Source organism: Paraburkholderia sp. BR10936 (assembly GCF_040965735.1).
Taxonomy (GTDB): domain Bacteria; phylum Pseudomonadota; class Gammaproteobacteria; order Burkholderiales; family Burkholderiaceae; genus Paraburkholderia; species Paraburkholderia nodosa_A.
Map to the genome: position 1 here is coordinate 622,343 of NZ_JBFRCM010000001.1, position 57,671 is coordinate 680,013.

The window sequence follows — 57,671 nt, forward strand, 5'->3', positions numbered from 1 at the left end:
CGCCGCCGACACGTCCTTGAGCGGCAAATGCGTCGTGGCGAGCGCCACGCGCAGCGGGCGAGCGCCCGTGCCCGCCAGCATCATGACCACGCGCGGCGTGTGCGTGCGTTCGGCGAGGTATTCGGTGTGGCCGGTGAAGGGCACGCCGGCGTCGTTGATCGTGCTCTTTTGCAGCGGCGCGGTGACGATGGCGTCGAATTCGCCTGCCAGTGCGCCGTCGATGGCACGGTCGAGCAGCGCCAGCACATAGCGACCGTTGGCGGCGTCGAGTTTGCCTGGCTTCGCGGGCGTAGCCAGCGCCACATGCTCGACCTGCACGGGCTGGTTCGCCAGCACGGCGGCCCAGTCGACGCTCGCGGCCTGCGCGCGCGCTTCGAGCAGCGCGCTGTCGCCGAGCACGATGAACTGCGCGTCGGGCCAGTGTGCCGAGGCACCCGCCAGTGCGGCGGCGGTCAGCTCGGGGCCGACGCCGGCCGGCTCACCCGTGGTGATGGCAATGCGGATCGGCCCCGCCCTCCGCGGAGCCGGCGACGACGATGCGGAGGCGTTCATGGCTCGATCCCCTGGTGACGCTTAGTTGTGCGGCGGCGTCATGCCCGCGATCTTGTAATCGACGTAGGCACTGTCGCGCAGCTGACGCAGCCAGTCGGCGTAGGCCTGCTCCGCCTTGCGCTGGCCGATGGCCTGGCGCGCGAGTTCCATTTGCTGCGCGATCGAGCCTTCGGCGTCGCGGCGGCCCAGCACCTGGATCAGGTGGTAGCCGTACTCGGTGCGTACCGGCTCGCTCAGCTGGCCGTCCTGCAGCGTATTCATGGCGCGCTCGAATTCAGGCACGGTTTCACCCGGGCTGATCCAGCCGAGGTCGCCGCCCTGCGAAGCCGAGCCGTCTTGCGAGTAAGTGCGCGCGAACTTGGCGAAGTCGCCGCCCGCTGCGATTTCCTGGCGGATCTCGAGCAGCTTCTGGCGCGCCTGGGGCTCGGACATGCCGTCGCCCACGCGCAGCAGGATGTGGCGCACGTGCGTTTGCACGAGCTTGGGCGCGTCGGCGGCCGTGCCCTGGCCCTGGCGGCGCTCGACGAGGCGCACGATCTCGAAGCCGTCGTTGGTGCGGATCACCGAGGGGTTCACCTCGCCCGGACGCAGCGTGGCAGCGGCGGTCACGAATTCGGGCGGCAGCTTCGACTGCGGCAGGAAGCCCATGTCGCCGCCCTTGCCCGCGTCGCTCGCCTGCGAGTTCGACTTCGCGAGGCTCTCGAACTTGCTACCCGACTGGGCTTCCTTGAGCAGCGCATTGGCCTTCGCCTGCGCCGCTTCGATGTCGGTTTCCGAGGCGTTCAGCGGCGCCTTGATGAAGATGTGCTGGAAATGCAGGTCGTTCGACTGGCCCGCGTTCGGTCCGCGCTGGCTCGCGATGTAGTTCGCGACTTCGGCGTCCGTCACCGTGACCTTGCTGTCCACTTCCTTCTCGCGCAGCTTCGAGAGCGTGAGCTCCGTGCGCGCGTCGCGTTGGAACGTGGTCCAGGGCACCCCAGCCGCCTCGATGCGCGCGCGATAGGTCGCGAGATCCATGCCGTTGGCCTGGGCGAGGCGCTCCAGCGTGCGCTGCACGGCGGCGTCGTCTACGGTGATGCCGTCTTCCTTGGCCTTCTGCAGCTGAATGCGCTCGAGCACCATCTGGTTGAGTACCTGCGCGCGCAACTGCTCATCGGGCGGAACCGGCGCGTTTTGCTGCTGCAGCCGGTGAGCGATCATTTCGGCGCGGCTGTCGAGCTCGCGCTGCGTGATCACGCCGTCATTGACGACTGCGGCGATCGTATCGACCGTCTGGCCGTTGCCGGCCGGGAGACCTTGAGCTTGCGCCGGCGCGGCCGGCAACACGCCTGCAACGGCGAAGAGACTCGCAGCGTACGCTGCCAGGCGAAGCTTTTTCATGATTCCCACAGATACTCCAATGTTGGCGGGCACGCTTCGCCCGTCTCTATGCAACCGACACCGCGTTGCCCCGAGGCGCAAGCAATGCGCTCCGGATCACGCGTTATTGATAATCAGTGAAGCGCGAGTCCGGCGGCGACTGAGCCGGCAGCTGCGTGTACCCCGGCACTGCCGTGCGGAACGCCGCCACCAGCCCGTTGTCGACGTTCGACAGTCCCTTGAGCGTAAGCTGCGCGAGAAACCGCGTTGACGAATTCGGCGTGCCCGACGTATTGAGCCCGTTCGCGTAACGCTGCAGGCCGACCCCGAGCACCCAGCAGTCGGCGTCGTACTGCATGCCGACCAGGCCGTCGACGATCCGATGGCCGTTCAGATCGTAGTTGAAGCGGCCTACGGCGTACACCCGGTGCGAGAACGGCCATTGAGCCGAGATCAGGACCTGATTGATCGGCTGGAAGTCGAGCGTCGTGTTCGCGCGCGTGTAGCGGTAAGCCACGTTCAGCACACGGCTCGTTCCCGGGCTGTACCCGAAACCGATGCTCGCCTTGGTGAGCTGGTTGCTGTCGGCATTATATTGGAACGCCGTTTCCGAAGCGAAACCGGCCCCGATTTTCAGTGCAGCGCCCGCAATCAGGTCCGAATGCGTCGCCTGACTCGTGCTTTCGCCCGAGTTGAGCGTGACGCGCTGATCCTGGAAGTAGTACTGCTGCGCGATCACGAAGCGCGCGCGTTCGTCGCCCGAAGCCGGGTCGATGAAGCGCGTGGTGAGCGCGGCCGTCAGGCGGTTCGCATCGGCAATGCGGTCGTTGCCGACGAAGGTGTTCGGCGTGAAGATTTCCGCGAGGCCGAAGTCCGACTCGGCGGTATCGAACAGAGGCGCGAACTGCTGGTTGCGATACGGCGTGTACACGTAGTACAGGCGCGGTTCCAGCGTCTGGATGTAGTCCTGACCGAACAGACGGACCGAGCGGTCGAACACGAGGCCCGTGTCGAAGCTGAAGGTCGGGATCGATTCGGTGAAGCTCTTCGGCGTGCCCACAGGCGAGCCGAAGGTCGTGCCCGCCGGGCCGATGTTGCTCAGGTTGTACGACGCGAAGTGCCACTGAACCTTCGGCGTGACGAAGTAACCCGGCCCCATCAGGGAGTACGACACGTACGGATTGAAGACGACGCGGTCGCCTTCGGTCGCATTGTCTTCCGTGATGCGGAAGCGCGAGTAGTCGGCTTCCATGCCGTAGTCGAAGCCGCCGACGTTGTACTTCGCGTACTTCACGTTCAACTGCGGCTCGCGGCCATACGGCGGCGTCGACGACTCGACCGTCTGCCAGTGCTGGTAGCGGCCCAGCACGGACCACGGCCCGTTGTTGTACGTGAGGCCGGCTTCCTGCTGGTACAGCGTCTGCGTGCCGTTCAGGAACTGGTTGGCCGGCGACGACAGGTCCGACGGATAGGTGTTGTCCGAGACCTTGTTGTAGTAGACGTAACCGCCGAAGCCGTTGCCGAAGTTCTGGTTGTGCTGGATGAACAGCGCGTAGCGGTTCGTCTTCGTGATCGCGTCGTCCGGCAGGAACGTTCCGGTGATCGAACCCGAGTAATTCGTCGAGAGATACCGGTAGTTGCCCTGCAGGAACACGCCCCGCTTCGAGATGATCTCGGGCGTGAACGTGAAGTCGCGGTTCGGCGCGATGTTGAAGTAATACGGCAGCGAGATTTCGTAGCCGTTCGTCGAGCTGACCGAGAACGTCGGCGGCAACAGGCCGCTGCGGCGGTCGCCCGAAAGCGGGAACGACAGCCACGGGCTCGCGAAGATCGGCACGTCCTGGAAGAACAGCACGGCGTTGTGCGCGACACCTTCGTCGTTGCCGGTGTCGAAATCGAACTCGCTGCCCTTGATGTACCACGCCGGATTGGTCGAGCAGTGGCACGCAGTGTAGGTGCCGGTCGTGAGCACCGAGCGCTCGCTGTCCAGCAGGTCGGCGCGCGCGGCGCTGCCCGAGCCGCCCGTGAGCGTGAAATGGTACTTCGGCGCGGGCATGAAGCCCTCGTTCGCCTCGACCTTCAAATGCGCCTCGGGCCCCGAGAACGTCGTGCCGTTCTGCACGACCGTGACATTGCCGTAGGCATTGGCCATGTCGGTGTCCTGGTCGTAATGCAGGGCGTCGCCCTTCACCACGTTCGAACCCTGACGCAACTCCCCCGCCCCTTTCACGGCGAGGTCGGTATCCACCGTGCCGGTCGTCGAATCGCCGAGCACGAACGTTGCCGGGTGCTGGCCCGACGCATTGGGGTGATCCTCGAGTTGCGGCGCGAGCCGCAGGCTCCACGGGCCGTCGAGCTGCTCGGGCTGCGCGGCCGCGCCCGAGAGCTGGGCGTGCGCGAGCGCGGGCACCAGACCCGGTACGGCCAGGAGTGCCGCGATGAGCCGCCGCTTGCCCGGCACGCCGTCGTCACTAGGGGAGATCGTCTGGAAAAACTGTCTGGGCGGCATGTATGGTTTTGGCGAATCGGCCCGGGCCGCCTGCCCTCTCCATGATGGTGGCCCGCCTGGGCACCCGCCTCCCGATGAACCGGATCGAGGCCGGGCTGCAAACAAATAATTACAATTCATCGCCCCCCTGGAGCGACGATGAATGCGGCGAGCGAACCGTCATGCGGGCTTTGGCGCGAGTCGCGTCAAAAAAGTCGTGGGGTATTATATGGCAAGACGTTGATCCACTGATTTTGCCTCTGGCTTTCATGACCTTTTCTGCCGCGCATTCTCCCGCCGCTTCCCCTGGCGCCGCTCCGACCGACAATCGCCGCGACCTGCTCGCCGCCTGGCTCGGCAGCCACGCCGGCCAGTACGCCCTCGACCTCGCGACGCTCGCCCCGGCCTCGGCCGACGCGAGCTTTCGGCGCTATTTCCGCCTCGCGAGCGAGGGCGCGCACGGCGCGTCGCTGATCGCCGTCGACGCCCCGCCGCCCGAAAAGAGCCGCGAATTCGCCCAGATCGCGCAGTTGCTCGAGGCGGCCGGCGTGCACGTGCCGCGCGTGCTCGAAGCCGATTTCGACGCGGGCCTCATGCTCGTGACCGATCTCGGCACCGCGCCCTACCTGAATGCGCTGCAGGAAGCCGGCCCCGGCACGCGCTCGCGCGAGCTGATGCGCGACGCCATCGACGCGCTGATCCGCTGGCAGCTCAGCTCGCGGCCGGGCGTGCTGCCGGACTTCGACGAAGCCTTCATGCGCCGCGAGATGGAGCTGATGCCCGAGTGGTATCTGGAGCGCCATCTGGGCCGCAAGGTCGACGAAGCCACGCGCGGCGTGCTCGATCGCACCTTCGCCCTGCTCGTGGCGAGCGCGCGCGCGCAGCCGCAAAGCTTCATGCTGCGCGACTTCATGCCCCGCAACCTGATGATCGCCACGCCGAACCCCGGCGTGCTCGACTTCCAGGACGCCGTGTACGGCCCGATCACGTACGACGTCGTCTCGCTGCTGCGCGACGCGTTCCTGAGCTGGGACGAGGCGTTCGAGCTCGACTGCTTCGCGCACTACTGGGAGCGCGCCAAGAAGGCGGGACTGCCCGTCGATGCCGACTTCGGCGAGTTCTACCGCCAGCTCGAGTGGATGGGCCTGCAGCGCCACATCAAGGTGCTTGGCCTGTTCTGCCGCATCAACTATCGCGACGCCAAACCGCATTACATGGCCGACCTGCCGCGCTTTCTCGCCTACGCGAGCAAGGTGGCGCACCGCTACCGCCCGCTCGCGCCGTTCGCACGGCTCATCGACGAGCTGCAGGGCAGCGCCGTCGAAGTCGCTTACACCTTCTGAAACGGGCCGTCATGACCCAATCGAATCACACGCCGGCCAGGGCGAGCCACGGCCGCACCGCCATGATCTTCGCCGCCGGACGCGGCGAACGCATGCGTCCGCTCACCGACACCTGCCCGAAGCCGCTCCTCGCCGTGGGCGGCAAACCGCTCGTCGTGTGGCAGATCGAGCGGCTCGCCGCGGCGGGCTACACGCGCATCGTCATCAATCACGCATGGCTTGGCGCGCAGATCGAAGCCGCGCTCGGCGACGGCGCGCGCTTCGGCGTCACGCTTCACTATTCGCCCGAGCACGACGCGCTCGAAACGGCGGGCGGCATTGCCCAGGCGCTGCCGCTCATCGAGTCGACGGGCGCGCCCGAGGTGTTCCTCGCGGTGAGCGGCGACGTCTACAGCGCCTACGATTTCGCGCGCCTGAACACGCACGCGCAAGCGCTTGCGGCGCAAGAACAGCCGGGCATGCATCTCGTGATGGTGCCGAATCCGCCGTTCCACCCGAAGGGCGACTTCGCGCTGGGCGCCGACGGCCGGCTCGCGCTCGACGGCGCGCCGCGCTACACATTCGGCAATATCGGCCTCTATGACACGCGTATGTTCCGCGATCTCGCGCCCGGCACGAAGCGCGCGCTCACGCCGTACTATCGCGAGGCGATCGCGCAAGGACGCGTGAGCGCCGAGCTATACGAAGGCGTCTGGGAAAACGTCGGCACGCCCGCGCAGCTCGAGGCGCTCGACGCCGCGCTGCGAGATTCGACGAGCGCGCACCACGGCTGAGACCGGCAACGCAAAGCGCCGCGCCAACGCCGGCGCGGCGCGCTTCGTCAGTTTCCTCCCGCCGCCGGCAACTCCACCTGCCCCTGTTGTGCCTGGGACTGTGACTGCGACTGGGGCGCTTCACCCGCCTTCTGCTGCTGAAGCGCCCACATCTGCGCATAGTGTCCGCCCGCTTGCAGCAATTGCGCATGCGTGCCGCGCTCGACGATGCGGCCATGATCCATCACGATGATCTGCTGCGCGTGCACGACGGTCGACAGCCGGTGCGCGATCACGAGTGTGGTGCGCTCGCGCGCGATCTGGTCGAGCTCGTGCTGGATGGCGCGCTCCGAGCGCGAATCGAGCGCTGACGTCGCCTCGTCGAACAGCAGGATCGGCGGATTCTTGAGCAGCGTGCGCGCGATCGCCACGCGCTGCTTCTCACCGCCCGAAAGCTTGAGGCCGCGCTCGCCCACGGACGTGTCGTAGCCCTTGGGCAGGCTCTCGATGAACGCGTGAATGTGCGCCGCGCGCGCCGCGGCGATTACTTCCTCGCGGCTTGCCGTGGGCCGTCCATAGGCGATGTTGTAGTAGATCGAGTCGTTGAACAGCACCGTGTCCTGCGGCACGATGCCGATCGAAGCGCGCAACGAGTCCTGCGTGACGTCGCGGATATCCTGGCCGTCGATCGTAATCGCACCGCCGCTTTTGCGGGGATCGGAGCGGTCGAGATCGTAGAAGCGGAACAGGAGCCGAGCGAGCGTGGACTTGCCCGAGCCGCTATGCCCCACCACGGCCGTCGTCGTGCCCGCAGCAATCGTGAAGCTCAGGTCGTGCAGAATCTGGCGCGACGGTTCATACGCGAAGTTCACGTGAGAAAAGCGCACCTCGCCGCCGCGCACCGCAAGCGCCTGCGCGCCGGGCACGTCGGCCACTTCGCGCTCGACGGTGAGCAGCGTGAACATGCGGTCCATGTCGGTGAGGCTTTGCTTGAGCTCCCGATACACCACGCCGAGAAAATTCAGCGGAATGTAGAGCTGCAGCATGAAGGTGTTGATGAGCACGAGGTCGCCGAGCGTGAGCCGCCCCGCCATCACGCCCTGGGTGGCGCGCCAGAGGATGAACACGAGCCCGGTGCCGATGATCGCCTGCTGTCCGAAGTTGAGCGCCGAAAGCGAGTGCTGCGACTTGATCGCGGCCTGGCGGTAGCGGTGCAGGTTTTCGTCGTAACGCTTCGTCTCCCACTCTTCGTTGCCGAAGTACTTCACGGTCTCGTAGTTGATGAGCGAATCGATCGCGCGCGCATTGGCGCGCGAATCGAGCTCGTTCATCGTGCGGCGAAAATGCGTGCGCCACTCGGTTACCTTCACCGTGAACACGATGTACGCGACGAGCGCGATGAGCGTGACGATCGCGTAGTACGCCTCGTACTTCACCACGAAGAAGCCGAGCACGAGGCCCACTTCCACGAGCGTCGGCAGGATGCTGTAGAGCGAGTATGAAATGAGCTGCGTGATGCCGCGCGTGCCGCGCTCGATGTCGCGCGACATGCCGCCCGTCTGCCGCTCGAGGTGAAAGCGCAGCGAGAGTGCATGCAGATGGCGGAACACCTTGAGCGCGAGCTGGCGCACGGCGCTCTCGGTCACCTTCGAAAAGAGGATTTCGCGCAGTTCGGTGAACAGCGACGTCGACAGACGTACGATGGCATACGCCACCACGAGCAGTCCGATGCCGCCCGCGAGCACGATGCCGGGTGCGTGCTCCGCACGCCCGAGCGCCGTGAGATGACGCACCGAGGCGAGACCGTCGACGATGTGCTTCATCACGATCGGCACGCCGAGGTTGGCCACCTTCGCGCCGATCAGGCAGGTGAGCGCGAACGCCACGCGCCATTTGTAGGCCGTGAGGTAAGGCAGCAGCGAAACGATCGTCTGCCAGTCGTTGCGCGGCCCGGTGGCGGGCAGCGCGGGTTCGTTGGAAGCGGGAAAGCGGCGCATGGGGCGAGCGGCGAGATGCCAGCGCCGTGCGGCGCGCCAAGGCCGGTTCGGGGACCGGAAGCTGGCGCGGCGCAAACGGCCCGGCGAGTCATGTGGGGCGAATGTGAGGTTACTGGCGACGGGTTTCGCGAAGGTGGAGGGCTCTAATCGACCGCCCGCCGCGCCTCAGGCTTTCCCGTACAATTCCTGATCAACGTATTGTCGCAGAAGGCGGCACGCGCCGCTGGGCGCCCCGCGCCGCAACGCCTTGCGCCGTTCGATCCCTTTTCATGGAAGCCCGATGACCGACTCCTTCCCGCTCCCCCAAAAATCGCCTGCGCTGCGCGTCGTGCCGCAGCCCTCGGACGCCAACGTTCACGGCGACGTCTTCGGCGGCTGGATCATGGCGCAGGTCGACATCGCCGGCTCGATTCCGGCGAGCCGCCGCGCCAACGGACGCGTCGCGACCGTCGCGGTGAACTCGTTCGTGTTCAAGCAACCGGTGTTCGTAGGCGATCTGCTGAGTTTCTACGCCGACATCGTCAAGACCGGCAACACCTCGGTGACCGTCGAGGTCGAGGTGTACGCGCAGCGCATGCGCCTCCAGGAGGAAGTCGTCAAGGTGACGGAAGCCACGCTCACCTATGTCGCCACCGGCGCTGACCGACGCCCGCGTCAGCTGCCGCCGATCGAATAACGGCAACAACCAGCGCAAGCACGAACGCCCGGTCGTGGCGCCGGGCTCAATCCGTCCACGCGAGACCGGGCGTTTCCTCGTAGGTCGCGCTCGCGCGCAACAGCGCCGCCGCCTCGTCGCCAGGCAGCGGCGGCGCGAAAAAGTAGCCTTGCAGCTCGTCGCACGCGCGCTCGCGCAGGAAGGCGAACTGCGCCGAAGTCTCCACCCCTTCCGCGATCACCTGCAACTGCAGCTCGTGCGCAAGCGCGATGATGGCTGCCGTGATCGTTTCGTCGTCGCCGCTCGTGCCGATGTCGGCCACGAACGAGCGGTCGATCTTGAGCCGGTCCACTGGCAGACGCTTCAGGTAGCTCAGGCTCGAATAGCCGGTGCCGAAGTCGTCGATGGCAATGCCGATGCCCAGCGCGTGCAGCTCATTCAACATCGACACGGCTTCTTCGGCGTTGCGCATGAGCGTGCTCTCGGTCAGCTCGATTTCGAGCCAGCAGGCTTCCAGGCCGGTTTCCTGCAGCACGTCCTTCACGAGCTGGGCAATGTCGCGCTGGTGGAACGTCTTCGCCGAGAAGTTCACGGACACGCGCACGGGCGGCAGCCCCGCGAGCTGCCACGCGCGATTCTGCCGGCAGGCCTCGCGTAGCACCCAGTCGGAAAGCGGGCCGATCAGGCCGCTCTCCTCGGCCACGGGAATGAACTGCGCGGGCGAGACGAGCCCCACCTCCGGATCGCGCCAGCGCACGAGCGCCTCCATGCCGATGATGCGCCCGCCCTCGATCTCCACCTGCGGCTGGTAGTGCAGCAGGAACTCGCTGTCGCGCAGCGCACGGCGCAGGCGCCGCTCGAGATTCAGGCGCGCGCCCACATTCGCGTTCATTTCGGGCTCGAAGAACTGGAACGTGTTGCGGCCCATGTCCTTCGCGCGGTACATCGCGACGTCGGCCTTCTTCATGAGCGTTTCGGCGTCGTTGCCGTCCTGCGGGTAGACGCTCGCGCCCATGCTGCAACCCACATACAGCTCGGTGCCGTCGATCCACACGGGCTCCGAGATCAGCGAACGCGCCCGCTCCATCCAGCCGATCAGCGACTTTTCGTCGATCGTGTCGGTGAGCACGATCACGAACTCGTCGCCGCCGTGGCGCGCGACCGTATCGGTCGTGCGCGTGCAGCGCTGGAGCCGCTCGGCCACCACGCCCAGCAGCCGGTCGCCCACGCTGTGGCCGAGACTGTCGTTCACGTTCTTGAAGCCGTCGAGGTCGATGAAGACCACGGCCACGCCCGTGTCGTGCCGCTGCGCCGCGAGCAGCGCGTGCTGGAGACGGTCGCGCAGCAGGTTGCGGTTGGGCAGCAGCGTGAGGCTGTCGTAGTTCGCCTGGTATTCGAGCTGCTCCTGATAGCGGATCAGCTCGGTCACGTCGTTGATGATGCCGATGTGATGCGTGATGCGCCCATCGAGATCGGGCACCGGCGCGATCAGCAGCTGGTTCCAGAAGAGCGCGCCGTCCTTGCGGTAGTTGCGCAGCACGGCGCTCACTTCGCGATTGGAAAGCAGCGCCTTGCGCACCGCGATGAGTCCGTCCTGGTCGCGGTCGTCGCGCTGCAGGAGGCGGCAGTCCTGGCCGATCACCTCGGCCGGATCGAAGCCCGTGATGCGGCGAAACGCCGGATTCGCGTACTCGATCAGATTGCTGCCGCCCGGGCCCGGCGCGGTGATCAGGATGGCGTTCACGCACGCGTCGAGCGCGCGGCTCTGCAGGCGCAGCGCGAGGTCGGCGCGCTTGCTTTCGGTGGTGTCCGAGTACGAGCCGAGCACGCCGATCACGCGGCCGTCGCCGTCGAGCAGCGGCAGCTTGCTCGTGAGCGTCGTGCGGTGCAGGCCGTCGATCGTGTGGTTGTCCTCGTAGTTGATGCGCGGCAGCCCCGACTCGATGACTTCGCGGTCCTGCTCGCGCATGCCGTCGGCGTAGGCGCGCCACGGCAGGTCGTCGTCGGACTTGCCGATGATCTGCTCGGGATACGCGAGGCCCGCGTCGCGCGCGAAGGTCATGTTGCAGCCCAGATAGCGCGACTGCGCGTCTTTCCAGAAGATGCGCTGCGGGATGTTGTCGATCACCGACTCGAGCATCTGGTTCGAGCGCTGCGCCTCCGCTTCGGCCTTGATCTGCTCGGTCACGTCGTCGGCGAGCACGAACACGGCGTCGCGGCCGAGGAAGGTGAGCGAGTGATGCGAGATGTCGGCGCTGATGATCGAGCCGTCGCGGCGGCGATGGTGCCAGATGCCGGCCATCATGCGCACGTTTTGCGTGACCATGTCCGAGCGCGTGAGGTGCTGCTCGAGCCGCGAGACGTCCTCGGCGGGACGGATTTCGCGGATCGTCATCGTGAGGAATTCTTCCTCGCTGTAGCCGTACTGCTGGATCGCGGCGGCGTTCACGGCGAGAAAACGCAGCGTCTCGCGGTCGAACACGTACATCGGCACCGGATGCGCGTCGAACAGACCCTGAAAGCGCTCGCTGCGCAGGCGCATGCCGCTCACGGCGCGCAGCTTCTCGCGGGCCGCGCTCTCGCGCGCGCCGAACGTGTAGATGAGGAGCGTCCCGCCCGCGAGCATCGTCACGATCAGCAGCAACAGCGCGCGGCCGCCCGAGCGCGCCGAGTCGGCGAGCGCGGCGGCGAGCGCCAGATCCTGGGCGCGTTGCAGCGCCGCGAGCTGCCCGTCGAGCTGGTCCACGAGGTTATCGATGCGGATGTATTCGCCGGCGAGCCACGCGGCAGTGGCGGGCGACGGCATTGCCGTGTCAGGCAGCGCAGCGGTCGGCGTGATGGGGTTCTGGGCGCCGTTCGTGACAGCCGGTGCGACTGTTAGCGGATCCGGCGTCACGGCGCTCGCCGCCTCATCCGCCGCGGCGTGCAGCGGCAAGATGGTGCCGGTCACGACATGACCGGCCATGCGCGCGTCGGCGGGGTTCCCGGGTTGCATCGTCTTCGCTGCCGCGACGTTGCGGGCGAGCGCCACGCGGTCGCCCCACGGCGCTGCGGGCGAACGCGCGGCATTTGCGGGCGTTGCGGTGCCGAATTCCTGGCTGGCCGCACCGTCGGCCGGCACAGCCTGCGTTGCCACGGTCCCGCTTGCCCCCGCCGCCACGGCAACCTGCCCGCGCTCGTCGGCAACGCGCTGCTCGGCGCGCGCAAGCGTCACGTCGATCTCGCTCACAATGGCACTGGCCTGCCGCGCCAGCGCGTCGAAACGGGCTGCGAGGTCGGCGTTGCCGGCCAGCTCAGCGCGCAGGGCGCGGGTGGTTTCGTCGAGCATCGCGGCGCGCGCGTCGTGCGCGGCGGCCGACTCCGGCTGACTCCGCACGGCGAAACGGCCCAGCGCGCTCACGCCGCTGCCAAGCGCATCGCGATAGCGGTCGAGGTCGTGACGGATCGTCGCCGCCTGGCTCGCGCGCTGGTCGATCTCGCGCTGACCGTCGATCTGCGTCCACGCGACAAAAGCGTTCGCGCCAACGGCCGCCGCGACGACGGCCAGATTGATGAGTTGGCGCTTCGAAAAAAGAAGGTTCATGAATGCCGAGCGTCGTTCGCGCCCGCGCCGTGAGCGCGGGATGATGGGTCACGACTGCGCGCGACCGGTCGGCGCCTGACGCGCCAACCCGAAATAACGGCAGGGCCGGCCGGGTCTTGAGGGTCAATGTGGAGAAAGAAGCGGAAAACGACCCGCGGCGGCGCGAGGCTGCCGCGGTCAGCGGGAATCGGGTAGGGATCGGCGATGAATCGTGGCGGGCAGGCGCGGCGGGAAACAGCGGGTCAAAATCACCGCGGCACCGCCAGCCCGAACTCGTGCATCGCCGGCGCGAAGTCGTGATTGCTCTCGGGCTTGCGCGCGAGCTTTGCCAGCACGTAGCGCTGGAACGGGTCGAGCTGCGCCCAGTCTTCGAGGTCGGGCGCCTGCAGACTGGCAAGCTCGGACTGCAGCGCAACGCCGCCGGGCACCGCGTTCACGTCGCGCCAGGCCGGCGCTTCTTCGGGCGCGAACCATTCGGGTTCGACGTTCGCGTGCGTGCGCATCATCTCGAAGAGCGCGTGGTCGAAATTGGGCTCGATTTGCGTGTCTTCGTCCACGGGGAAACACGCCAGCAGCCGGCGGTCCTCGTAGGGCAGCAGTTGCCATTGCGCGAGCGAAATGCGCAGACCAAAGCGATCCAGGTTGAAGCGCACGCACATCGGGATAAAAGTGAGATTTTCCGACGAGTCGACCTCGAACCGGAAAAGCAGCGGAGCTTCGTTCAATGCCATGACGGTGTCCTCGCGAGGCGGGCATAAGCGCGGGCGGCCCGCTTGAGGTATTTTAGAACCTTCCGCGCGCGGCGCGGCCCCGCTGTCCCCCGGCGGCGCTGCGGTACCGCGCCGCACAAGGACCGATGGAGTTTTTCGCTTGTCCCCCTCAACTCGCCCCCCTACCCGCACGCCAATGAGCACCGCAGACCGGCCGCAGATCGCGACGACGCATCCCCTCGAAACCGAAGGCCAGCCCGGCGCCATCGAATTGCGCGTGCATCGGCACCGCGGCGGCGCCGTGCAAACGCGTGAGGACCACGTGGGTCAGGAATGGCCCGTCGCGCTCGTCTTCAACGGCATTTCGCACGCCGTCATGATGTGCACGCCGCGCGACCTCGAAGCGTTCGCCGTGGGCTTTGCGATCTCCGAAGGCATCGTCGGGCGCAATGCCGACATTCAGGACATCGAGGTGTACTGGCACGAGGATGCGGACCTGCCGCACGCCGAAGTCCACTTGACCGTGGTGCAACAGGCGTTCGTCGAGCTCAAGGAAAAGCGCCGCGCGCTCGCCGGGCGCAGCGGCTGCGGCGTGTGCGGCATCGAGAGCATCGACTTGCTCGATCTCGAGCCCGAACGGGTGCCCGATACGGGCTTCGTTGCGCGCCTGGCTCCCGACGCCATCGCGCGCGCCGCGCGCGAACTGCCGCAGCATCAGGCGCTCACGAAGCTCACCGGAGGCCTGCACGCGGCCGCGTGGTGCGACGAAAACGGCGCGATCCTGCGCGCCTTCGAAGACGTGGGACGCCATAACGCGCTCGACAAGCTCATCGGCGAGCTCGTGATGGAGCGCGCCGACACGCAGCAGGGCTTCGTCTTCCTCTCGAGCCGCGCGAGCTACGAACTGGTGCGCAAGGCCGCGCGGGTGGGCATTCCGATGGTCGCGACGATCTCGGCGCCCTCCTCGCTTGCCATCGCCATCGCCAGGCGCGCCGGACTGCGGCTCGTGAGCTTTTGCCGCGAGTCCGGGTACGTCGATTACGAAACGGCCTGAAGCACCGTTAGCGCTTAATCGAACTGCCGGAAATCCGGCTTGCGCTTTTCGAGGAACGCCGTGAACGCCTCGCGCGCTTCGGGCGCGAGCAGCATCTTGCCGAAGTGCACGAACTCTTCGCTCATGCGCGTCTTGACCTCGTGCGTGTCCGCGCGCTTCATGAGCGACTTCGTCACGCGCAGCGACGACGCGGGCAGCGCCACGAGCTTCGCCAGTTGCGCGCTAACGAACGCGTCGAGTTCGGCCACCGGCAGCACGCGATTCACGAAGCCCATGCGATGCGCTTCCGCCGCGTCGAAGGTCTCGCCGAGCAGCAGCTTTTCCGCCGCGCCCTGGTGGCCCGCAATGCGCGGCAGCAGCAGCGACGAAGCCGCTTCGGGGCACAGCCCGAGTTGCGAGAACGGCACAGCGAAACGCGCGTTGTCGGCGGCATAGACCATGTCGCAATGCAGGAGCAGCGTCGTGCCCACGCCGATCGCCGGCCCCTTCACCGCGGCGACGAGCGGTTTTTCGAACGCCGCGATGGCATCGAGAAAGCGGATCACGGGCGAATCGGCGCCCGCGGGCGGCCCCTTCAGAAAGTCTTCGATGTCGTTGCCGGCCGTAAAGATCTCGGCGTGGCCGCGCAGCAGCGCCGCGCGCACCGAGGTGTCCTTGTTCGCGCCGTTGAGCGTGTCGGCCATCGCCTGATACATCGCGGGCGTCAGCGCGTTCTTGCGCGCGGGCCGGTCGATGGTGATCGTGAGCACGCCGTTTTCGTGTGCTACCAAAATTTCGTTGCTCATAAACCTGTCTCCTCGCATCCCAATCGTGATACGAAAAACGGTCCGCAGACCGCGAAGTCTGCGAACCGTGTCGATAACGCCAATGCGCTAATCAGATGAACGCTTACAGCCGCTCGATGATGCCCGCCGCACCCATGCCGGTGCCGACGCACATCGTCACCATGCCGTACTTGTAGTTGCGGCGGCGCAGGCCGTGGACGACCGTCGAGGCGCGGATCGCGCCCGTCGCGCCGAGCGGGTGGCCCAGCGCGATCGCGCCGCCAAGCGGGTTGATCTTCGCAGGATCGAGGCCGAGGTCCTGGATCACCGCCAGCGACTGCGCGGCGAACGCCTCGTTCAGTTCGATCCAGTCGAGATCGTCCTGCTTCAGGCCCGCAGCCTTGAGCGCCGCCGGAATCGCTTCCTTCGGACCGATGCCCATGATCTCCGGCGGCACGCCGCGCACCGCGAAGCTCACGAAACGCGCGAGCGGCGTGAGGTTGAACTGCTTGAGGATCTTCTCGGAGACGACGATCAGCGCGCCCGCGCCGTCCGACGTCTGCGAGCTGTTGCCGGCCGTGACCGAGCCCTTGTTGGCGAACACCGCGCGCAGCTTCGCCAGGCCTTCGAGCGTGGTATCCGCACGCGGGCCTTCGTCCAGCTCGATCAGGCGCTCCTTCACCTTCACTTCGCCCGAAGCGAGATCGGGGGAACGCTCGACGAGCGTGTACGGCGCGATTTCGTCCTTGAACTCGCCGGCCTGCTGCGCGGCGAGCGCGCGGCGATGCGATTCGACCGAGAACGCGTCCTGCGCCTCGCGGCTCACCTTCCAGCGCTCCGCCACTTTCTCGGCCGTGAGGCCCATGCCGTAGGCGATGCCAACGTCTTCATTGCGATCGAAGATATGCGGCGAAAGCGACGGCTTGTTGCCCATCATCGGCACCATGCTCATCGACTCGCAGCCGCCCGCGATCATCGCGTCGGACTCGCCCACGCGGATGCGGTCCGCGGCCATGGCGAGCGCCGTGAGGCCCGATGCGCAGAAGCGGTTGACGGTCACGCCGCCTACGCTTTGCGGCAGACCCGCGAGCAGCGCGCCGATACGCGCCACGTTCAGGCCCTGCTCGGCTTCGGGAATCGCGCAGCCGACGATGGCGTCTTCGATCACGCTCGTGTCGAGGCCGGGCACCTGCGCCACGGCCGACCTGATCGCGTGAACCAGCAGCTCGTCCGGGCGGGTATTCCTGAACACGCCGCGCGGCGCCTTGCCGATGGGCGTGCGGCTCGCGGCGACGATGTATGCGTCCTGCAACTGTTTGCTCATCTCTTACTCCAGTATCTGGTGTGCGTCGTGCCGCTTAGTTGCGCACCGGCTTGCCGGTTTGCAGCATGCCCATGATGCGTTCCTGCGTCTTCTGCGTGCCGAGCAGATCGACGAAGGCGCGGCGCTCGAGCTTGAGCAGCCATTCTTCGTCGACGAGGCTGCCCGCCTCGACGTCGCCGCCGCACACCGCTTCCGCGATGCGGCTCGCGATCAGGAAGTCGTGATCGCTGATGAAGCGGCCGTCGCGCATGTTCACGAGCGATGCCTTGATGGTCGAGATCGCCGAGCGGCCCGCCACCGGAATCTGCGTGGCGCGCAGCGGCGGGCGGTAGCCCGCAGCGGAGAGTGCGCGCGCTTCCTTCTTCGCGGTGTCGAGCAGTTCGAACACGTTGAAGACGATCGTGTCCGACGACTTCAGATAGCCCATCGCGCGGGCTTCGTGCGCCGAGGCCGAAACCTTCGCCATCGCCGCGTTTTCGAACGACTTCTGCAGGAACCGGAGCAGATCGCTCGGTGCCGCGCCGATCGCCGCTGCGCCTTCGGCTGCGCGAATCGCCGCTTCCTTCAGGCCGCCGCCGGCAGGCACGAGACCCACGCCCACTTCCACGAGGCCGACATAGCTCTCGACATGCGCCACGCGCTTCGCGCTTTGCAGCATGATTTCGCAGCCGCCGCCGAGCGCGATGCCCGACACCGCCGTGATCACCGGCACGTTCGCGTACTTCACGCGCAGCATCGTGTCCTGGAACTTCTTCACGAACGGCTCGATGCCCTTCGCCCCGCCCATCATGAACGCGGGCATCGCCTCTTCGAGGTTCGCGCCTGCCGAGAACGGGCCGCCCGGCGCGCCGAGCTTGAGCGACGTCGGTTGCCAGATCACGAGGCCCTTGTAGCCGTCTTCCGCGATGTCGATGGCCTTCACGAGCGAGTCGAGCAGGCCCGGGCCCATCGTGTTCATCTTGCTCTTGTACGAGACGATGACGACGTCGTCCTCGCCCGCGCGGTCGTCCACCCAGGCGCGCAGGTTGTCGTTCTCGAACAGCGTCTTGCCGTAGGTCTTCGGATCGCGTGCGCTCGTTTCACCGAACAGCGCCGCACGGAACACCTGACGCTCGTACACCGGCAGCGTCGAGCGCGGCACGAAGCGCGCTTCGGCGGGCGACCACGAACCTTCCGCGCCGTGCACGCCGCCGTTCGCGGCGACCGCGCCTTCGAACACCCAGGCGGGCAGCGGTGCATTCGACAGCGCCTTGCCTGCATCGATGTCTTCCTTTACCCACTCTGCGACCTGTTTCCAGCCCGCGGCCTGCCAGCCTTCGAACGGACCTTCGTTCCAGCCGAAGCCCCAGCGGATCGCGAGATCGACGTCGCGCGCGTTGTCCGCAATCGACTGCAGATGCACGCCGATGTAGTGGAACACGTCGCGGAAGATCGACCACAGGAACTGCGCCTGCGGATGCTGCGTTTCGCGCAGCAGCTTCAGACGTTCGGCGGGCGGACGCTTGAGGATGCGGCCCACCAGCTCGTCGGCCTTGCCGCCGCCGTCGACGTACTCGCCCGTGTTGGCGTCGAGCACCTTGATCGCCTTGCCTTCCTTGCGATAGAAACCGCCGCCCGTCTTCTGGCCGAGCGCGCCCTTCGCCACGAGACCTGCGAGCACAGCCGGCGTCTCGTAGACCGGGAAGAACGGGTCGTCCTTCAGGTTGTCCTGCATCGTCTTGATGACGTGCGCCATCGTGTCGAGACCCACGACGTCCGCGGTGCGGAACGTCGCCGACTTCGCGCGGCCAAGGCGCGCGCCCGTGAGGTCATCGACTTCGTCGAAACGCAGACCGAACTTCTTCGCCTCGGCGATCACCGCGAGGATCGAGAACACACCCACGCGGTTCGCGATGAAGTTGGGCGTGTCCTTCGCGCGCACCACGCCCTTGCCTACCACGCTCGTGAGGAACGATTCGAGCTGGTCGAGGATTTCGGGCTTCGTTTGCGTCGTCGGGATCAGCTCGACGAGGTGCATGTAGCGCGGCGGGTTGAAGAAGTGCACGCCGCAGAAGCGCGCCTTCAACGCATCGTCGAAGCCATGCGAGAGTTCGGTGATCGACAGGCCCGAGGTGTTGGTCGCGAAAATCGCGTTCGGGCCGAGGTGCGGCGCGACCTTCTTGTAGAGGTCGTGCTTCCAGTCCATGCGCTCGGCGATCGCCTCGATCACCACGTCGCATTCCGCGAGCTTTGCGATGTCGTCTTCGTAGTTCGCGGGCGTGATGTATTGCGCGTCGTCCTTCATGCCGAAGGGCGCGGGCGAGAGCTTTTTGAGCGTCTCGATCGCCTTCAGCGCGATGGCGTTCTTCGGGCCTTCTTTCGCGGGCAAATCGAACAGCAGCACGGGCACGCGGGCGTTGATCAGGTGCGCGGCGATCTGCGCGCCCATCACGCCGGCGCCGAGCACGGCCACCTTGCGAATATTGAGGTTGCTCACGTTGTTCCTCCAGCGGGTATGCAATGTCGAGCGGATTGAGGTGTGAGGGCGGCGCGTTTCAACGTGGGCCGCCTCCGGACATCGTGTTGACGGCGCGCGCGCCTTTGAAAAGCGCGCGCCCGTTGGCTTTTAGAACAGCGCTTCGTCGACTTCCATCAGCGTCTTCGAACCCGCGCGCGCCTGGCGGATCGACGTGGCCGTTTCGGGCAACAGCTTCGCGAAATAGAAACGCGCCGTGGCCAGCTTCGACTTGTAGAACGGATCGCCCGAGCTTTCCTTGTCGAGCGCGATGCGCGCCATGCGTGCCCAGAAGTAGGCGAACACGAGGTGGCCCGCCGTGCGCAGATACGGCACCGCGGCCGCGCCCACTTCGTCCGGGTTCTGCATCGCCTTCATGCCGATTTCCATCGTGAGCTTCTGCATCTTGTCGCCGATGTCGGCGAGCGGATTCACGAACTCCTGCATTTCCGGCTTGACGCCTTCGGCTTCGACGAAATCCGTCACGAGCTTGCCGAACTTCTTGAGCTTCGCGCCCATATCGCCCAGCACCTTGCGGCCCAGCAGGTCGAGCGACTGGATCGTGTTCGTGCCTTCGTAGATCTGGTTGATACGCGCGTCGCGCACGTACTGCTCCATGCCCCACTCGGAGATGAAGCCGTGGCCGCCGAACACCTGCATGCCGAGGTTGGTGCTCTCGAACGCGTTGTCGGTGAGGAAGGCCTTGATGATCGGCGTGAGCAGCGCGACGAGGTCGGCCGCTTCCTTGCGCTCGCCTTCGTCGCCGTGCGAGAGTTCCTTGTCGATCTGCAGCGCGGACCAGTACGTGAAGGCGCGCGCGCCTTCGGCCCAGGCCTTCTGCGTGAGCAGCATGCGGCGCACGTCCGGATGCACGATGATTGGGTCGGCGGCCTTTTCGGGCGCCTTCGGGCCCGTCAGCGAGCGCATCTGCAGGCGCTCCTTCGCATAGACGAGCGAGTTCTGGTAAGCCACTTCAGTAAGGCCGAGGCCTTGCATGCCGACGCCCAGACGCGCCGCGTTCATCATCACGAACATGGCGTTCAAGCCCTTGTTCGGTTCGCCGACGAGCCAGCCCTTCGCGCCGTCGAGGTTCATCACGCAGGTCGCGTTGCCGTGAATGCCCATCTTGTGCTCGATCGAGCCGCATTTGATGCCGTTGCGCTCGCCCACTTCGCCCGCTGCCGTGGGGATGAACTTCGGCACGACGAACAGCGAGATGCCCTTGGTTCCCGGCGGCGCATCGGGCAGTCGAGCGAGCACGAGGTGGATGATGTTCTCGGCCATGTCGTGCTCACCGCTCGAGATGAAAATCTTCGTGCCGGTGATCGCGTACGAGCCGTCGCCGTTCGGCTCGGCCTTCGTGCGCAGGATGCCGAGGTCGGTGCCGCAGTGCGGCTCGGTCAGGCACATCGTGCCGGTCCATACGCCTTGGACGAGCTTCGGCAGATAAGCCTTCTGGAGCTCGGGCGTGCCGTGTGCATGCAGACACTCGTAGGCGCCATGCGAGAGACCCGGATACATGGTCCACGCCTGGTTCGCCGAGTTCAGCATTTCGTAGAGCGCGTTGTTCACGAACGCGGGCAGGCCCTGGCCGCCGTATTCGGGATCGCAGCCGAGCGCGGGCCAGCCCGCTTCGACGTATTGCTTGTACGCTTCCTTGAAACCAGCAGGCGTGGTGACGACGCCGTCGCCGGCGTACGTGCAGCCTTCACGGTCGCCGACCTGGTTCAGCGGAAACAGCACCTCGGAGCAGAATTTTCCGGCTTCATCGAGCACCTGGTTGATGGTGTCGGCGTCGAGGTCGGCGTGCTTCGGCATCTGCTTCACTTCGCCTTCCACGTTCAGCAGTTCGTGCAGAACGAACTGCATGTCGCGCAGCGGCGCGGTGTACTGTCCCATGTCTTCTCTCCAAAATTTGAGCTTCGGGTCCCTCGCGCGCCGCCGCGACTTCGATGTTGCGGCCGGCCGCTACTGGGTCTCGCTCTGATACGAAACAATCAGCTTCTCGAACGCAGCCCACGTATGCTCGACCGCGTCCGGCAGATGCAGGAAGCGGCCGTCATGATGCAGGCCGAGCGTCACGCTATACAGTTCGAAGAGCATCAGCGCGGGATCGGTCTCCTTGCGCAAATGGCCTTCTTCGATTGCCTGCGAAATGGCCCTCAGGAGCGCCGCGCGCCACATCGACACGCTCGCGACCAGCGTCTCGCGCACCTGGCTGTCCGCGCGGTCGTCGTACTCGACGGCGCCGCTGATGTAGATGCAGCCGGTCGTGACTTCGTGAATGCGCTTCTCGAACCATCGCGACAGCATCGCACGCAGACGCGGCAAACCGCGTGGCTCACGCAAACTCGGAAAGAAGACTTCTTCCTCGAATCGACGGTGGTACTCGCGCACCACCTCGACCTGCAGGTCTTCCCGAGACCCGAAGTGAGCGAAGACGCCACTCTTGCTCATCTGCATGCGCTCGGCGAGCAGGCCGATGGTCAAGCCTTCAAGGCCATCGCGACCTGCGAGGTCGAGTGCTGCATCCAGAATAGCGGCTCGTGTCTGTTCGCCTTTTCGCATAGCTTTCTTTACCGTAACGATGTGGCCTCGATGTCGCTGTCAACTGCTCATTAACTGCTTACATCTGGGCCCGAATTAAATCGAACGGCCGTACTATTGTTGGGGACGGCCGTCCGCGAAACAAGGACTTTATTAGAAACCGATTTCTAACCGGTACTCTAATTTTCGAGGTTCGTGCGCCGCGCGCAAGCCGACATTCTCTCGATTGCACGAGCGGGGATTCGTATGGCAGCTTTCTGTTTCTAGTCGTAGCCGCCCACGGTGATGAGCTTCATGAGCGCACGATAGAACGCCCAGGCGAGCCAGTTCACGGCGCGTACGTGCCACGGCCGCGCCTCGTAGCGCGCACGGTCGATCTGTGCAGCGTCGCCGAACGCTGCGAGGATCTCGCAGCGCAGCTGTTCGATCTGCGGATGCTGCACGAGCAGCACGTTGGCCTCGTTATTGAGCACGAGGCTGAGCGCGTCGAGGTTCGAGGAACCCACGGTGCCCCAGCTCGAATCGACAACGGCCACCTTGCCGTGGAGCATCGTTTTCTCGTACTCCGCAATCTGCACGCCCGCGCTGAGAAGCTGGTGATAGAGGAACGGCACCCCGTAGTCGAGTACCTTGAATTCCTTTCGTCCGACCAGAAGCTTGACCGCCACGCCGCGCTCCGCGGCGCTCACGAGCGCGCGACGCAGCCGCCGGCCCGGCATGAAATACGGATTGGCGAGCAGCACTTCCTTGCGCGCCTCGCCGATGGCGTCGAGATAAGCCTTTTCGATCGCGCGCCGGTTCACCACGTTGTCGCGCGCGACGAACGCCACGCAGGGCACCTGCGCCGCGCGCGGATCGCGCACGCTCGCGCGCAGGCGCTCGCGCAGACGCGTGAAGAAGCGTTTCGCCCGCGGCGAGCTAACAGTGGGTGCAAGCGCGCGCAGCGCGTCGTCGACGATCTGCGTGGGGCGCCCCACCGTGTGGCCGGTGGGATGCGGCGACATGAAACCCGCGCTCGCGGGCACGCCGGGCGAGAGTTGCTGGGGCAGCGGCGGCCGGTAGCCGAGCCGGATACGCCGCCACTGCTGCTCGATCGCAAGGCGCACGTCCACGACCACGGGACCGTACAGCTCGACGGCGAAATCCCAGCGCGCGTAGGGCAGCCTGTGGCCGTCCTGCTCGAAATCGTCGATCACGTTGATGCCGCCGCAGAAGGCGAACTGGTCGTCGATCACGGCGAGCTTGCGGTGTGTGCGCGAAAAACCGAAGCGCCCGAAGATATGCGGGTTGTAGACGCGGTGCTCCACCCCAGCGCCCGGCCAGGTCTCGAACAGCGCGATGCGTGGCGAGCCGATGCCGTCGGTGATGACGCGCACGCGCACGCCGCGCGACGCCGCGCGCATGAGCGCATCGGAGAGCGCGCGGCCAATGTCGTCGTCGCAGAAGATATAGGTTTCGAGCGCGACGTCCCGCTCGGCGGCGTCGATGCGCTCGATCATCGCGCCGAACAGACCGGCGCTCGAGCCGAACAGGCGCACGTCGTTGCCGCTCGTGAAGCGATAGCGCGAACGATAGCGCCGGCCAAGCAGCGCCTCGCGTAGCCGCACCACGCGCTGCGATTCAATGCCGGGATCGGTACTGGTTTCGCTCATGTCGCGTTCACCCACGCCCTTCGCGTAGCCGCATGGGCAGTTGCAGAATGGCTTCGCGGTTCGACCACGAGAAGCACTTCGCCGCCGCCTGCTCGTAAGGCAGCCACAGATAAGCCGTATGCTCGCGCGGCGCGAGCGTGACGACTGTGCCCGTTGGCACTTCCAGGCTGAACCAGTGCTCGGTGTTGCGCGTGACGCCGGGCGCATAGCGATGGCGCCAAACGGGATAGATTTCGTACTCGATCTCGTGATGCCAGTCGAGCAGCGCCGCCTGCGGAACGTTCCCGGCGCCCACCGCAATACCCGTCTCCTCGCCCACCTCGCGCACGGCGGTTTCGGCGAACGGCTCGCCTGGGCGATCTTTCGAGCCGGTGACCGACTGCCAGAAACCCGGCCGGTCGGCGCGTTCGATGATCAGGACCTCCAGTTGCGGCGTATGGATGACGACGAGTACGGATTCCGGAATCTTCGGCGGCTTCTGCATGGTGATGGAGCGTGGGGAGGGACGCGCGCTGCGCGCTTGCGGCGCGTCTAAAGGTAATTTAACGCAAAAAGCAAAAAAGGCGCACGATGCGCCTTTTTTGTTGTTGCGATGCAAAAGCCCTGACGGGCCTTCGCAGCCGAAGGGCGGCTTACTGCGCCGTCTTCTGCTCGGGCTGACGCAGACGGATGTGCAGTTCGCGCAGCTGGCGCTCGTCCACCGGGCTCGGGGCCTGCGTAAGCAGGTCCTGCGCGCGTTGCGTCTTCGGGAACGCGATCACGTCGCGAATCGAATCGGCGCCGGCCATCATCGTGACGATGCGGTCCAGACCGAACGCGATACCGCCGTGCGGCGGCGCGCCGTATTGCAGCGCGTCGAGGAGGAAGCCGAACTTCGCGCGCGCTTCTTCCGCATTGATCTTGAGCGCGCGGAACACCTTGCTCTGCACGTCTTCCTGATAGATACGCACCGAGCCGCCGCCGATTTCCCAGCCGTTGAGCACCATGTCGTAAGCCTTGGCGAGGCAGCGGCCCGGATCCGTTTCGAGGTATTCCAGGTGCTCGTCCTTCGGGCTCGTGAACGGGTGGTGCGCGGCCACGTAGCGGTTTTCTTCCTCGTCGTACTCGAACATCGGGAAGTCGATCACCCACAGCGGCTTCCAGCCCTTCTCGACGAGGCCGTTGGCACGGCCGAACTCCGAGTGGCCGATCTTCAGGCGCAGTGCACCGAGGCTGTCGTTCACGACCTTCGCGCGGTCTGCCGCGAAGAAAATGATGTCGCCGTCTTGCGCGCCGGTGCGCTCGAGGATCGCGGCGATCGCGGCGTCGTGCAGGTTCTTGACGATCGGGCTTTGCAGACCGTCACGGCCCTTCGCGGCTTCGTTGACCTTGATCCACGCGAGACCCTTCGCGCCGTAGATACGCACGAATTCCGTGTAGCCGTCGATGTCGCCGCGCGACAGCTCGCCGCCCTTCGGCACGCGCAGCGCCGCGACGCGGCCGTCCTTCGTGTTGGCCGGTGCGCTGAATACCTTGAAGTCGACGTCCTTCATGGCGTCGGTCAGTTCGGTGAATTCGAGCTTCACGCGCAGGTCCGGCTTGTCCGAACCGAAGCGGCTCATGGCTTCCGCATACGGCATGATCGGGAACTTCGCGTCGAGCTCGACATCGATCGTTTCCTTGAACACGTGGCGCGCCATGTCTTCGAACAGGTCGCGGATTTCCTGCTCGCCGAGGAACGACGTTTCGCAGTCGATCTGCGTGAATTCGGGCTGACGGTCGGCGCGCAGGTCTTCGTCGCGGAAGCACTTGACGATCTGGTAGTAGCGATCGAAGTTCGCCACCATCAGGAGCTGCTTGAAGAGCTGCGGCGACTGCGGCAGCGCGAAGAACTGGCCCGCGTTTACGCGCGACGGCACGAGGTAGTCGCGCGCGCCTTCCGGCGTGCTCTTCGTGAGCATCGGCGTTTCGATGTCGATGAAGCCGAGCGCGTCGAGATACTTGCGCACGGCCATCGTCACGCGGTAGCGCAGACGCAGGTTGTGCTGCATCTGCGGACGGCGCAGGTCGAGCACGCGATGCGTGAGGCGCGTGGTTTCCGAGAGGTTGTCGTCGTCGAGCTGGAACGGCGGCGTGACCGACGCGTTGAGCACCACGATTTCGTGGCACAGCACTTCGATCTTGCCGCTCGTGAGGTTCGCGTTGACCGTGCCTTCCGGACGATTGCGAACGAGACCCTTGACCTGCACGCAGAACTCGTTGCGCACGCCTTCGGCGATCTTGAACATCTCCGCGCGGTCCGGGTCGCACACGACCTGAACGAGGCCCTCGCGGTCGCGCAGGTCGATGAAGATGACGCCGCCATGGTCGCGGCGGCGCTGCACCCATCCGCACAGCGAAACAGTTTGGCCCAGCAGCTGTTCGGTCACCAGACCGCAGTATTCAGATCTCATCGACATGATGTTCGTCTTTCGTTATGCATGAATGAACGGGAGCGGCGCGCAGCAGCGCGTCGTCCGGTATTAAAGCGGAGGATCGATGGGGCGGCGTGGTGAGGTTGCCGGCGCGACCACGCCCATCGAAACAATATACTTGAGCGCGGCGTCGACGGTCATGTCCAGCTCGACCACCTCGCTCTTTGGCACCATCAGGAAAAAGCCCGACGTCGGATTCGGCGTAGTCGGGACATAGACACTCACGTGATCTTCCTGCAGGTGGTTGACCACGTCGCCGCCGGGAATGCCGGTGAGAAACGCGATCGTCCACGAACCCTTGCGCGGGTATTCGATCAGGAGCGCTTTGCGAAATGCATTGCCGTTGCTCGAAAGCAGTGTATCGGAAACCTGCTGGATGCTGCCGTACAGCGGTCCGATGATCGGAATGCGGCGCACCAGCGCGTTCCACCACTCCACCAGCTTCTGCCCGATGAAGTTGTGGGTGAGCAAACCGACCCCGAAGATGAACGCGAGCGTGAGCACCGCGCCGAGTCCCGGCAGGCGCACGCCGAACATGCGCTCCGGCCGCCACGATTCGGGCAGCAGCAGCAGCGTCTGATCCATCGTACCGATGACGAGGTTCAGCACCCACAGCGTGATGGCCAACGGCACCAGCACCAGCAGGCCGGTCAGGAATACCGATTTGAACGTCGCTTTCTTGATCGTCATGTACACCGCCATGCGGGCCGTGCGCAGCAAACGGGCTGCCGGCGCGGCTACGGCGCGGCGCGTGTCCCCGGAAATAGAGGAATCGCGCCGCAGGTTGTCAGGTCGAGGCTGCCGGGCTGGGCGTACTCGCTGGGGTGCTCGCGGCGGGCGCGGCTGCGCCCGAATCGCTGGAAGCACTCGCGGCGCCCTCGCCGGGCGGCTTGCCGGCTTCCGACGACGGCGCGTTTTCGCCAGCCTCCTTCGCGCCGGTCGCCGCCGCGCTCTTGCTGCCGTTGCCGCCGCGGAAATCGGTGACGTACCAGCCCGAACCCTTCAGCTGAAAGCCCGCTGCGGTCACCTGCTTGCGAAACGTGTCCGCACCGCAGCTCGGGCACTGCGTCAGGGGCGCATCGCTCATCTTTTGGAGCACGTCCTTGTCGAAGCCGCACGACTCGCAGCGATAAGCGTAGATCGGCATGATCTCTATCCTGATGAAAATCTGATAATTGCTTGCAAAGCCTTGAATTATAGCCGCAAACCAGGATCGCCCCTGGCATTTACCGGGGTTGGGCGTCCAGCGGGGAAGGTCGGAGGGTTGCGGCCGCCTCGGTTTAGATGAGGGCAGGTTGCGCGCACATCAAGAGCGTGCGCGGCCATGCAAGGCGGCAAGCGCACGGCGCGCCGGCCTGAGACAGCTCCAACCCCGCTCAAACGGGCGACGGCGCGACGTCGTTGCGGCGCCACACGAGCCAGCGCTCGCGCCCGACGAACACGGGCAGCGAGTCGGCCACGGGCTGATCGTCGGCCAACGTGAAGTACGGCGTGAGCAAGGCGTCGAGTTCGTCGCGCGCGATCGCGAACGGCGGGCCCTTGGGCGTCTCGCCGATGAAGAAATAGCCCGCGAGCAATGCGCCGGGCTGCAACAGCTGGGCCATGCGGGTGGCGTAGCTCGCGCGCTGCGTTTTGGGCAGCGCGCACAGGAACGCGCGCTCGAACACCCAGGCCGGCATGAACGGCGGCGTGTAGGCGTAGAAGTCCGCCTCTTCGACGACACCGGCGTACTGCCCCAGCGCCGTGCGCGCGCTCGCGACCGCGGCCGGCGCGAAGTCGATGGCGCGCACCGTACGGCCGCGCTCGGCGAGCCAACGTGCTTCCCAGGCATTACCACAGCCCGGAATCAGCACCGCGGCGCCAGGGTGCGCCGTGGCGAAGGCTTCGAACTGGCGCTGCACGCCCGCCTGATCCCACGGCGTGAAGCCGCGCGCAAAGCGCTCATTCCAGAACGAGGGCGACGCCGGGTCGCGGGTTTCGAACTCGGGCACTTCGCCCGGTTGCGGCGGCAGGGTCGGGTCGCTCATCGTCTCACTCCTTGTTCACGTGGTCCGTCAGCCGCCGTAGGCAAACGCGAGCCACACGCGCGCGGCCACCATGCCCACGCCCACGGCAACGCCGAACAGGAGCAGGCCCTGCAGCATGCGGTTCGTGCGGCGTTGCTCGGCGAGCATCGCGCGGATCGTCTCGTCGTTCGCGAAACCGCCCGGTTCCTGGCGATGCAGGAGCGCCTGGTGCACGAGGCGCGGCAATTGCGGCAGCGTCTTGCTCCATTGCGGCGCTTCGATCTTGAAGCGCTCGTACCAGCCGCGCAGGCCGATCTGCTCGGTCATCCAGCGCTCGAGATACGGCTTCGCCGTTTTCCAGAGATCGAGCTCCGGATCGAGCGAGCGCCCGAGGCCTTCGACGTTGAGCATGGTCTTTTGCAGCAGCACGAGCTGCGGCTGGATTTCCACGTTGAAGCGCCGCGAGGTCTGGAAGAGGCGCAGCAGCACCTGGCCGAGCGAGATGTCCTTCAACGCCCGGTCGAAATACGGTTCGCACACGGCGCGAATCGCGCTCTCCAGCTCCTCCACGCGCGTGTTGGGCGGCACCCACCCCGATTCGATATGCAGCGTCGCCACGCGGTGATAGTCGCGCTTGAAGAACGCGAGAAAGTTCTGCGCGAGATAATTCTTGTCGAAGTCGGACAACGCGCCGACGATGCCGAAATCGAGCGCAATATAGCGGCCGAAATGCGCGGGATCGAGACTCACCTGAATGTTGCCGGGGTGCATGTCGGCGTGAAAGAAGCCGTCGCGGAACACCTGCGTGAAGAAGATCTCGACACCCTCGCGCGCGAGCTTCGGAATGTCCACGCCTGCCGCCCGCAGCTTGTCCACCTGGCTGATCGGCACGCCGACCATGCGCTCCATCACCAGCACGTTGGCCGTGCTGAATTCCCAGTACATTTCCGGCACGAGCAGCAGGTCGAGGCCCGCGAAATTGCGGCGCAACTGGCTGCCGTTCGCGGCCTCGCGCATGAGGTCGAGCTCGTCGTGCAGGTACTTGTCGAATTCTGCCACCACTTCGCGCGGCTTCAGACGCTTGCCGTCGGCCCACAGGCGCTCGGCCCACACGGCGATGTCGCGCAGCAGCGCGAGGTCGGAGTCGATCACCGGACGCATGTTCGGGCGCAGCACCTTCACCGCCACCGGCTTGCCCGCGTGCTGGCCCGACTTCACCTTGGCGAAGTGCACCTGGGCAATCGATGCGCTCGCCACCGGCACACGCTCGAACTCGTCGAAGATCGTGTCGACCGGTGCGCCCAGCGACTTCTCGATCAGGCCGATCGCCACGTTCGAATCGAACGGCGGCACCTGGTCCTGCAGCTTTGCCAGTTCGTTGGCGATATCGGGCGGCAGCAGATCGCGGCGCGTGGACAGCACCTGGCCGAATTTCACGAAGATCGGGCCGAGGCTTTCCAGCGCGAGACGCAGACGCAAACCGGGCGGATCGTCGAAGCGACGGCCGATCGTGGTGATGCGCAGAAGCAGCGCGACACGCCGGTCGTTGATCCGGCTCAACATCATCTCGTCCAGGCCGAAGCGGATGACGGTGAAGAAAATCTTGAGGAAACGCAGAAAACGCATGTCTGGGGGGCCTGTTGACTAGCGCGAGCCGCGCGGCGCAGCGCTTTGGCTCCCGCCGCCGGCCTGTGATTTTTGTTCGAGCCGCTCGATGCGCTTTTCCACGCGCGCCAGCGCGTCGCGTGCGCGCGACAGCTCTTCATTGAAGCCGTCGAGCTCGGCGCGCCGCACGAGCTGCGGATTTTCATCGAGCAGATATTCCGTGACCGAGCCGAGCACGTTGCGCCCGGTGCGCAGGGCCTGCTCGCTCGCGGCGCGCGCGAGCGTGGCGATGCGTGAAGCCGGGGCGTCGCCGATCAGCTTCGCGAGGTCCTCTTCGGGCTCCCAGCGCAGATGCTCGGCGAGCTTGCCGATGACCTGCGCAAACTCGGCATCGCCCTCGATCTTCACGTGCTTCATCACGGCCGCCTGGCCGCCCTGCATGAACGACGAGAGCGCGCCTGCGGGCAGCGAGAGCGTCACATCGACGTCGCCCGCATCGTGGTCCTCGACCGCGCCCAGATAGCCGTCCGGCTGCACGAGCAGCGTGAGCACGATGGGCGCACAGGTGAGACGGGCCGTCTTGCCGGCATAGGGGGCGAGACGCTCGCGTGCCCACGTTTCGCGGGCGAGCAGGTGATTGACGGCGGCAGCGAAGGGCTTGGCGGCAAGAGTCATCGGCTTGGAATAAGAAAACCCGCACGGGCACAAGCCCGGGCGGGTTCCTATTGTAACGTTCGAGCCACAGGATCGCGCCGCCGCCCTGCCCTGTCGAATGCGGCGGGGCGCCTGGAAGGCACCGCACTGCGATCTGGATCAAGTCACGAGACGCTCGGCCCGGCTACCGACTCAGTGAGATTCGACCTGCTGGATGCCCGCGAGCAGCCAGCCTTCGCCCGACGTGCGCGACTTCGAGAGATTCCATACCTCGACGAACGGCGCGGCCGGCTCACCCATGGCTTCGCGAATCAGGCCGGAGAAGCGCACGCTCGCAAGGTATTCGCTGCCGCGGTCTTCCACGCCGAGCAGGTCCGCGTTGAGCTGCACGAAGTCGGTCTGGTTGGGCTGCGCGCCGCGGCCCGCGAGATCGACGCGGATTTCGGCGAACATCTCGGGCGTCGTGAATTCGCGGATGTCGTCCATGTTGCCCGCGTCCCATGCGGCCTGCAGGCGCACGAAGTAAACCTTGGCATTGCGTACGAAGGCTTCCGTGTCGAAGCCGGCCGGAATCGACGCCGCTGCCGGCGTATCGATTTGCGGCGTGCTCAGCGGATTGGCTTCAGGCGCGAGGTACTGCCCCGTGGGCGGCGCGGTGTAGCGCGGCTCCTGCGGCTGATACCCGCCCGACGACGGGTTCATGCTGTTCGACGCATACCCGCCCTGGTACGCGGGTTCCGCGGCACGGCGGCGGCTCATGAACTTGCGGATCAGCCAGACGGCGATAAAGGCGATGATCGCAATGACGATCATGTTGGCCATCATGCCGGCAAACGCCTCGCCAAGACCGAAGTGCGAAAGCAGCGCGGCGATGCCAAGACCGGCCGCGAGGCCCGCGATCGGCCCAAGCCAGCGATTGCGCGCCGGTGCGGGCGCGGGCGTGGGAGCCGGCGTGCCGGGAGCGCGCTGGGCGCCGGCCTGCTGCGCGGGATTCGCGGGGGTGGGCTGGGCCGGCGGCGGCGTGGTGCTGCGCTGCGTAGCCGTGGACGACTGCTTGCCGAAACTGCGGCCGCCCCCCATGCGGCGAGCCTCTGCGTCGAACGATGCGAGGCTGCCGGCAAACATCACGCCGGCAAGGGCCAGGACGCCGATTCGTCTGGCCCATGGCGATGAAAGCTTTTTGGAAGCAACGTTGCAGGGCTCAGACATGGCGAAAATTCCTTTAAAGACAGTGAGTTGGGAACACTAATACTTTGTGCCGACGTGTAAGGCTACCACGCCAGCTGACAAATTGTAATATTTGACGGCGTCGAGGCCGACTTGTTCCATCATCGTCTTGAGTGTTTCCTGGTCCGGATGCATGCGGATCGATTCCGCGAGGTACTGGTAGCTGTCCGCGTCCTGGGCGAAGCGCCGGCCAAGCCACGGCAGCACCTTGAACGAATAGACGTCGTACGCCTTCTTGAGCGGCTCCCAGACCTTCGAGAATTCGAGCACGAGCACGCGACCGCCCGGCTTGAGCACACGGCGCATCTCGGCGAGCGCAGCGTCCTTGTGCGTCATGTTGCGCAGCCCGAAAGCCACGGTCACCACATCGAAATAGTTGTCCGGAAAGGGAATTTTCTCGGCGTCGCAAAGGAGCGCCGGCGTGATCACGCCATTGTCGATGAGGCGGTCGCGGCCCACGCGCAGCATCGACTCGTTGATGTCGGTGTGCCAGACCTCGCCCGTCGGGCCCGCTTTCTTCGCGAACGCCATGGAAAGGTCGCCGGTGCCGCCCGCGATGTCGAGCACCTTCGCACCGGGCCGGATGTTCGCCTGCGCGATCGTGAACGCCTTCCACGCGCGGTGCAGCCCGCCCGACATCAGATCGTTCATCAGGTCGTAGTTCGAGGCGACCGAGTGAAACACGCCGGCCACCTTCTTCGCCTTGTCCTGTTCGTCGACTGTCTGATAGCCGAAGTGGGTTTTGCTCATCGCGCTCGTCCTTTCGCGGAAGGGTGTTCTATTGGTGTGCTGCGCCGCGTCTGTCAGAGATGCGGCGGGGCTGGATCGTAACAGGAAGCGTCAGTGGCAGTGGCCATGCGCGGCAGGAGGCGCCGCCATCGGAGCGTCGCGCTCGACGCCCGCTGCCTTCAGTCTGGCGAAATATTCCGCCCAGAGCTCGTCCTGGCGTGTGGCGAGCTCATAGAGCTGGTCCCACGAGTAGATGCCGGTGTTGTGGCCGTCGGAGAACGTGGGCTGCAGCGCGTAGTTGCCGACACCTTCCAGCGCCGTAATCGTCACCTCGCGCTTGCCCGTCTGCAGCGTTTCCTGGCCGGCGCCGTGCCCGCGCACCTCCGCCGAGGGCGAATACACGCGCATCAGCTCGAAGGGCACGCGGTAGCTCTCCCCGTTCGCATACTGCAGTTCCAGCACGCGCGAGACGGCGTGCACCACGACGCCGCTTGGCACCGGCGTATCGGATTTCAGTCCACTCATGATCGTTCCCGCTGTTGGATGCGTGTTGGACGCGTATTGGACGCAATTGGACGCTCACCGCCCCCGCCCGCTCAGGCCTTAAGCCTGCTCCATTTCGTGGCGCACCGCGTCGCGCAGCAGCGTGGCCTGCGCGCGGCGCTGGCCCAGCATTGCCTCGGACACTGTGCGCTGGCGCGGTGCCCAGACGGGCAGCGGGAAATGGGCATCGTTCGTGAAGCGCGGAATGACGTGCCAGTGCACGTGCGGCACCTGGTTGCCGAGGCTCGCCAGATTCACTTTCGAAGGCTGCATGACGCGGCGCAGCGCACGCTCGACGGCGTACACCGCGCGCATCAGATGTTCCCGGTCGGCCGCGCCCAGGTCCGAGAATTCGGCGACGTGCGCATTCCAGATGACCCGGCAGAAGCCGGGATAGTCGGCCTCGGCAGTCGCGAGCACGACGCGCATGCGCTCGTCCTGCCACAGCACGTCGCCGCCTTCCTCACTGCAGAATACGCATGTCATCGTCGTCCTCGAACCCGTTCACGGAAAATTGAGCGCAGCCATTAGACCAGCACGCGCTCGATTCCGCCATTGTTCGCGTTCTGAACGTAGTCCGCCATCCAGTTTTCGCCAAGTATGTGGCGGGCGATTTCCACCACGATGTAATCGGCTTCGATGTTGGCGTCCTCGTTGTACCGCGACAGACCCTGGAGGCACGACGGGCAAGAGGTGAGAATCTTGACGTCCTGCGTCGTACCCTGCCCGCCCGCTTCCTGCTGCGTCGCCGGCTGCACCCCGTTCGCGCCGTTGCCGACGATCGGAATGCCGCGCAGCTTCGCCGCGCCCTTGCGGATTTCCTCTTCCTTGCGGAAACGCACCTGCGTCGAAACGTCCGGGCGCGTCACGGCCAGCGTGCCCGATTCGCCGCAGCAGCGATCGTTCTTCTCGATCTTGTAGCCGTCGTGTTCAGCACCCATCAGCTCATTGACGAGCTTGACCGGATCCATCGTCTTGATCGGCGTGTGGCACGGGTCGTGATACATGTAGCGCGTGCCCGTCACGCCGTCGAGCTTGATGTCCTTCTCGAGCAGGAACTCGTGGATGTCGATGATGCGGCATCCCGGGAAGATCTTGTCGAATTCATAACCCGCGAGCTGGTCGTAGCACGTACCGCACGACACCACGACGGTCTTGATGTCGAGGTAGTTCAGCGTGTTCGCGACGCGATGGAACAGCACGCGGTTGTCGGTGACGATCTTCTCGGCCTTGTCGTACTGGCCCGAGCCGCGCTGCGGATAGCCGCAGCACAGGTAGCCCGGCGGCAGCACCGTCTGCACGCCCGCTTCCCAGAGCATCGCCTGGGTGGCGAGGCCCACTTGCGAGAACAGACGCTCCGAGCCGCAGCCGGGGAAGTAGAACACCGCTTCCGAATCGACGTTCGTCGTCTTCGGGTTGCGGATGATCGGCACGATCTTGTTGTCTTCGATGTCGAGCAGCGCGCGCGCCGTCTTCTTCGGCAGGTTGCCCGGCATCTTCTTGTTGACGAAGTGGATCACCTGCTCGACCACGGGCGGCTTGCCCGTGGTGGCGGGCGGCAGCGCCGTCTGCTTCTTGACGAACTTCTTCAGCACGTCGTTGCCAAGGCGCTGCGCCTTGTAGCCCACGCCCATCATCGCGGTGCGCGCGAGATTGATGGTCTGCGGGTTCGTGGCGTTCAGGAAGAACATGCCCGCCGCGTTGCCCGCGTTGAACTTCTTCTTGCCCATCTTGCGCAGCAGATTGCGCATGTTCATGGTCACGTCGCCGAAGTCGATCTTGACCGGGCACGGCGTCACGCATTTGTGGCAGACCGTGCAGTGGTCGGCCACGTCGTTGAACTCGTCCCAGTGCTTGATCGACACGCCGCGGCGCGTCTGCTCTTCGTACAGGAACGCCTCGACCAGCAAGGAAGTCGCGAGAATCTTGTTGCGCGGGCTGTAGAGCAGGTTCGCGCGCGGCACGTGCGTCGCGCACACGGGCTTGCACTTGCCGCAGCGCAGGCAGTCCTTCACCGAATCGGCAATCGCGCCAATGTCGGACTGCTGCATGATGAGCGACTCGTAGCCCATCAGGCCGAACGACGGCGTGTAGGCGTTGCGCAGGTCGGCGCCTTCGAGCAGCTTGCCCGCGTTGAAGCGGCCTTGCGGATCGACGCGTTGCTTGTAAGCGCGGAACTCGGCGATCTCTTCGTCCGTGAGGAATTCGAGCTTCGTGATGCCGATGCCGTGCTCGCCCGAGATCACGCCGTCGAGCGAACGCGCGAGCTTCATGATGCGCGCGACCGCATGGTGCGCGTCCTGCAGCATCTCGTAGTTGTCGGAGTTGACCGGCAGGTTCGTGTGCACGTTGCCGTCGCCGGCGTGCATGTGCAGCGCCACGAATACGCGCCCGCGCAGCACCTTCTTGTGGATCGCCTGCGTCTCGTCGAGGATCGGCTTGAATTCGCCGCCGTTGAAGATCTTGCGCAGTTCCGCGCGGATCTCCTGCTTCCACGAAATGCGCACCGTGCGGTCCTGAGTCACGTGGAAGACGTTGGCGTCGGGCTGCACGTCCACGCGGTCGGCGAACTTCTCCGCCAGCGCCTCGTAGCCCAGCTGCACGAGATAGTGCTGCGCCTCGCGCAGCGACAGATCGAGCTTCTCGCCCACGAAGGTCCAGCGCTCGCGCACGCGTTTGAGCAGGTCGAGCGCCTGCTGCACGCGGTCTTCGAGCAGTTCCGCGGAGGGAATCTCGTTCGCGTCGTCGGTCTTGCCGAGCGGCAGCTTGCCCGCCTTGAAGAACGCTTCGAGCGCGTCGACCAGTTGCAGCTTGTTCTTGATCGACAGCTCGATGTTGATGCGCTCGATGCCGTCCGTGTACTCGCCCATGCGGTTGAGCGGGATCACGACGTCTTCGTTGATCTTGAACGCGTTGGTGTGCTTGGCAATCGCGGCCGTGCGGCTGCGGTCGAGCCAGAAGCGCTTGCGTGCCTCGGCGGACACCGCGACGAAGCCTTCGCCGCTCTTGCCGTTGGCCATGCGAATGACTTCCGAGGTCGCGGCGGCCACGGCATCGGCGTCGTCGCCGACGATGTCGCCGATCAGCACCATCTTCGGAAACGCGTTGCGCTTGCTCTTGGTCGCGTAGCCCACGGCGCGCAGATAGCGCTCGTCGAGGTGCTCGAGGCCCGCGAGAATCGCGCCGCCCTGCTTCGACGTCTCGAACAGGTAGTCCTTGATCTCGACGATGCTCGGAATCGCCTCGCGCGCCTGGCCGAAGAACTCGAGGCACACCGTGCGCGTATGCGCGGGCATCTTGTGCAGCACCCAGCGCGCGGACGTGATGAGCCCGTCGCAGCCTTCCTTCTGCACGCCCGGCAGGCCGGCGAGGAACTTGTCGGTGACGTCCTTGCCGAGGCCTTCCTTGCGGAAGCGCTTGCCTTCGATATCGAGCGATTCAGCGCGCAGCAGCTTTTCGCCCGGCGCGTATTCGCCGTCGAACCACTTCAGCTCGAAGCGCGCCACGGGAATGTCGTGGATCTTGCCCATGTTGTGGTCAAGACGCGTGACCTCGAGCCAGTTGCCCTGCGGGTCGACCATGCGCCACCAGGCGAGATTGTCGAGCGCCGTGCCCCACAGCACCGCCTTCTTGCCGCCGGCGTTCATCGCGACGTTGCCGCCGATGCAGGACGCATCGAGCGAAGTCGGATCGACGGCGAAGACGAAGCCCGCGGCGTCGGCGGCCTCGGTTACGCGGCGCGTGACCACGCCCGCGCCCGAGAAAATCGTCGCGACCTTGCGGTTCACGCCCGGCAGGTCGGTCATCTCGACGGGGCCGAGCTGCTCGAGCTTTTCGGTATTGATGACGGCCGAGAACGGCGTGAGCGGCACCGCGCCGCCCGTGTAGCCCGTGCCGCCTCCGCGCGGAATCACGGTGAGGCCGAGTTCGAAACAGGCCTTGATGAGGCCCGCGATTTCGGCTTCGGTATCGGGGGTGAGGACGACGAACGGATATTCCACGCGCCAGTCGGTCGCGTCGGTCACGTGCGAGACGCGCGAGAGGCCGTCGAAACGGATGTTGTCCTTGGCCGTGCGCTTGCCGAGCACCTTCGTCGCGCGGCGGCGCAGGTCGGCCATCTTCTCGAACTCGCCCGCGAAGGCGTCGATGGCGCGGCGCGTGGAGCCGACCAGTTTTTCGACGCGCGCGGCGCGATCCACGCCTTCCTTGTCCGTGTGCTCCTGCAGATCGGCGCGGCGGCGCTTCTCGATTTCGGCGAGGCGGTGGTTCAACGCCTCGATCAGGAGCGCGCGGCGCTTCGGATTGTCGAGCAGATCATCCTGCAGATACGGGTTGCGGCGCACGACCCAGATGTCGCCCAGCACTTCGTACAGCATGCGCGCCGAGCGGCCGGTGCGGCGCTCCGCGCGCAGCTCGGCGAGCGCGTTCCATGCGTCTTCGCCGAGCAGGCGGATGACGATTTCGCGGTCCGAAAACGACGTGTAGTTATAGGGAATCTCGCGCAGGCGCGGTTCGATGTCGGCGGCCACGGCGGCGGCGGCGCCGTGAGGATCGAAAACTTGAGGTGCGTTCATGGTTGGACGACTCTTTGGGCCAGTCCCGTGCACGGCTCGCGGCCGCTGCGACGGATACTGACGGGGCGCGTGGGGCGCTATTCTGAAATCGTGTCCGCCTGTGGCAGGCTGCGGACGAAAAGGGTGGGGAGGCACATGGCGGCAACGCTCACGCCGATGGTTCCCCGGCGCTCGGATTTAGCGACACGATCGTGCGTGGCGGGCGTGCCGCTGCGCCGCCGGGCGGGTTACGCGCCGTGCGGGCATCAAATGGGCTGTCCGAGGTTGCCAGTGCATCATCCGATCCTTGTTTCGAAAAAGGATTTTACCGCATGATCCGCACCCGCGCTGACGCTGCGTGGGAACCCGGTGAACACGCAAGATTCACTTGCGTTGACGGGCGATTCGCGCCCGATTGCGCGCGCTTTGACGATGATTTGCCTTCCGGCCGGTCGGCGAATCGCGCCGCCGCATCCGGCGCCACCCGCCAGGCCGCGCCGCCAGTGCTGGAGCGGTTGGCGCTATCATTTACGCTTTCCCGCCCTAAACCCGCGCCCGGCGCGCCCTCGCATGGCCTCCCACGACGATTACCTGAAGAAGATCCTCACCGCCCGCGTGTACGATGTCGCCCGCGAAACTGAACTCGAGCGCGCCCCGAACCTCTCGGCGCGTCTGCGCAACGCCGTGTTCCTCAAGCGCGAGGACAACCAGCCGGTGTTCTCCTTCAAGCTGCGCGGCGCCTACAACAAGATGGCGCATCTCTCGCCCGCGCAGCTCGAGCGCGGCGTGATCACCGCCTCGGCGGGCAACCACGCGCAGGGCGTCGCGCTGTCGGCGGCGAAGCTCGGCGTGAAGGCCGTGATCTGCGTGCCGGTGACCACGCCGCAGGTAAAGGTCGATGCCGTGCGCGCCCACGGCGGCGCCACCGTCGAGGTCGTGCAGGCCGGCGAGTCGTACAGCGACGCCTACGCCCACGCCGTGCGCCTGCAGGAAGAACGCGGCCTGACCTTCGTGCATCCGTTCGACGATCCCCACGTGATCGCCGGCCAGGGCACCGTGGCGATGGAAGTGCTGAGCCAGCATCAGGCCCCGATTCACGCGATCTTCGTGCCGATCGGCGGCGGCGGGCTGGCTGCGGGCGTGGCGGCGTACGTAAAAGCCGTGCGCCCCGAGATCAGGGTGATCGGCGTGCAGACCGACGATTCCTGCGCGATGGCGCAGTCGATCAAGGCCGGCAAGCGCGTGGAACTCACCGAAGTCGGGCTGTTCTCCGACGGCACGGCCGTCAAGCTCGTGGGCGAGGAAACCTTCCGCCTGTGCCACCAGTATCTCGACGAAGTGCTCACGGTCGATACGGATGCCCTTTGCGCCGCGATCAAGGACGTCTTCCAGGACACGCGCAGCGTGCTCGAACCCGCAGGCGCACTGGCCGTGGCGGGCGCGAAGCAGTACGCGGAGCGCGAGGGCATCGAGGGGCAGACGCTGGTGGCGATCACCTCGGGCGCGAACATGAACTTCGACCGCATGCGCTTCGTGGCCGAGCGTGCCGAGGTGGGCGAGGCGCGCGAAGCGGTGTTCGCGGTGACGATCCCCGAGGAGCGCGGCAGCTTCAAGCGCTTCTGCGAGCTGGTCGGTACGCGCAGCGTGACCGAGTTCAACTACCGCATCGACGACGCCGAGCGCGCGCACATCTTTGTGGGCGTGCAGATCCGCAACCGCGGCGAGTCGCAGCAGATCGCGAGGACCTTCGTCGATCACGGCTTTCCGAGCGTCGATCTCACGGGCGACGAACTGTCGAAGCAGCACATCCGCTACATGGTGGGCGGACGCTCGCCGCTCGCGCACGACGAACGCCTGTTCCGCTTCGAGTTTCCGGAGCGGCCGGGCGCGCTCATGCGTTTCCTTTCGTCGATGGCGCCGAACTGGAACATCAGCCTGTTCCACTACCGCAACCAGGGCGCCGACTACAGCTCGATTCTGGTGGGCATCCAGGTGCCCGCCGCCGAAGACGCCGAGTTCCGCCGTTTCCTCGCGACGCTCGGCTATCCGCACTGGGAAGAGACGCAAAACCCGGCGTATCGGTTGTTCCTCGCGTAACGAGCGGCCATCGTGTCCGTATCGCTTTCCGACAAGCTCGTCGTCGCCATTTCGTCGCGTGCGCTCTTCGATTTCGAGGAGGAAAACCACGTGTTCGAGGCGGGCGACCTGCGAGCCTACGAGGCGCTCCAGCGCGAGCGCCTGAACGTGCCCGCGCGGCCAGGCGTGGCGTTCGCGCTGATCCGCAAGCTGCTCGCGCTCAATGACGGCGCACATCACGTGGAAGTGGTGATCCTCTCGCGCAGCGATCCCATCAGCGGTCTGCGCGCGTTCAGTTCGTGCCGCGAGCACGGGCTCGACATTCAGCGCGGCGTGTTCACGCGCGGGCGCGAGCCCTGGCATTACCTCAAGCCGCTCAACGCGTCGCTGTTTCTCTCCGCGAATCCGGCCGATGTGAAGAGCGCGCTCGACGCTGGATTCCCCGCTGCACGCGTCTTTCCAGAATCGGCGACAATGGCGGAACGCAACGCGCAAGAGATTCGCATTGCCTTCGACGGCGATGCGGTGCTGTTTTCCGACGAAGCCGAGCAGATTTTCCAGAGCAAGGGGCTTTCCGCCTTCGTGAGCCACGAGCGCGACAACCGCGAACTGCCGCTCGCGCAAGGCCCGTTGCAGCCGCTGCTCGCAGCGCTCAACCGTCTGCAGAAGCTCGCCGACGCGAACGCGCAAATGCGCATCCGCACCGCCCTCGTCACCGCACGTTCGGCGCCCGCGCACGAGCGCGCAATCCGTACGCTGATGGCCTGGAACATCGAGATCGACGAAGCGATGTTCCTTGGCGGACTCGACAAAGGCCCGTTCCTGCGCGAGTTCGAACCCGATTTTTTCTTCGACGACCAGATCCGCCATTGCGAATCCGCGCGCTCGGTCACGGCCACCGGGCACGTGGCAAGCGGCGTGACCAATCTCGCAACCGAAGCCAACGCATCATGACTCCCGATCAATCTCCGCTCGGCAAGGCCTCCACCTACACCGAGCAATACGACGCTTCGCTCCTCTTCCCGATCCCGCGCGCGGGCGCGCGCGAGCAGATCGGCATTGGCGCGCAACTGCCCTTCTTCGGCAGCGATATCTGGAACGCCTACGAGCTTTCGTGGCTCAACGCGCGCGGCAAGCCGCAGATCGCGATCGCCACGTTCTTCATTCCCGCCGACTCGCCGAACATCATCGAATCGAAGTCGTTCAAGCTCTATCTGGGCTCGTTCGCGCAAACGCCGTTCGAATCCGCCGAGGTGGTGCGCGAGACGATCAAGCGCGATGTGACGGCGGCCTGCGGCGCGTCGGTATCGGTGCGGCTCGAGCAGCCGGGCGCGTTCGGCAAGATCCCGTTCGAGGAATTCGAAGGCCTCTCGCTCGATCGCCTCGATCTCGATACGGAAATCTATCGCCCGGAGCCGACGCTGCTCAAGGCGGCTTTCGACGAAGCCCCGGTAGAAGAAACGCTGATCTCGAACCTGCTCAAGTCGAACTGCCCGGTGACGGGCCAGCCCGACTGGGGCAGCGTGCAGATCCACTACGTCGGGCCGCAGATCGACCAGGCGGGCCTGTTGCGCTACATCATCTCGTACCGCAATCACACGGGCTTTCACGAGCAGTGCGCCGAGCGCATCTTCATGGACATCCTGCGCGAGTGCAAACCGGACCGGCTCGCTGTCTACGCGCGCTACACGCGGCGCGGCGGCCTCGACATCAATCCGTTTCGCACCAACTTCAACATGCCGATGCCGGATAACGCGCGGCTCGCTCGCCAGTAAGCGGAAGAAACGCAGACAATCAAAGGAAAACGCGCCGCAAAGACGGCGCGTTTTTCATTGGTGTGGCGATGCGACGGCGCTTCAATGCGGCAGCTCGGCCGCCCCCATGCGACGCGCAATCACGGCGGTGCGCTGCGCGATATAGGCCGAGTTGCGATGCTCGTCGAAGTACCTGGGACGCGGCAGCATCACCGCGAGCCGCGCCGACTGCCACGGCGTGAGCTTCGCGGCGCTCGTGCGGTAGTAGTAGCGCGCGGCGACTTGCGCACCGTACACGCCATTGCCCCACTCCACCGAATTCAGATAGATCTCGAAGATGCGTTCCTTGTCGAGCAGCGTCTGCAGCATCCACGTGATGATGAACTCCTGGCCCTTGCGGATGTAGCTCTGCTCGCGCGAGAGGAACAGGTTGCGCGCGAGCTGCTGCGTGATGGTCGAGCCGCCGCGCACGATATGGCCGCGCTGCTTGTTCCTTTCCCAAGCCTGGAGGATGGCGTCGGTTTCGTAGCCGTTGTTGTTGACGAAGTTCGCGTCCTCGGAAGCGATGATCGCGCGCTTCAGGTTGCGCGAGATCTGTTCGTACGGGACCCATTCGTGCTGGATCGAGAGACCGGGGCGGTCGGTGGAAAGACGCGCGGCGTCGGTGCGCATGAACGCCGTGGTTTGCGGATCGACGAAGTTCCAGAGCGCGATTTGCGCGAAGTAGAAGAGTTGCGTGGCGATCCACGCAATCGCGCACACCGAGACGACCCAGGTCAGCCAGCGCAGCGCGCCAGGACGTTTGCGCGACTGCGCGCGCCGCCCGCTACCGCTCGCGATCGCCGCGGCCTGCGCACCGATGGCTTGCCTGCGCATGGCGTCGTCTCCGTTTTGTGCGAGAGGCGCGGGGCGTTACGCGGCCTGCGCGGCGAGCTGCGCGCGCAACGCCGCCAGCACCGGCGCGCCCTCGGGCCGCACGCCGCGCCACACGAAGAACGACTCGGCGGCCTGCTCGACCAGCATGCCGAGGCCGTCGGCCGCGCGCGCGCCGAGTGCCTGCGCGTGGCGCATGAACACGGTGGGCTGCGCGCCGTACATCATGTCGTAGGCGAGCGTACCGGTGCCGAACGCGCGCTCGTCACACTCGGGCAACGCCGCATCGAGGCTGCCCGCCGTCGCGTTCACGATCACGTCGTAAGGCTTGGGATCGACGTCTTGAGGACCGCCACCGTTGAGAATGCAGCCGAACTCGCCCGCCGCGCCTGCGAACTGTTCGATGAGCGCGTGCGCCTTGGGCGCCGTGCGGTTCACGATGGTGATCTCGCGGGGCCGGCGCTCGAGCATCGGCAGCACGACGCCGCGCGCCGCGCCGCCCGCACCGAGCAGCAGCACGCGCGCGCCTTCGAGCGCAACGCCGAGGTTCACCTCGATGTCGCGCACGAGGCCGAAGCCGTCGGTGTTGTCGCCGAAGATGCCGTCCGCATCGAAGCGCAGCGTGTTCACCGCGCCCGCCGCCGCCGCTCGCGGCGAGAGCTTGTGCGCAAGCGCGTGCGCTTCCAGCTTGAACGGCACGGTCACGTTCAGGCCGCGCCCGCCAGCCGCGTGAAAGGCCTGCACGTGCTGGACGAAGCCGTCGAGCGGCGCGAGCAGGCGGTCGTATTCAACGCGCTCGCCCGTTTGCAGCGCGAACTGCGCGTGGATGTACGGCGACTTGCTGTGCGCCACCGGATTGCCGACTACGGCGTAGCGGTCGGCGTGCACAACAGGCTTCGACTCCCTGACGCTCATTCGCGCGGCTCCGTGGCGTGCTGTTCGCTCGATTGCTCTTCTGCCGCGGGCGCATCGCTTGCCGTCTCGCCGTCGGCGTCGCCCGCTTCTGCGACAGCTTCTGCTTCGCTTTGTGCGGATTCGTCGGCGGCTTCGATCAGCTCTTCGTCTTCGCCCGCATCCTCTTCGGCCTGCTCGCCGCTCGTCACGACGGGCGCATCGAGCACGCGCAGCATGCGCACCGAAGCCTCGATGGTCAGCTCGTCGATCGACAGCACTTCCATCATCAGGCGCGTGCCGCGCGCGTGCACGCCGAGTGCAGGCACGTGCATGAGCAGCGGCACTTCTTCGAAGCGCACCAGGTCGTCCTTCACCACGCTCGCCGGGAACTCGCGGCGCGGCTCGCGCCCCGCTTCACCGCGCATTTCCTGCTGCAACCAGCGCAGGCACCAGAAGTACTCCATGCGGCGCTGATGGTCGGCGTAAGCGGTGTAAGTCTCGTCGAAGCCCTGCACGACGGCGAACAGATCGGCGTCCTTGGGCTTGAACGGCGCGACGAGCTTGGCGGCCACGCCGTGCTCCACACAGGCGAGCAGCTGCCACTGGTTCACGAGGTCCACGTAGCGGCGCAGCGGCGAGGTGCTCCACGCATACTGCGCGACGCCGAGGCCTTCGTGCGGCGCGGCGTTGGTCTGCATGCGCGTGCGCTTGGGGCCGGTCGGCGCGCCGAACGCGCGCTGCGAGCGATAGATGCCCGGCACGCCATGGTCGTGCAGGAAAGCGCCCCACGTGGAGTTCGCGAGAATCGCCAGCTCCGCGACGATCAGGTCGAGCGGCGAGCCGCGGCGGCGCGGCGAGATGGTGACATGCTCGCCTTCCACGTAGAAGTTGAAGTCGGTGTTGCGCTGGACCTCGCGGCGCAGGCCGTAACCGGCGCGCGCCTGCTGGCGCTTCTCGAACAGGGCCTGCGCGAACGGCCACAGCACGGCGATGTCGTCCTTGTGCGGATACTCGCCCGTGCCCGCGGCGAGCGTCGCTTCGGTGACGACTTCGTCGAGCGTGTTGTGACGCAGATTGCTCTTCACGAACACGCGCTCGGCGCGCGTTTCGGTCGCGACGATCTCTTGTGTCTCGCGGTTCACGATGCAGTAGAGCGAAAGCGCCGGGCGCAGACCGCCTTCCTTGAGCGTGAAGGCGTCGACGAAATCGTCGGGCAGCATCGTGATCTTGTCGCCGGGCATGTAGACCGTCGAAAGACGCGTACGCGCGATCGTATCCGCCGTGTCGCCGCGCTGGATGCCAAGTGCGGGTGCCGCGATGTGAATGCCGATGCGCACGCGCCCGTCGGCCAGATGCTCGATCGAGAATGCGTCGTCGATTTCGGTCGTGGTGACGTCGTCGATCGAGAACGCCTGCACGTGCTCGGCGGCATCGGGCAGATCCTCGGGCAGCGTGCCCACTTCGACCGGCGGGAAGCCGGTGCCGTGCGGGAAAAAGTCCGCGAGGAAGCGTGCCTCGTGCAGCGCGCGCGGCGAAGCGATGCCGCCGTTTTCGAGCATGAGACGCGGCATCGAAATGCCGCGCGCAGCGGCCGCCGCTTCGAGCGCCTTGTATTCGATCGAGTTCTTGTCCGGCTTCGTGAGGAGTCCGAGCGCCTTACCCTTGAACGCCTCGGGCAGTCCACCCGCCTTCAGCTCCTCCTCGTAGCCGGCCTGCACCAGCGCCTGCTGACGCTTGCGCTCGAGCGAGGCCAGCGCCATCTTGAGCTGCTCTTCGGGCGCGCGCTGATACTGGCCGCGCCCCTTGCGGCGAAAGTACACGGGCGAGCCATGCAGGCGCAGCACGAGCGCGGCGCGCTCCACCGGACCGTAGGTCTCGCCGAAGTACTCGCTCGCAAGCGCCGTGTACGCAAATTCGTCGGCAGGCGCGCATTCCCACAGGAAGTCGAGATCGATCTCCTGGGCGGCGGCGTCCGCCTGCTCCAGCAGTTCGCTCGCAGCCGGCTTCTCGAACTCGATCAGCACGTCTTTTGCGCGCACCTTGGCGCGCCGGCCGCCCGGCAGCTCGACCTGAAATGCATCGCCCTGGCGCGACAGCACGCTGCCGGCCTTGAAACTGCCCGATTCCTCAAAGAAAACGTTCACTCAATACTCTCGTTCAGACTTGCTTCGACCGCCGGCGCGGCGCGCGGGCGGTGCTGTATACATATAGGCGTTCGCACGCATCAAGCGGCGTCGCAGAAACGGATCACTTCGTCGACGTAATCTGCGAACTCGCTGATGCCATGATCGCTGCCTTCGATCAGGTGTGTGGGCACACCCGGATAGTGCGCGAGCATCTCGCGGTAATCGAGCACTTCGTCGCCGGTCGCGGCGATCAGATAGTAGCGCGCGGGTTGCGTCACCGACGTAACGGCCAGCGCGCGCAACTCGTCCAGGTGACGCGGTTCGACGACGATGCTGCCGCCGCCGTGCCAGAGCGGCTGCTCGCCGAGATACTTCGACAGATCGCGGTCAGGCACCACCGCCGGGTTCAGCAGCGCGGCGCGCCAGCCGTGCTTTTCCGCGAGATGCGTGGCGAAGTAGCCGCCAAGCGAGCTGCCGATGAGCGTGACGCGCTCGCCCGGCTTCATTTGCGCGCCGATCTCCTGCTCAGCGAGCGCAATCGCCTCGCGCGGCGAAACCGGCAGCGTCGGGCACAGCCATTCGCCGCTGCGTCCCAGCTCGGCCATGCGCGCCGCCAGGAGGCGCGCCTTGAACGACTGGGGCGACGAGCGAAAGCCGTGCAGATAGACGATCACGCCGCGCTCCGTGCCGAGAGCGCATCGAGCAGCTTTTGATGCACGCCGCCGAAGCCGCCGTTGCTCATCACGAGCACCTGGTCGCCGGGGCGTGCTGCTGCGACGACCGCCTTCACGAGCGCTTCGAGATCGTGGAAAGCGCGGGCCTTCTCGCCGAGCGGCGCAAGCGCACCGGGGAGATCCCAGCCGAGCGCGTCCTTGCCGCTCAGTGCGCCGTAGCCGAACACGAGGTCGGCGTCGGCGAGACTGGCGGGCAGTTGCGCCTTCATCACGCCGAGCTTCATCGTGTTCGAGCGCGGCTCGAGCACGGCGAGGATGCGCGTGTTTTCGTGACCGACGCGCGTGCGCAGGCCGGCGATCGTCGTTTCGATGGCCGTGGGATGGTGCGCGAAATCGTCGTAGACGGTCACACCGTCAATGCTGCCGCGCACTTCCATGCGGCGCTTCACGTTGCGGAACGTGGCGAGCGAGGCCGCGGCCTGAGCAGGCGGCACGCCCACGCTGCGCGCGGCGGCGATCGCCGCGAGCGCGTTCAGGCGGTTGTGTTCACCCTGGATCTGCCAGTCCACCACGCCTGCACGTTCGCTGTTGTGATAGACGGCGAAGCGCTCGTCCACGGCCACGCCGTCTTCCGCCGGCAGCGCCTGCCAGCCGCCATCCACGCCGAAGCGCTCCACGTCGCTCCATGCGCCGCGCGTGAGCACGCGTTCGAGCGCGTCCGAACGGCCGTTCGTGACGATGCGGCCAACGCCCGGAATCGTGCGCACGAGATGATGGAACTGCGTTTCGATCGCCGCGAGATCGGGGAAGATGTCGGCGTGATCGAATTCGAGATTGTTGAGCAGCGCCGTGCGCGGACGGTAATGAACGAACTTCGAGCGCTTGTCGAAGAACGCCGTGTCGTACTCGTCGGCTTCGATCACGAAGAAGCTCGAATCGGTCAGGCGCGCCGACACGCCGAAGTTCAGCGGCACGCCGCCGATCAGGAAGCCGGGATTCAGGCCCGCGTCTTCGAGCAGCCACGTGAGCATCGAGCTCGTGGTGGTCTTGCCGTGCGTGCCCGCCACCGCGAGCACCCACTTGTCGCGCAGCACGTGGTCGCCGAGCCACTGCGGACCCGACGTGTACGGCAAGCCGCGATTGAGGATCTCCTCCATCAGCGGGTTGCCGCGCGTGACCACGTTGCCGATCACGTAGAGATCGGGATTGAGTTCGGTCTGGCTCGCGTCGTAACCCTCGATGAGGCGGATGCCCTGCGCTTCGAGCTGGGTGCTCATCGGCGGGTACACGCCGGCGTCGCAGCCGGTCACCGTGTGGCCCGCGCTGCGCGCGAGCACCGCGAGTCCGCCCATGAACGTGCCGCAGATGCCGAGGATATGGATGTGCATAAGCCTGTCGCGCCGCGCGGGCGTCGTGAACGCGTTGATCGGATTGATCAGGTTGAAAAGGACGGAGAAGCTGGAACGTCGGCAGTCCTGCGCCGCCGCAGCAAAGAACGGGTATTGTACCCGAGGCCCTGAGCCCTATTGGCTCGACCTCGGTCCCCGCAGCGACGGAAAATCCCTGCGCACCCGGCAGCGGACGCGGCGCAGTGGCTGCGTGCAGGAGCCAGGGCGATCTCTAGTATCATTAAAAGATGGTTCGCAGATCACATTTCGATCCCCAGCGCGTGCGCGAGGAAATCGCCATCGCGGCAGCAAGGATGATCGCCGAGGACGGCCTCGACTACGCCACCGCCAAACGCAAGGCTGCCCGGCAGGTAGTGGGGGAAACGCGTATCGAAGGCACCTGGTTGCCCGACAACGATCAGATCGAGGAAGAGATCCGCGAATATCAGGCCCTCTTTCAAAGCGACAGCCAGCCTGCGGTGCTGCGCCGCCTGCGCGAGATCGCGCTCGAATGGATGCAGCGGCTCGATGCGTTCAATCCGTTTCTGACCGGTGCGGTGCTCAATGGCACGGCGGGCGAGCACTCCGACATCCATCTGCAGATTTTCTGTGACAACGCGAAGGATGTCGCGATCTGGCTCCTGAATGCGAACGTGCAGTACGACGTGTCGGAGACGCGCCATTTCGCGGCGCGCGGCCTCGTGGAAACTCTCAGCTTCATGTGGCGCCCGTCACGCGCCGAGGAGCCGGTGGGCATCCACGTTGCGCTCTACAATACGGACGACTTGCGCGGCGCCGTGCGCGCCGACGCGCGTGGCAGGCTGCCGCGCGCCAATGCGCAGGCCCTCCAGGCGCTGATCGACGAGAGCGGCGCCACTTCTTCCACAACCTGATAACGGCAGCGATGAATACGAAGCGGATTCTGGCCGGCGTGGCAGTGGCGGCAATCGCCGCAGGCGGCGGCCTACTGGCTGGGCACTGGGCAACGAGCGGCAGCGCCGACGCGGCCGACGCGACCTCGGTAAGCGCGGCGTCGGCGAGCGGCAAGCAGAATGCGCTCACCCAGCTCTGGTCGGCGGCAGTCACGAACCCGGACGGCAAGGCGCAATCGCTCGCCATCTACAGGGGCCGGCCGATCGTGGTCAACTTCTGGGCTTCCTGGTGCGGCCCGTGTGTGGAGGAAATGCCGGAGCTTTCCGCGCTCCAGCGCGAGTACGCGAAGAAGGGAATTCAGTTCGTCGGCGTCGGCGTGGATTCGGCCGCGAACATCAAGACGTTCCTCAAGAAGGTGCCCGTCGATTACCCGATCTACATCGCCGGTTTCGGCGGCGCGGATGTCGCACGCGCATTCGGCAACAGCGCGGGCGGCTTACCTTACACGGTCGTAATCGACGCGAACGGCGCCGTTCGTGCGACAAAATTAGGGCAAATCAAGCCGGACGAGCTTCGGCGCACCCTCGACGCGCTTTGACGCAGCAGATCGTCTGACAAGATCTTAGGCGCCATAAATGGGCTTTTGCCGTGAAAATCCTGTCATTTGACCGAAGATCGACCCAAACCCTCGCCGCAGCGGGTAGTCGGGGCCATATCCCCTTATCGGAAAACTAGACAAATTTCTCTAATCGGCGCTAAAGTTCGCGCAATTCCACGGAAAAAGAAGCGACCATGACGCGACTGCTGGTTCTGCACGGCCCCAACCTCAATCTTCTCGGCACCCGGGAACCGGAGGTGTATGGGCGCGTGACGCTGCCGCAGATCGATCAAGCGCTCTCGGACCGTGCAGGGGACGCCGGCGTCGAACTCGCGACCTTCCAGAGCAATCACGAAGGCGCACTGGTCGACCGCATTCAGTCGGCTCGCACCGAGCAGACCGACTTCATCCTGATCAACCCGGCCGCGTATACGCATACGAGCGTGGCGATCCGGGATGCGCTGGCAGGCGTCGGCATCCCGTTCGTCGAGATTCACTTGTCGAACGTGCATCGCCGCGAGTCCTTCCGGCACCATTCGTATTTTTCCGACCAGGCCGAAGGTGTGATTTGCGGCCTCGGCTGGAAGGGTTATCTCTACGCGCTCGAATACGCGCTCGACCGGCTCGCTGCCCGGTCGGCGGCCTGATTCCTGCGTCGGATGACCGTCAATACCTGAACAACAACCCGTGTCGGGACGCGCGCGCCCCGGCACTTCACGTATTCAAAGTAAAAGGGGCTGCACCATGGATCTACGTAAGCTGAAGACTCTGATCGACCTCGTCTCCGAATCGGGCATCTCGGAGCTCGAAGTGACCGAGGGTGAAGGCAAGGTGCGCATCGTCAAGAACGCGCCGCCCGTTTACGTGCAGCCTGGCCCCGCGCAATACGCGGCGCCGGCCATGGGTGCCCCGCTCGCAGCGCCCGCCCATGTGGGCGAAGCTGCCGCTGCGGCTCCCGCCGCGCCCCCCGTGCCGCAAGGCCACGTCGTGACCTCGCCGATGGTGGGCACGTTCTACCGCGCGCCGTCGCCGGGCGCCGACCCGTTCGTCCAGGTTGGCGACACGGTCAAGGAAGGCCAGACGCTTTGCATCATCGAGGCGATGAAGCTGCTCAACGAGATCGAGTCGGACACGGCCGGCGTGGTCAAGGAAATCCTCGTCGAGAACGGTCAGGCAGTCGAATACGGCCAGCCGCTCTACGTGATCGCCTAAGCTTTTCTGCGCGCGGCGGCGGCCTTCTTTTTTGGCCGCCGCCGCGTTTGTCGCGTTTGGCGCCCCATGACGGCGACGCACGCGACCGATCCTCTGAGGCGTACGCACATACGACTTGCGACGCCCTTTGATGAGTCGAATACCCACCATGTTTGAAAAAATCCTCATTGCCAATCGTGGCGAAATCGCGCTCCGCATCCAGCGCGCATGCCGCGAACTCGGCGTCAAGACGGTCGTCGTCTATTCGGAAGCCGATAAGGAAGCCAAGTACGTGAAGCTCGCGGACGAGGCGGTCTGTATCGGCCCGGCGCCTTCGAACCTCTCCTATCTGAACATGCCGGCGCTCATCAGCGCGGCCGAAGTCACCGACGCAGAAGCGATCCACCCCGGTTACGGCTTCCTCTCCGAGAACGCCGATTTCGCCGAGCGTGTCGAGCAGTCGGGCTTCACGTTCATCGGCCCGCGCCCGGAAACGATCCGCATGATGGGCGACAAGGTCACGGCGAAGCAGACCATGATCAAGACCGGCGTGCCCTGCGTGCCGGGCTCGGAAGGCGCGCTGCCCGACGATCCGAAGGAAATCGTGAAGATCGCGCGCGCGATCGGCTACCCCGTCATCATCAAGGCGGCGGGCGGCGGCGGCGGGCGCGGCATGCGCGTCGTGCATACGGAAGCGGCGCTCGTGAACGCGGTCAACATGACCCGCGAGGAAGCCGGCCGTGCGTTCGGCAACCCGCAGGTCTACATGGAGAAGTACCTCGAGAACCCGCGTCACATCGAAATCCAGATTCTCGCGGACTCGTTCAAGAATGCCGTGTGGCTCGGCGAGCGCGACTGCTCCATGCAGCGCCGCCACCAGAAGGTGATCGAGGAAGCGCCGGCGCCGGGCATCGCGCGCCGCCTGCTCGATCGCATCGGCGATCGCTGCGCCGACGCCTGCAAGAAGATGGGCTACCTCGGTGCGGGCACGTTCGAGTTCCTGTATGAAAACGGCGAGTTCTACTTCATCGAGATGAACACGCGCGTGCAGGTCGAGCACCCGGTCACCGAGCTGATCACGGGCATCGACATCGTGCAGGAGCAGATCCGCATTGCTGCGGGCGAAAAGCTCTCGTTCCGCCAGCGCGACATCCAGTTGAAGGGTCACGCGATCGAGTGCCGTATCAACGCGGAAGATCCGTTCAAGTTCACGCCGTCGCCGGGCCGTCTCACGTCGTGGCACATGCCGGGTGGCCCTGGCGTGCGCGTCGACTCGCATGCCTACAATGGCTATTTCGTGCCGCCGAACTATGATTCGATGATCGGCAAGCTGATCACCTACGGCGCCACGCGCGAGCAGGCTATTCAGCGCATGCGCATCGCGCTCTCGGAAATGGTGGTCGAAGGCATTCAGACCAACATCCCGCTGCACCGCGAGCTGATGCTGGACGCGAAGTTCGTCGAGGGCGGCACGAGCATTCACTACCTCGAAAGCCGTCTGGCCGAACGTCAGGCAGTGAAGAAGGACGAAGCGTAATTCATGAGCTACCGGGAACTGATCGTCGAGCTCGAGCGTGACCGCGCGGAAGCACTTTCCGACGCGCTGATCGAGCTTGGCGCCCTCTCGGTGTCGGTGGAAGATGCCGACGCCGACACGCCCGACGAGCAGCCGCTCTTCGGCGAGCCGGGCTTAACGCCCGAGCGCACCGCGTGGCAGCATTCGCGCGTGATTGCGCTGATCGGCGCCGATCAGGATCCCGCCGTGCTGCTCATGGCCGCTTCGAACGAGTTGGGTCTCGCGCAAACGCCGAAGTTCTCGCTGCGCGAAGTCGAGGAGCAGGACTGGGTGCGTCTGACGCAATCGCAGTTCGACCCGATCCAGATCGGCGAGCGCATCTGGGTCGTGCCGTCGTGGCACGATGCCCCGGACCCGGACGCGCTCGTGCTCGAGCTGGACCCGGGCCTCGCGTTCGGCACAGGCAGCCATCCCACCACGCGTCTGTGCATGGAATGGCTCGAACAGCACGTGCAGCCGGGCAATTCGCTGCTCGATTACGGCTGCGGCTCGGGCATCCTCGCGATCCTCGCGAAGAAGTGCGGAGCGAATCCGGTGATCGGCATCGACATCGACCCCCAGGCAGTCGAGTCGGCGCGCCACAACAGCGAGCGCAATCGCGCGGCGGTCACCTACGGCCTGCCCGACGATTGCCCCGCCGGCAAGTTCGACATCGTCGTCGCCAATATTCTGTCGAATCCGCTCAAGCTGATGGCCTCGATGCTCTCGTCGCGCGTGAAGCCGGGTGGGCGCATCGCACTTTCGGGCATTCTCGCGCGCCAGGCCGAGGAAGTCGCGCAGGTGTACGCGCAGTGGATCGAGATCTCGGTCTGGCGCGAACACGAAGGCTGGGTCTGCCTCGCGGGCACGCGGCGCGCCTAGTCCCTTCCCGTTCCGATCGGGCTCGCACGAGCCTGATCGCGCCCCAAGCGGCAAGACCGAAGTCGTAGACTGCGGTGGATTGCCAGTAGAATGCGGGTATCACCAATCCTCCGGTCTACCCAGATCTTCGGCCCACATGCTTCTGGCAACGCGCTGCCCCTTCTGTGAAACCGTATTCCGCATCCAGCCAACGCAGCTCGCCGTGCGGCGAGGCCTCGTGCGTTGCGGACATTGTCAGGAAGCGTTCGACGCGTCGGGCAGTTTGTACGAGATGCCCGAAGGGGGCGACTTCACGCGCGCGGTGCCCCTTGCAGCCGAAATCGCGGCCAGCCTGACCTCGCCGCCATCGGAGCCCCCTTCGCGCTTTGCCGCGCAGCCCGCTTCGGAACCCGCCTCACAATTCGCATCGCAGTCTGCATCACAAGCCACATCGCAGCAGCCCGATGATCAGGCGTATCAACCCGCAGCAGCAACGCCATCGCAAGAGCCGCCCCCCACGCTGGGCGCCACACCCAATTTCACGAATCGCACGTGGGACCCGTGGGCGCCGCCGCAGGACAGCCAGCGCGATCCGCGCCTGAAATACGACGCCGACAAACTGCCTGGGGCAAGCGTTGCCCGCGGCGCCTCGCCTGAAATTACGCCCGGAGCCGAGTCGCGGGTCGCCTTCGACGACGAACCGACGCCTGGACGCGCTCCACAAGATGCGCCGCGAGCGCCGGCGGCACCTGCAGCAGAACCGGTACCGCCACCCCAGCAGCCCGCAGCAGCCGAACCCTTCCCGCCCGCCGCGCGCTGGACGCGCAGCGAGCCGAACCTGGGCACGAGCGGCCCGAAAGAGCCGACCTTTTCGGCCAGCGAAACATCGGCTGCGGCTCGCATGAACGACCCCGAGCCCGCGCTCGGTCCCCGCACCCGCGAAGCCGCGCCAGAGCCCGCGTTCAGCGCGCTCTCGCCCAATGACGGCGCCTCACCCTTCGCCGTCACCCGCGAAGCGCCCGCCCGCCCGCGCGGTTCGCGCGGCCTCGTCTGGCGCATTCTCGGCACGCTCATCGCCATCCTGCTGTTTGCGCTGCTCGTCGTGCAGCTCGCGTGGTGGCAGCGTGAAACGGTCATGGTCTACTGGCCCGACTCGCAGTCGCTCTATCAGCAGGCGTGCGAGCAGCTTGGCTGCCGCGTGCTGCCGCCGCGCGACATCGACGGTCTGCTGGTCGAGCCGTCCGATCTGCGCCAGGTCGACAACGAGCCGCATCACCTCGAACTGAAGGTGCCGCTGCGCAACCGCTTCAACGTGGCGCTCGCATACCCCGCCATCGAGCTGTCGCTGCTCGACCGGCAGAACAACATCGTCGTGCGGCGCGTGCTGTGGCCGCAGGACTACGTCACGCCCGGCACGTCCATCGAAGCCGGTTTGCCCGCACGCACCACGCAGACCATGATCGTGCGGCTCGACACGGGCGACGTGGTGGCGTCGAACTTCCGCATCGAGATTTTCTACCCCTGATTTTCCGTCTGTACGCGGGTGCACTGGCGTGCCCCGCGCATTTCCCGGCGTCCCGTATCGCGCGGGTGCGCCATTCACCACACCATGCATTCCCGGAGAGCACATCATGAGTCAAGTCACGCTAGGCGGTAACCCGATCGACGTCGCCGGCACGTTCCCGAGCGTCGGCCAGAAGGCCCCGGCGTTCTCGCTCGTCGGCAAGGATCTGAAGCCTGTCTCGCTCGCCGATTTCGCCGGCAAGCGCAAGGTGCTGAACATCGTGCCGAGCCTCGACACGCCGACCTGCGCCACCTCCACGCGCAAATTCAACGAAGCCGCCGCCGGCCTGAGCAACACGGCTGTCGTCGTGATCTCGGGCGACCTGCCGTTCGCCGCCGCGCGCTTCTGCACGACCGAAGGCATCGCCAACGTCGTCACGGCCTCGACCTTCCGCGGCCATGAATTCGCGCAAGCCTATGGCGTGGACGTGACGAGCGGCCCGCTCACCGGTCTGACCGCGCGCGCCGTCGTCGTGCTCGACGAAAACGACAACGTCCTGCACGCCGAGCGCGTGAGCGAAATCAAGAACGAACCGAACTACGACGCCGCACTCGCCGCGCTGAAGTAATCCGGCGGCGGCGCACACGCGCCTCGCGCCTGCGCTTTCAGATCAATGCGCAGGCGACGCGCAGGCCGGTGCGCCGCCCCCTTTCCCTACCACGCCCTACAGGAATTTCCGCCTTGGCTACGCTGATCTGCGGCTCGCTCGCCTACGACAACATCATGACCTTCGAGGGTCGCTTTCGGGAGCACATCCTGCCCGAGCAGGTGCACATCCTGAACGTGAGCTTTCTCGTGCCGACGATGCGCCGCGAGTTCGGCGGCTGTGCCGGCAACATCGCGTACGCGCTCAATCTGCTCGGCGGCGACGCCCGCATCATGGCGACGCTCGGCGCCGCCGACGCGCGCCCGTACCTCGAACGCCTCGACACGCTCGGCCTCTCGAAGGCGCACGTGCGCGTGCTGGAGGATACGTGGTCCGCGCAGGCGATGATCACGACTGACCTCGAGAACAACCAGATCACCGCGTTCCACCCGGGCGCGATGATGCAATCGCATTTGAACCGCGCCGACGAAGCGCCCGGAATCAAGCTCGGCATCGTCGCGCCGGACGGCTTCGACGGCATGGTCCAGCACGTCGAGCAGTTCGCGAAGGCCGGCGTGCCGTTTATCTTCGATCCGGGCCAGGGCCTGCCGCTCTTCGACGGCGCTTCTTTGCGCCGCGCGATTGAACTTGCGACCTACGTAGCGGTCAACGACTACGAAGCCAATCTTGTCAGCCATCGCACCGGCTGGTCGTTCGACGAAATCGCCGGCCATGTCGACGCGCTGATCATCACGCGCGGCGAGCATGGCTCGCAGATCTACCACAGCGGCAAGATCGAGGAAATTCCTCCGGTCAAGGCTGCTCAGGTGCTCGATCCGACCGGCTGCGGCGACGCTTTCCGCGGCGGCCTGCTCTACGGCATCGAGAACGGCCTCGACTGGGCAACCACGGGGCGTCTCGCGAGCCTGATGGGCGCGCTCAAGATCGAGCATCTCGGTCCGCAAAACTATGCGCCTACGCGAGCGCAGATCAACGAACGGTTCAAGGAGGCATTCGGCTACGAACTGCCGAACTGAACGCGGGAGCCGCACACGAACGGCGCCCATTGGAGCTACGGGAATGAAAATAACAAGTCGTCTGATTGTTGCAGCCATGCTCGCGGGGCCGCTCGCGATGTCGGGCTGCGCCTATAACAGCAGTTCCGCCGATGTGTACACGGCCTCGCAGGCGCAGCGGGAGCAATCGGTGCGCATGGCCACGGTCGAAAGCGTGCGCGCGGTGAAGATCAGCTCCAACAACGGCCAGCCTAGCGGCCTTGGCGCGGTCGGTGGCGGCGCGCTCGGCGCGGTCGCCGGCAGCCGGATCGGCGGCGGCACGGGCTCGATCGTCACCGGCATCATCGGCGGCATTGCGGGCGCCGTGGCCGGCAACGCGGTCGAGAACGGCGTGGCCATGCGCGACGGCCTCGAGATCACGGTGCGCCTCGACAACGGCGACTACCGCGCCATCACGCAATCGGCGACCGGCGAAGTGTTCAACGCGGGCGAGCGCGTGCGGCTGCTCTCGAGCGGCGGTGTGACGCGCGTCACCCACTAAAGCTTTCCCCTGTACCGCAGCGGCGCCTCGCGCCGGATGCGGAACCTCAGGCGCATGTGCTCCCCTGTGCATGCGCCTTTTTTCATGCCCGCACGCGGCATGCAGGCGCCCTCACCCCGACTATTACGAACTCCAGACGAAAAAATCCCGCCGCGGACAACCCAGCGACGGGATTGGGATCGAGCCTGGCGCGCCATGCCGCCCGGCCCGGCCAACGAAGCGCGCGTACGATGCAGCCTGCGCGCTTCGTCTCGGACTGCTTACGGACGGCTGCCGGTCGGGAACGGCCATGCTGCGGCCGGATTCAGGGCAGTCTTGACCGTTGCTGCGGGCGCGGACGGTTGCGCAGCAGGGGCAGCAGGTGCGGCAGCGGCCTTCGCAGGCGCCTTCTTGGCAGCCTTCTTGGCGGCAGCCTTCTTCGCAGGCGCAGCCTTCTTGGCAGCAGCCTTCTTCGCAGGCGCCTTCTTGGCGGCAACCTTCTTCGCAGCGACCTTCTTGGCGGCGGCCTTCTTCGCCGGTGCTGCCTTCTTCGCAGCAACCTTCTTCACGGCGACTTTCTTGGCTGCAACCTTCTTCGCTGCGGCCTTCTTCGCCGGTGCTGCCTTCTTCGCAGCGACCTTCTTCACGGCGACTTTCTTGGCTGCAACCTTCTTCGCTGCGGCCTTCTTCGCCGGTGCTGCCTTCTTCGCAGCAACCTTCTTCACGGCGACTTTCTTGGCTGCGACCTTCTTGACCGCGACCTTCTTCGCTGCGGCCTTCTTCGCCGGAGCTGCCTTCTTCGCTGCAACCTTCTTCACTGCGGCCTTCTTAGCCGCCGGTTTCTTCTTGGCAGTAGCCATTTTTTTCTCCTTCAGGTTCAGATGAGAGTCAGTTCAAACTACACCCTTCGTCAAAACCCGCTTCCCGCGAACGCTTCTCACGGCGCACGCTGCGAAGCGGGCTATTCATCGGCGTACGCTGATCCCGCGCGCTTACGCTAATGAATGCGGTAAGGCGCGCCGTGCCACGAGGCACAGCGCGCCAAGTCATTCCGGCGTCGGCTACCGACACCGGGCAACGTTCGTTGAAAGCGGCGGCCTCACGACACGCGAAGCCTGCGCGCTTTTCCGGGGGGAAGTTTGCCCATCCCTCTGAAGGGTTCGCAAAGTGCCTGTCACGTCGGTGAGCCAGCCTGGCTCCGGGCATGCTTTGCATCAGGCGTTCCTGCTCCTAATCATCATGCCGGTCGAGGCGCCTGCACGGCGCCTCGCGGCAACCCCAAAAGACTTGCACCGCAGTGCGCCCGGGTTATTCCCAGGACAGCGCACCACCCGTCTGATATTCGATCACGCGCGTCTCGAAGAAGTTGCGTTCCTTCTTCAAGTCGATCATCTCGCTCATCCACGGGAACGGATTCTCTTCGTTCGGGAACAGCTGATCGAGACCGATCTGCTGGCAACGGCGGTTGCAGATGAAGCGCAGATAGCTCTTGAACATCGATGCGTTCAGACCGAGCACGCCGCGAGGCATGGTGTCCTCGGCGTAGCGGTACTCGAGGTCGACCGCATGCTTGAACAGTTCGGTGATTTCCGCACGGAACGCCGGGGTCCACAGGTGCGGGTTTTCAAGCTTGATCTGGTTGATGAGGTCGATGCCGAAGTTGCAGTGCATCGACTCGTCACGCAGGATGTACTGGTACTGCTCAGCGGCGCCGGTCATCTTGTTCTGGCGGCCGAGCGCGAGAATTTGCGTGAAGCCTACATAGAAGAACAGGCCTTCCATGATGCAGGCGAACACGATGAGCGACTTGAGCAGGTTCTGATCGGCTTCGAGCGTGCCGGTCTTGAACGACGGATCAGTCAGCGTCTGGATGAACGGGATCAGGAACTCGTCCTTGTCGCGGATCGACTTGACCTCGTGGTACGCGTTGAAGATCTCGCTCTCGTCCAGACCCAGCGACTCGACGATGTACTGGTAGGCGTGCGTGTGGATCGCCTCTTCGAACGCCTGGCGCAGCAGGAACTGGCGGCATTCGGGCGCCGTGATGTGCCGGTAGGTGCCGAGCACGATGTTGTTCG

At 65.7% G+C, this 57,671-nt stretch carries 48 protein-coding genes and 1 pseudogene (2 of these 49 running past the window's edge); 17 read left to right on the forward strand and 32 right to left on the reverse strand.

Annotated features, from left to right (window positions below; all coding sequences use genetic code 11):
* The 3 genes from pdxA to AB4Y36_RS02950 form a co-directional block, all read right to left on the reverse strand.
* On the reverse strand, nt 1-552 hold the 5' portion of the coding sequence (gene pdxA / locus AB4Y36_RS02940) for a 4-hydroxythreonine-4-phosphate dehydrogenase PdxA (protein WP_342948420.1). The gene continues 471 nt to the left of window position 1, outside the view; the window shows 552 of its 1,023 coding nt (coding positions 1-552); the start codon lies at nt 550-552; its stop codon lies off the left edge, out of view.
* A 21-nt stretch (nt 553-573) separates the two neighbouring features.
* On the reverse strand, nt 574-1,941 hold the full coding sequence (locus AB4Y36_RS02945; RefSeq protein WP_176732847.1) for a peptidylprolyl isomerase: 1,368 nt from the start codon (nt 1,939-1,941) through the stop codon (nt 574-576).
* Between the two features lie 94 nt (nt 1,942-2,035).
* Nucleotides 2,036-4,420: an LPS-assembly protein LptD gene (locus tag AB4Y36_RS02950; protein ID WP_342948418.1), complete on the reverse strand. Its 2,385-nt coding sequence runs from the start codon at nt 4,418-4,420 to the stop codon at nt 2,036-2,038.
* A gap of 248 nt (nt 4,421-4,668) precedes the next feature.
* On the opposite strand from AB4Y36_RS02950, the gene AB4Y36_RS02955 reads away from it, so the two are divergent.
* Nucleotides 4,669-5,742: an aminoglycoside phosphotransferase family protein gene (locus AB4Y36_RS02955; RefSeq protein WP_069262896.1), complete on the forward strand. Its 1,074-nt coding sequence runs from the start codon at nt 4,669-4,671 to the stop codon at nt 5,740-5,742.
* Between the two features lie 62 nt (nt 5,743-5,804).
* Nucleotides 5,805-6,515: an N-acetylmuramate alpha-1-phosphate uridylyltransferase MurU gene (gene murU, locus AB4Y36_RS02960; RefSeq protein WP_069262972.1), complete on the forward strand. Its 711-nt coding sequence runs from the start codon at nt 5,805-5,807 to the stop codon at nt 6,513-6,515.
* Between the two features lie 47 nt (nt 6,516-6,562).
* Here the strand turns inward: murU and AB4Y36_RS02965 are convergent, their stop codons facing one another.
* A complete protein-coding gene (locus AB4Y36_RS02965) occupies nt 6,563-8,491 on the reverse strand; it encodes an ABC transporter ATP-binding protein/permease (protein WP_368682243.1) in 1,929 nt (642 codons plus the stop codon).
* Nucleotides 8,492-8,771: 280 nt separating this feature from the next.
* Between AB4Y36_RS02965 and AB4Y36_RS02970 the strand changes: the two genes are divergently transcribed.
* Nucleotides 8,772-9,167 carry an acyl-CoA thioesterase gene (locus AB4Y36_RS02970; protein ID WP_028206008.1) on the forward strand — a complete coding sequence of 132 codons (396 nt, stop codon included), beginning with the start codon at nt 8,772-8,774 and terminating at the stop codon, nt 9,165-9,167.
* 46 nt (nt 9,168-9,213) lie between these two features.
* Here AB4Y36_RS02970 and AB4Y36_RS02975 read toward each other — a convergent pair whose 3' ends face one another.
* Nucleotides 9,214-12,729: an EAL domain-containing protein gene (locus AB4Y36_RS02975; protein WP_368682244.1), complete on the reverse strand. Its 3,516-nt coding sequence runs from the start codon at nt 12,727-12,729 to the stop codon at nt 9,214-9,216.
* 248 nt (nt 12,730-12,977) lie between these two features.
* A complete protein-coding gene (locus AB4Y36_RS02980; protein ID WP_342948415.1) occupies nt 12,978-13,460 on the reverse strand; it encodes a nitrate reductase associated protein in 483 nt (160 codons plus the stop codon).
* Nucleotides 13,461-13,635: 175 nt separating this feature from the next.
* Here AB4Y36_RS02980 and fdhD point away from each other — a divergent pair, with 175 nt between their 5' ends.
* Nucleotides 13,636-14,493: a formate dehydrogenase accessory sulfurtransferase FdhD gene (gene fdhD, locus AB4Y36_RS02985; protein WP_368682245.1), complete on the forward strand. Its 858-nt coding sequence runs from the start codon at nt 13,636-13,638 to the stop codon at nt 14,491-14,493.
* A gap of 14 nt (nt 14,494-14,507) precedes the next feature.
* On the opposite strand, the gene AB4Y36_RS02990 is transcribed toward fdhD, so the two are convergent.
* The 18 genes and pseudogenes from AB4Y36_RS02990 to AB4Y36_RS03075 all read right to left on the reverse strand — a co-directional run bounded on the left by AB4Y36_RS02990 (nt 14,508) and on the right by AB4Y36_RS03075 (nt 37,065).
* Nucleotides 14,508-15,278 carry an enoyl-CoA hydratase gene (locus AB4Y36_RS02990; protein WP_342948413.1) on the reverse strand — a complete coding sequence of 257 codons (771 nt, stop codon included), beginning with the start codon at nt 15,276-15,278 and terminating at the stop codon, nt 14,508-14,510.
* 103 nt (nt 15,279-15,381) lie between these two features.
* The gene (locus tag AB4Y36_RS02995; protein WP_368682246.1) at nt 15,382-16,581 is read right to left on the reverse strand and encodes an acetyl-CoA C-acyltransferase; all 1,200 of its coding nucleotides are present in this window, start codon (nt 16,579-16,581) and stop codon (nt 15,382-15,384) included.
* A gap of 34 nt (nt 16,582-16,615) precedes the next feature.
* On the reverse strand, nt 16,616-19,057 hold the full coding sequence (locus tag AB4Y36_RS03000; protein WP_368682247.1) for a 3-hydroxyacyl-CoA dehydrogenase/enoyl-CoA hydratase family protein: 2,442 nt from the start codon (nt 19,055-19,057) through the stop codon (nt 16,616-16,618).
* A 129-nt stretch (nt 19,058-19,186) separates the two neighbouring features.
* Entirely contained in the window at nt 19,187-20,974 is a 1,788-nt protein-coding gene (locus tag AB4Y36_RS03005) for an acyl-CoA dehydrogenase C-terminal domain-containing protein (protein ID WP_368682248.1), read from the reverse strand.
* Between the two features lie 69 nt (nt 20,975-21,043).
* A complete protein-coding gene (locus AB4Y36_RS03010; protein ID WP_028206015.1) occupies nt 21,044-21,643 on the reverse strand; it encodes a TetR/AcrR family transcriptional regulator in 600 nt (199 codons plus the stop codon).
* 242 nt (nt 21,644-21,885) lie between these two features.
* Nucleotides 21,886-23,178, reverse strand: a pseudogene (locus AB4Y36_RS03015) (phosphatidylserine/phosphatidylglycerophosphate/cardiolipin synthase family protein); the annotation flags it as partial.
* 103 nt (nt 23,179-23,281) lie between these two features.
* Nucleotides 23,282-23,758 carry a dihydroneopterin triphosphate diphosphatase gene (nudB, locus tag AB4Y36_RS03020; protein WP_342948410.1) on the reverse strand — a complete coding sequence of 159 codons (477 nt, stop codon included), beginning with the start codon at nt 23,756-23,758 and terminating at the stop codon, nt 23,282-23,284.
* Nucleotides 23,759-23,906: 148 nt separating this feature from the next.
* Nucleotides 23,907-25,712, reverse strand: coding sequence for an aspartate--tRNA ligase (gene aspS, locus AB4Y36_RS03025; RefSeq protein WP_069262905.1), 1,806 nt, complete (start codon nt 25,710-25,712; stop codon nt 23,907-23,909).
* Nucleotides 25,713-25,775: 63 nt separating this feature from the next.
* Nucleotides 25,776-26,417 carry a DUF502 domain-containing protein gene (locus AB4Y36_RS03030; RefSeq protein WP_042266455.1) on the reverse strand — a complete coding sequence of 214 codons (642 nt, stop codon included), beginning with the start codon at nt 26,415-26,417 and terminating at the stop codon, nt 25,776-25,778.
* A gap of 97 nt (nt 26,418-26,514) precedes the next feature.
* Nucleotides 26,515-26,874 carry an FmdB family zinc ribbon protein gene (locus tag AB4Y36_RS03035; RefSeq protein WP_368682249.1) on the reverse strand — a complete coding sequence of 120 codons (360 nt, stop codon included), beginning with the start codon at nt 26,872-26,874 and terminating at the stop codon, nt 26,515-26,517.
* Nucleotides 26,875-27,103: 229 nt separating this feature from the next.
* The gene (locus AB4Y36_RS03040) at nt 27,104-27,754 is read right to left on the reverse strand and encodes a methyltransferase domain-containing protein (protein WP_368605547.1); all 651 of its coding nucleotides are present in this window, start codon (nt 27,752-27,754) and stop codon (nt 27,104-27,106) included.
* A 27-nt stretch (nt 27,755-27,781) separates the two neighbouring features.
* Nucleotides 27,782-29,359, reverse strand: coding sequence for a ubiquinone biosynthesis regulatory protein kinase UbiB (gene ubiB / locus AB4Y36_RS03045; RefSeq protein WP_368682250.1), 1,578 nt, complete (start codon nt 29,357-29,359; stop codon nt 27,782-27,784).
* Nucleotides 29,360-29,377: 18 nt separating this feature from the next.
* Entirely contained in the window at nt 29,378-30,013 is a 636-nt protein-coding gene (locus AB4Y36_RS03050; protein WP_069262909.1) for an SCP2 domain-containing protein, read from the reverse strand.
* 171 nt (nt 30,014-30,184) lie between these two features.
* The gene (locus AB4Y36_RS03055; protein ID WP_368682251.1) at nt 30,185-31,201 is read right to left on the reverse strand and encodes a Tim44 domain-containing protein; all 1,017 of its coding nucleotides are present in this window, start codon (nt 31,199-31,201) and stop codon (nt 30,185-30,187) included.
* Nucleotides 31,202-31,237: 36 nt separating this feature from the next.
* Complete coding sequence (ubiE, locus tag AB4Y36_RS03060; RefSeq protein ID WP_158758634.1) at nt 31,238-31,969, reverse strand: bifunctional demethylmenaquinone methyltransferase/2-methoxy-6-polyprenyl-1,4-benzoquinol methylase UbiE; 732 nt, start codon at nt 31,967-31,969, stop codon at nt 31,238-31,240.
* A gap of 90 nt (nt 31,970-32,059) precedes the next feature.
* Entirely contained in the window at nt 32,060-32,473 is a 414-nt protein-coding gene (locus tag AB4Y36_RS03065; RefSeq protein WP_069262912.1) for a gamma-butyrobetaine hydroxylase-like domain-containing protein, read from the reverse strand.
* Between the two features lie 78 nt (nt 32,474-32,551).
* Nucleotides 32,552-32,977: an HIT family protein gene (locus AB4Y36_RS03070; protein WP_069262913.1), complete on the reverse strand. Its 426-nt coding sequence runs from the start codon at nt 32,975-32,977 to the stop codon at nt 32,552-32,554.
* A 41-nt stretch (nt 32,978-33,018) separates the two neighbouring features.
* Nucleotides 33,019-37,065 carry a DUF3683 domain-containing protein gene (locus AB4Y36_RS03075; protein WP_368682252.1) on the reverse strand — a complete coding sequence of 1,349 codons (4,047 nt, stop codon included), beginning with the start codon at nt 37,063-37,065 and terminating at the stop codon, nt 33,019-33,021.
* Nucleotides 37,066-37,614: 549 nt separating this feature from the next.
* Between AB4Y36_RS03075 and ilvA the strand changes: the two genes are divergently transcribed.
* From ilvA to queF, 3 genes are read left to right on the forward strand one after another with little or no spacing between them, the layout of a single operon-like run.
* Nucleotides 37,615-39,141 (forward strand): threonine ammonia-lyase, biosynthetic, encoded by a 1,527-nt coding sequence (gene ilvA / locus AB4Y36_RS03080; RefSeq protein WP_368682253.1) that lies wholly within the window; start codon nt 37,615-37,617, stop codon nt 39,139-39,141.
* A gap of 12 nt (nt 39,142-39,153) precedes the next feature.
* Nucleotides 39,154-40,074: a 5'-nucleotidase gene (locus tag AB4Y36_RS03085; RefSeq protein WP_368682254.1), complete on the forward strand. Its 921-nt coding sequence runs from the start codon at nt 39,154-39,156 to the stop codon at nt 40,072-40,074.
* Entirely contained in the window at nt 40,071-40,895 is an 825-nt protein-coding gene (queF, locus tag AB4Y36_RS03090; RefSeq protein WP_368682255.1) for an NADPH-dependent 7-cyano-7-deazaguanine reductase QueF, read from the forward strand. The genes AB4Y36_RS03085 and queF overlap by 4 nt, the downstream gene beginning before the upstream one ends.
* An 81-nt stretch (nt 40,896-40,976) precedes the next feature.
* On the opposite strand, the gene mtgA is transcribed toward queF, so the two are convergent.
* The 5 genes from mtgA to mpl form a co-directional block, all read right to left on the reverse strand.
* Nucleotides 40,977-41,750, reverse strand: a complete 774-nt coding sequence (gene mtgA, locus AB4Y36_RS03095) for a monofunctional biosynthetic peptidoglycan transglycosylase (RefSeq protein ID WP_368682256.1) — start codon at nt 41,748-41,750, stop codon at nt 40,977-40,979.
* 36 nt (nt 41,751-41,786) lie between these two features.
* A complete protein-coding gene (aroE, locus tag AB4Y36_RS03100) occupies nt 41,787-42,662 on the reverse strand; it encodes a shikimate dehydrogenase (RefSeq protein WP_342948400.1) in 876 nt (291 codons plus the stop codon).
* Complete coding sequence (locus AB4Y36_RS03105; RefSeq protein WP_368682257.1) at nt 42,659-44,785, reverse strand: ribonuclease catalytic domain-containing protein; 2,127 nt, start codon at nt 44,783-44,785, stop codon at nt 42,659-42,661. The genes aroE and AB4Y36_RS03105 overlap by 4 nt, the downstream gene beginning before the upstream one ends.
* 80 nt (nt 44,786-44,865) lie before the next feature.
* On the reverse strand, nt 44,866-45,441 hold the full coding sequence (locus AB4Y36_RS03110) for a YqiA/YcfP family alpha/beta fold hydrolase (protein WP_368605980.1): 576 nt from the start codon (nt 45,439-45,441) through the stop codon (nt 44,866-44,868).
* Nucleotides 45,438-46,829 (reverse strand): UDP-N-acetylmuramate:L-alanyl-gamma-D-glutamyl-meso-diaminopimelate ligase, encoded by a 1,392-nt coding sequence (mpl, locus tag AB4Y36_RS03115; protein ID WP_368682258.1) that lies wholly within the window; start codon nt 46,827-46,829, stop codon nt 45,438-45,440. The genes AB4Y36_RS03110 and mpl overlap by 4 nt, the downstream gene beginning before the upstream one ends.
* Nucleotides 46,830-47,077: 248 nt before the next feature.
* Here mpl and AB4Y36_RS03120 point away from each other — a divergent pair, with 248 nt between their 5' ends.
* The 10 genes from AB4Y36_RS03120 (at nt 47,078) to AB4Y36_RS03165 (ending at nt 55,614) form a co-directional block, all read left to right on the forward strand.
* Nucleotides 47,078-47,722 carry a UDP-N-acetylmuramate--alanine ligase gene (locus AB4Y36_RS03120; protein ID WP_069268523.1) on the forward strand — a complete coding sequence of 215 codons (645 nt, stop codon included), beginning with the start codon at nt 47,078-47,080 and terminating at the stop codon, nt 47,720-47,722.
* Between the two features lie 11 nt (nt 47,723-47,733).
* Nucleotides 47,734-48,300, forward strand: a complete 567-nt coding sequence (locus AB4Y36_RS03125) for a TlpA family protein disulfide reductase (protein ID WP_368682259.1) — start codon at nt 47,734-47,736, stop codon at nt 48,298-48,300.
* 194 nt (nt 48,301-48,494) lie between these two features.
* Nucleotides 48,495-48,947, forward strand: a complete 453-nt coding sequence (aroQ, locus tag AB4Y36_RS03130; protein WP_069268521.1) for a type II 3-dehydroquinate dehydratase — start codon at nt 48,495-48,497, stop codon at nt 48,945-48,947.
* Nucleotides 48,948-49,044: 97 nt separating this feature from the next.
* A complete protein-coding gene (accB, locus tag AB4Y36_RS03135) occupies nt 49,045-49,512 on the forward strand; it encodes an acetyl-CoA carboxylase biotin carboxyl carrier protein (RefSeq protein ID WP_069268520.1) in 468 nt (155 codons plus the stop codon).
* Between the two features lie 148 nt (nt 49,513-49,660).
* The gene (gene accC / locus AB4Y36_RS03140) at nt 49,661-51,028 is read left to right on the forward strand and encodes an acetyl-CoA carboxylase biotin carboxylase subunit (RefSeq protein WP_028214031.1); all 1,368 of its coding nucleotides are present in this window, start codon (nt 49,661-49,663) and stop codon (nt 51,026-51,028) included.
* Between the two features lie 3 nt (nt 51,029-51,031).
* Nucleotides 51,032-51,928 carry a 50S ribosomal protein L11 methyltransferase gene (prmA, locus tag AB4Y36_RS03145; protein ID WP_368682260.1) on the forward strand — a complete coding sequence of 299 codons (897 nt, stop codon included), beginning with the start codon at nt 51,032-51,034 and terminating at the stop codon, nt 51,926-51,928.
* Between the two features lie 136 nt (nt 51,929-52,064).
* The gene (locus AB4Y36_RS03150) at nt 52,065-53,432 is read left to right on the forward strand and encodes a DUF3426 domain-containing protein (RefSeq protein ID WP_368682261.1); all 1,368 of its coding nucleotides are present in this window, start codon (nt 52,065-52,067) and stop codon (nt 53,430-53,432) included.
* A 106-nt stretch (nt 53,433-53,538) separates the two neighbouring features.
* On the forward strand, nt 53,539-54,039 hold the full coding sequence (gene tpx / locus AB4Y36_RS03155) for a thiol peroxidase (protein WP_042270386.1): 501 nt from the start codon (nt 53,539-53,541) through the stop codon (nt 54,037-54,039).
* Between the two features lie 113 nt (nt 54,040-54,152).
* Entirely contained in the window at nt 54,153-55,094 is a 942-nt protein-coding gene (locus AB4Y36_RS03160) for a carbohydrate kinase family protein (RefSeq protein ID WP_069268517.1), read from the forward strand.
* A gap of 43 nt (nt 55,095-55,137) precedes the next feature.
* On the forward strand, nt 55,138-55,614 hold the full coding sequence (locus AB4Y36_RS03165; RefSeq protein ID WP_368682262.1) for a glycine zipper 2TM domain-containing protein: 477 nt from the start codon (nt 55,138-55,140) through the stop codon (nt 55,612-55,614).
* A gap of 260 nt (nt 55,615-55,874) precedes the next feature.
* On the opposite strand, the gene AB4Y36_RS03170 is transcribed toward AB4Y36_RS03165, so the two are convergent.
* The 3 genes from AB4Y36_RS03170 to AB4Y36_RS03180 all read right to left on the reverse strand — a co-directional run.
* Complete coding sequence (locus AB4Y36_RS03170) at nt 55,875-56,453, reverse strand: histone H1-like DNA-binding protein (RefSeq protein WP_069268515.1); 579 nt, start codon at nt 56,451-56,453, stop codon at nt 55,875-55,877.
* Nucleotides 56,454-56,481: 28 nt separating this feature from the next.
* The gene (locus tag AB4Y36_RS03175; protein ID WP_083245612.1) at nt 56,482-56,808 is read right to left on the reverse strand and encodes a hypothetical protein; all 327 of its coding nucleotides are present in this window, start codon (nt 56,806-56,808) and stop codon (nt 56,482-56,484) included.
* A 93-nt stretch (nt 56,809-56,901) separates the two neighbouring features.
* Nucleotides 56,902-57,671, reverse strand: the 3' portion of a protein-coding gene (locus tag AB4Y36_RS03180; RefSeq protein ID WP_028207823.1) for a ribonucleotide-diphosphate reductase subunit beta. Its footprint extends 454 nt past the window's final position; 770 of the gene's 1,224 nt are visible here — the last part of the coding sequence; its start codon lies off the right edge, out of view; the stop codon is at nt 56,902-56,904.

Coding starts and splice junctions, on each gene's coding strand:
- AB4Y36_RS02950 (WP_342948418.1), bottom strand. CDS start 4,420: ATGCCGCCCAGACAGTTTTTCCAGACGATCTCCCCTAGTGACGACGGC.
- AB4Y36_RS02955 (WP_069262896.1), top strand. CDS start 4,669: ATGACCTTTTCTGCCGCGCATTCTCCCGCCGCTTCCCCTGGCGCCGCT.
- murU (WP_069262972.1), top strand. CDS start 5,805: ATGATCTTCGCCGCCGGACGCGGCGAACGCATGCGTCCGCTCACCGAC.
- AB4Y36_RS02965 (WP_368682243.1), bottom strand. CDS start 8,491: ATGCGCCGCTTTCCCGCTTCCAACGAACCCGCGCTGCCCGCCACCGGG.
- AB4Y36_RS02970 (WP_028206008.1), top strand. CDS start 8,772: ATGACCGACTCCTTCCCGCTCCCCCAAAAATCGCCTGCGCTGCGCGTC.
- AB4Y36_RS02975 (WP_368682244.1), bottom strand. CDS start 12,729: ATGAACCTTCTTTTTTCGAAGCGCCAACTCATCAATCTGGCCGTCGTC.
- AB4Y36_RS02980 (WP_342948415.1), bottom strand. CDS start 13,460: ATGGCATTGAACGAAGCTCCGCTGCTTTTCCGGTTCGAGGTCGACTCG.
- fdhD (WP_368682245.1), top strand. CDS start 13,636: ATGAGCACCGCAGACCGGCCGCAGATCGCGACGACGCATCCCCTCGAA.
- AB4Y36_RS02990 (WP_342948413.1), bottom strand. CDS start 15,278: ATGAGCAACGAAATTTTGGTAGCACACGAAAACGGCGTGCTCACGATC.
- AB4Y36_RS02995 (WP_368682246.1), bottom strand. CDS start 16,581: ATGAGCAAACAGTTGCAGGACGCATACATCGTCGCCGCGAGCCGCACG.
- AB4Y36_RS03005 (WP_368682248.1), bottom strand. CDS start 20,974: ATGGGACAGTACACCGCGCCGCTGCGCGACATGCAGTTCGTTCTGCAC.
- AB4Y36_RS03010 (WP_028206015.1), bottom strand. CDS start 21,643: ATGCGAAAAGGCGAACAGACACGAGCCGCTATTCTGGATGCAGCACTC.
- nudB (WP_342948410.1), bottom strand. CDS start 23,758: ATGCAGAAGCCGCCGAAGATTCCGGAATCCGTACTCGTCGTCATCCAT.
- aspS (WP_069262905.1), bottom strand. CDS start 25,712: ATGTCGATGAGATCTGAATACTGCGGTCTGGTGACCGAACAGCTGCTG.
- AB4Y36_RS03030 (WP_042266455.1), bottom strand. CDS start 26,417: ATGACGATCAAGAAAGCGACGTTCAAATCGGTATTCCTGACCGGCCTG.
- AB4Y36_RS03035 (WP_368682249.1), bottom strand. CDS start 26,874: ATGCCGATCTACGCTTATCGCTGCGAGTCGTGCGGCTTCGACAAGGAC.
- AB4Y36_RS03040 (WP_368605547.1), bottom strand. CDS start 27,754: ATGAGCGACCCGACCCTGCCGCCGCAACCGGGCGAAGTGCCCGAGTTC.
- ubiB (WP_368682250.1), bottom strand. CDS start 29,359: ATGCGTTTTCTGCGTTTCCTCAAGATTTTCTTCACCGTCATCCGCTTC.
- AB4Y36_RS03050 (WP_069262909.1), bottom strand. CDS start 30,013: ATGACTCTTGCCGCCAAGCCCTTCGCTGCCGCCGTCAATCACCTGCTC.
- AB4Y36_RS03055 (WP_368682251.1), bottom strand. CDS start 31,201: ATGTCTGAGCCCTGCAACGTTGCTTCCAAAAAGCTTTCATCGCCATGG.
- ubiE (WP_158758634.1), bottom strand. CDS start 31,969: ATGAGCAAAACCCACTTCGGCTATCAGACAGTCGACGAACAGGACAAG.
- AB4Y36_RS03065 (WP_069262912.1), bottom strand. CDS start 32,473: ATGAGTGGACTGAAATCCGATACGCCGGTGCCAAGCGGCGTCGTGGTG.
- AB4Y36_RS03070 (WP_069262913.1), bottom strand. CDS start 32,977: ATGACATGCGTATTCTGCAGTGAGGAAGGCGGCGACGTGCTGTGGCAG.
- AB4Y36_RS03075 (WP_368682252.1), bottom strand. CDS start 37,065: ATGAACGCACCTCAAGTTTTCGATCCTCACGGCGCCGCCGCCGCCGTG.
- ilvA (WP_368682253.1), top strand. CDS start 37,615: ATGGCCTCCCACGACGATTACCTGAAGAAGATCCTCACCGCCCGCGTG.
- queF (WP_368682255.1), top strand. CDS start 40,071: ATGACTCCCGATCAATCTCCGCTCGGCAAGGCCTCCACCTACACCGAG.
- mtgA (WP_368682256.1), bottom strand. CDS start 41,750: ATGCGCAGGCAAGCCATCGGTGCGCAGGCCGCGGCGATCGCGAGCGGT.
- aroE (WP_342948400.1), bottom strand. CDS start 42,662: ATGAGCGTCAGGGAGTCGAAGCCTGTTGTGCACGCCGACCGCTACGCC.
- mpl (WP_368682258.1), bottom strand. CDS start 46,829: ATGCACATCCATATCCTCGGCATCTGCGGCACGTTCATGGGCGGACTC.
- AB4Y36_RS03120 (WP_069268523.1), top strand. CDS start 47,078: ATGGTTCGCAGATCACATTTCGATCCCCAGCGCGTGCGCGAGGAAATC.
- AB4Y36_RS03125 (WP_368682259.1), top strand. CDS start 47,734: ATGAATACGAAGCGGATTCTGGCCGGCGTGGCAGTGGCGGCAATCGCC.
- aroQ (WP_069268521.1), top strand. CDS start 48,495: ATGACGCGACTGCTGGTTCTGCACGGCCCCAACCTCAATCTTCTCGGC.
- accB (WP_069268520.1), top strand. CDS start 49,045: ATGGATCTACGTAAGCTGAAGACTCTGATCGACCTCGTCTCCGAATCG.
- accC (WP_028214031.1), top strand. CDS start 49,661: ATGTTTGAAAAAATCCTCATTGCCAATCGTGGCGAAATCGCGCTCCGC.
- prmA (WP_368682260.1), top strand. CDS start 51,032: ATGAGCTACCGGGAACTGATCGTCGAGCTCGAGCGTGACCGCGCGGAA.
- AB4Y36_RS03150 (WP_368682261.1), top strand. CDS start 52,065: ATGCTTCTGGCAACGCGCTGCCCCTTCTGTGAAACCGTATTCCGCATC.
- tpx (WP_042270386.1), top strand. CDS start 53,539: ATGAGTCAAGTCACGCTAGGCGGTAACCCGATCGACGTCGCCGGCACG.
- AB4Y36_RS03165 (WP_368682262.1), top strand. CDS start 55,138: ATGAAAATAACAAGTCGTCTGATTGTTGCAGCCATGCTCGCGGGGCCG.
- AB4Y36_RS03170 (WP_069268515.1), bottom strand. CDS start 56,453: ATGGCTACTGCCAAGAAGAAACCGGCGGCTAAGAAGGCCGCAGTGAAG.
- AB4Y36_RS03175 (WP_083245612.1), bottom strand. CDS start 56,808: ATGCAAAGCATGCCCGGAGCCAGGCTGGCTCACCGACGTGACAGGCAC.